At 75.6% G+C, this 55,225-nt stretch carries 54 protein-coding genes; 27 read left to right on the top strand and 27 right to left on the bottom strand.

Annotation, left to right across the window (positions count from 1 at the left end):
- The first annotated feature begins 258 nt into the window (after positions 1-258).
- The 3 genes from ACFVFS_RS04380 to galE all read left to right on the top strand — a co-directional run bounded on the left by ACFVFS_RS04380 (position 259) and on the right by galE (position 3,376).
- The gene (locus tag ACFVFS_RS04380; protein ID WP_380619961.1) at positions 259-1,038 is read left to right on the top strand and encodes a sigma 54 modulation/S30EA ribosomal C-terminal domain-containing protein; all 780 of its coding nucleotides are present in this window, start codon (positions 259-261) and stop codon (positions 1,036-1,038) included.
- 105 nt (positions 1,039-1,143) lie between these two features.
- Positions 1,144-1,656, top strand: a complete 513-nt coding sequence (locus ACFVFS_RS04375) for a hypothetical protein (protein ID WP_380619959.1) — start codon at positions 1,144-1,146, stop codon at positions 1,654-1,656.
- Between the two features lie 700 nt (positions 1,657-2,356).
- Positions 2,357-3,376, top strand: coding sequence for a UDP-glucose 4-epimerase GalE (gene galE / locus ACFVFS_RS04370; protein WP_380619956.1), 1,020 nt, complete (start codon positions 2,357-2,359; stop codon positions 3,374-3,376).
- A 67-nt stretch (positions 3,377-3,443) separates the two neighbouring features.
- Here galE and ACFVFS_RS04365 read toward each other — a convergent pair whose 3' ends face one another.
- A complete protein-coding gene (locus ACFVFS_RS04365) occupies positions 3,444-3,638 on the bottom strand; it encodes an antitoxin (RefSeq protein ID WP_355367518.1) in 195 nt (64 codons plus the stop codon).
- A 395-nt stretch (positions 3,639-4,033) separates the two neighbouring features.
- Here ACFVFS_RS04365 and ACFVFS_RS04360 point away from each other — a divergent pair, with 395 nt between their 5' ends.
- The 4 genes from ACFVFS_RS04360 (at position 4,034) to ACFVFS_RS04345 (ending at position 7,903) form a co-directional block, all read left to right on the top strand.
- Entirely contained in the window at positions 4,034-4,525 is a 492-nt protein-coding gene (locus ACFVFS_RS04360; RefSeq protein WP_380619954.1) for a DUF6542 domain-containing protein, read from the top strand.
- Positions 4,518-6,095, top strand: coding sequence for an LCP family protein (locus ACFVFS_RS04355; protein WP_380619952.1), 1,578 nt, complete (start codon positions 4,518-4,520; stop codon positions 6,093-6,095). Before ACFVFS_RS04360 ends, ACFVFS_RS04355 begins: the two co-directional genes overlap by 8 nt.
- A 192-nt stretch (positions 6,096-6,287) precedes the next feature.
- Complete coding sequence (locus tag ACFVFS_RS04350) at positions 6,288-6,764, top strand: ricin-type beta-trefoil lectin domain protein (protein ID WP_380619949.1); 477 nt, start codon at positions 6,288-6,290, stop codon at positions 6,762-6,764.
- Between the two features lie 125 nt (positions 6,765-6,889).
- The gene (locus tag ACFVFS_RS04345; protein ID WP_380619946.1) at positions 6,890-7,903 is read left to right on the top strand and encodes an endonuclease/exonuclease/phosphatase family protein; all 1,014 of its coding nucleotides are present in this window, start codon (positions 6,890-6,892) and stop codon (positions 7,901-7,903) included.
- Here the strand turns inward: ACFVFS_RS04345 and ACFVFS_RS04340 are convergent.
- Positions 7,893-9,167 (bottom strand): MFS transporter, encoded by a 1,275-nt coding sequence (locus tag ACFVFS_RS04340; RefSeq protein ID WP_380619943.1) that lies wholly within the window; start codon positions 9,165-9,167, stop codon positions 7,893-7,895. The two genes, ACFVFS_RS04345 and ACFVFS_RS04340, sit on opposite strands and share 11 nt — an antisense overlap.
- 172 nt (positions 9,168-9,339) lie before the next feature.
- Between ACFVFS_RS04340 and ACFVFS_RS04335 the strand changes: the two genes are divergently transcribed.
- Positions 9,340-9,783 carry a winged helix-turn-helix transcriptional regulator gene (locus ACFVFS_RS04335; RefSeq protein ID WP_376084890.1) on the top strand — a complete coding sequence of 148 codons (444 nt, stop codon included), beginning with the start codon at positions 9,340-9,342 and terminating at the stop codon, positions 9,781-9,783.
- 61 nt (positions 9,784-9,844) lie between these two features.
- Here ACFVFS_RS04335 and ACFVFS_RS04330 read toward each other — a convergent pair whose 3' ends face one another.
- Together ACFVFS_RS04330 and ACFVFS_RS04325 are read right to left on the bottom strand one after the other, a co-directional pair.
- Positions 9,845-10,390, bottom strand: coding sequence for a hypothetical protein (locus ACFVFS_RS04330; RefSeq protein ID WP_380619940.1), 546 nt, complete (start codon positions 10,388-10,390; stop codon positions 9,845-9,847).
- Positions 10,391-10,414: 24 nt separating this feature from the next.
- A complete protein-coding gene (locus ACFVFS_RS04325; RefSeq protein WP_380619938.1) occupies positions 10,415-11,962 on the bottom strand; it encodes a DUF6777 domain-containing protein in 1,548 nt (515 codons plus the stop codon).
- Positions 11,963-12,217: 255 nt separating this feature from the next.
- On the opposite strand from ACFVFS_RS04325, the gene ACFVFS_RS04320 reads away from it, so the two are divergent.
- Positions 12,218-13,582, top strand: a complete 1,365-nt coding sequence (locus ACFVFS_RS04320; RefSeq protein WP_380619936.1) for a streptophobe family protein — start codon at positions 12,218-12,220, stop codon at positions 13,580-13,582.
- Between the two features lie 66 nt (positions 13,583-13,648).
- Here ACFVFS_RS04320 and ACFVFS_RS04315 read toward each other — a convergent pair whose 3' ends face one another.
- From ACFVFS_RS04315 to ACFVFS_RS04300, 4 genes are all read right to left on the bottom strand, one after another.
- Positions 13,649-14,026 (bottom strand): DUF1304 domain-containing protein, encoded by a 378-nt coding sequence (locus ACFVFS_RS04315; protein WP_380619933.1) that lies wholly within the window; start codon positions 14,024-14,026, stop codon positions 13,649-13,651.
- Complete coding sequence (locus tag ACFVFS_RS04310; RefSeq protein ID WP_380620271.1) at positions 14,023-15,069, bottom strand: serine/threonine-protein kinase; 1,047 nt, start codon at positions 15,067-15,069, stop codon at positions 14,023-14,025. Before ACFVFS_RS04310 ends, ACFVFS_RS04315 begins: the two co-directional genes overlap by 4 nt.
- A 71-nt stretch (positions 15,070-15,140) precedes the next feature.
- On the bottom strand, positions 15,141-15,695 hold the full coding sequence (locus ACFVFS_RS04305; RefSeq protein WP_380619931.1) for a hypothetical protein: 555 nt from the start codon (positions 15,693-15,695) through the stop codon (positions 15,141-15,143).
- Positions 15,696-15,750: 55 nt separating this feature from the next.
- Complete coding sequence (locus ACFVFS_RS04300) at positions 15,751-18,159, bottom strand: FHA domain-containing protein (RefSeq protein WP_380619929.1); 2,409 nt, start codon at positions 18,157-18,159, stop codon at positions 15,751-15,753.
- Positions 18,160-18,349: 190 nt separating this feature from the next.
- On the opposite strand from ACFVFS_RS04300, the gene ACFVFS_RS04295 reads away from it, so the two are divergent.
- On the top strand, positions 18,350-19,699 hold the full coding sequence (locus tag ACFVFS_RS04295) for an acyltransferase (protein ID WP_380619926.1): 1,350 nt from the start codon (positions 18,350-18,352) through the stop codon (positions 19,697-19,699).
- 66 nt (positions 19,700-19,765) lie between these two features.
- On the opposite strand, the gene ACFVFS_RS04290 is transcribed toward ACFVFS_RS04295, so the two are convergent.
- The 11 genes from ACFVFS_RS04290 to ACFVFS_RS04240 all read right to left on the bottom strand — a co-directional run bounded on the left by ACFVFS_RS04290 (position 19,766) and on the right by ACFVFS_RS04240 (position 30,818).
- Positions 19,766-20,725: an alpha-ketoacid dehydrogenase subunit beta gene (locus ACFVFS_RS04290; RefSeq protein WP_380619923.1), complete on the bottom strand. Its 960-nt coding sequence runs from the start codon at positions 20,723-20,725 to the stop codon at positions 19,766-19,768.
- A gap of 64 nt (positions 20,726-20,789) precedes the next feature.
- Positions 20,790-21,818, bottom strand: a complete 1,029-nt coding sequence (locus tag ACFVFS_RS04285) for a thiamine pyrophosphate-dependent dehydrogenase E1 component subunit alpha (RefSeq protein WP_380619920.1) — start codon at positions 21,816-21,818, stop codon at positions 20,790-20,792.
- Positions 21,815-22,738, bottom strand: coding sequence for a phytanoyl-CoA dioxygenase family protein (locus ACFVFS_RS04280; RefSeq protein WP_380619918.1), 924 nt, complete (start codon positions 22,736-22,738; stop codon positions 21,815-21,817). The genes ACFVFS_RS04285 and ACFVFS_RS04280 overlap by 4 nt, the downstream gene beginning before the upstream one ends.
- Positions 22,739-22,794: 56 nt before the next feature.
- A complete protein-coding gene (gene hppD, locus ACFVFS_RS04275) occupies positions 22,795-23,811 on the bottom strand; it encodes a 4-hydroxyphenylpyruvate dioxygenase (protein WP_380619915.1) in 1,017 nt (338 codons plus the stop codon).
- A gap of 73 nt (positions 23,812-23,884) precedes the next feature.
- On the bottom strand, positions 23,885-25,147 hold the full coding sequence (locus ACFVFS_RS04270; RefSeq protein WP_380619913.1) for a beta-ketoacyl-[acyl-carrier-protein] synthase family protein: 1,263 nt from the start codon (positions 25,145-25,147) through the stop codon (positions 23,885-23,887).
- Positions 25,144-26,769, bottom strand: coding sequence for a class I adenylate-forming enzyme family protein (locus ACFVFS_RS04265; protein WP_380619910.1), 1,626 nt, complete (start codon positions 26,767-26,769; stop codon positions 25,144-25,146). The genes ACFVFS_RS04270 and ACFVFS_RS04265 overlap by 4 nt, the downstream gene beginning before the upstream one ends.
- Before the next feature lie 146 nt (positions 26,770-26,915).
- Positions 26,916-27,446 (bottom strand): hypothetical protein, encoded by a 531-nt coding sequence (locus tag ACFVFS_RS04260; protein ID WP_380619908.1) that lies wholly within the window; start codon positions 27,444-27,446, stop codon positions 26,916-26,918.
- A complete protein-coding gene (locus ACFVFS_RS04255) occupies positions 27,443-28,564 on the bottom strand; it encodes a beta-ketoacyl synthase N-terminal-like domain-containing protein (RefSeq protein WP_380619906.1) in 1,122 nt (373 codons plus the stop codon). Before ACFVFS_RS04255 ends, ACFVFS_RS04260 begins: the two co-directional genes overlap by 4 nt.
- Positions 28,561-28,878 (bottom strand): acyl carrier protein, encoded by a 318-nt coding sequence (locus ACFVFS_RS04250; protein ID WP_380619903.1) that lies wholly within the window; start codon positions 28,876-28,878, stop codon positions 28,561-28,563. The genes ACFVFS_RS04255 and ACFVFS_RS04250 overlap by 4 nt, the downstream gene beginning before the upstream one ends.
- Positions 28,875-29,156 carry a phosphopantetheine-binding protein gene (locus ACFVFS_RS04245; protein WP_380619900.1) on the bottom strand — a complete coding sequence of 94 codons (282 nt, stop codon included), beginning with the start codon at positions 29,154-29,156 and terminating at the stop codon, positions 28,875-28,877. Before ACFVFS_RS04245 ends, ACFVFS_RS04250 begins: the two co-directional genes overlap by 4 nt.
- A gap of 231 nt (positions 29,157-29,387) precedes the next feature.
- On the bottom strand, positions 29,388-30,818 hold the full coding sequence (locus tag ACFVFS_RS04240) for a class I adenylate-forming enzyme family protein (RefSeq protein ID WP_380619897.1): 1,431 nt from the start codon (positions 30,816-30,818) through the stop codon (positions 29,388-29,390).
- 197 nt (positions 30,819-31,015) lie between these two features.
- Here ACFVFS_RS04240 and ACFVFS_RS04235 point away from each other — a divergent pair, with 197 nt between their 5' ends.
- The 4 genes from ACFVFS_RS04235 (at position 31,016) to ACFVFS_RS04220 (ending at position 35,286) form a co-directional block, all read left to right on the top strand.
- The gene (locus tag ACFVFS_RS04235) at positions 31,016-32,101 is read left to right on the top strand and encodes an alpha-hydroxy acid oxidase (protein WP_380619895.1); all 1,086 of its coding nucleotides are present in this window, start codon (positions 31,016-31,018) and stop codon (positions 32,099-32,101) included.
- A gap of 85 nt (positions 32,102-32,186) precedes the next feature.
- Positions 32,187-32,960 carry a class I SAM-dependent methyltransferase gene (locus ACFVFS_RS04230; RefSeq protein WP_380619892.1) on the top strand — a complete coding sequence of 258 codons (774 nt, stop codon included), beginning with the start codon at positions 32,187-32,189 and terminating at the stop codon, positions 32,958-32,960.
- 26 nt (positions 32,961-32,986) lie between these two features.
- Positions 32,987-33,928: an alpha/beta hydrolase gene (locus ACFVFS_RS04225; protein ID WP_380619890.1), complete on the top strand. Its 942-nt coding sequence runs from the start codon at positions 32,987-32,989 to the stop codon at positions 33,926-33,928.
- 26 nt (positions 33,929-33,954) lie between these two features.
- Positions 33,955-35,286, top strand: coding sequence for a PLP-dependent aminotransferase family protein (locus ACFVFS_RS04220; RefSeq protein WP_380619888.1), 1,332 nt, complete (start codon positions 33,955-33,957; stop codon positions 35,284-35,286).
- Between the two features lie 66 nt (positions 35,287-35,352).
- Here the strand turns inward: ACFVFS_RS04220 and ACFVFS_RS04215 are convergent, their stop codons facing one another.
- The 5 genes from ACFVFS_RS04215 to ACFVFS_RS04195 all read right to left on the bottom strand — a co-directional run bounded on the left by ACFVFS_RS04215 (position 35,353) and on the right by ACFVFS_RS04195 (position 39,430).
- Complete coding sequence (locus tag ACFVFS_RS04215; RefSeq protein WP_380619887.1) at positions 35,353-35,790, bottom strand: hypothetical protein; 438 nt, start codon at positions 35,788-35,790, stop codon at positions 35,353-35,355.
- Between the two features lie 256 nt (positions 35,791-36,046).
- Complete coding sequence (locus tag ACFVFS_RS04210; RefSeq protein WP_380619885.1) at positions 36,047-36,811, bottom strand: ABC transporter permease; 765 nt, start codon at positions 36,809-36,811, stop codon at positions 36,047-36,049.
- Positions 36,812-36,841: 30 nt separating this feature from the next.
- Positions 36,842-37,807: an ATP-binding cassette domain-containing protein gene (locus ACFVFS_RS04205; RefSeq protein ID WP_380619883.1), complete on the bottom strand. Its 966-nt coding sequence runs from the start codon at positions 37,805-37,807 to the stop codon at positions 36,842-36,844.
- Positions 37,808-37,922: 115 nt separating this feature from the next.
- Complete coding sequence (locus ACFVFS_RS04200; protein WP_380619882.1) at positions 37,923-39,134, bottom strand: glycosyltransferase; 1,212 nt, start codon at positions 39,132-39,134, stop codon at positions 37,923-37,925.
- On the bottom strand, positions 39,131-39,430 hold the full coding sequence (locus tag ACFVFS_RS04195; protein ID WP_380619880.1) for a hypothetical protein: 300 nt from the start codon (positions 39,428-39,430) through the stop codon (positions 39,131-39,133). The genes ACFVFS_RS04200 and ACFVFS_RS04195 overlap by 4 nt, the downstream gene beginning before the upstream one ends.
- A 146-nt stretch (positions 39,431-39,576) precedes the next feature.
- Here ACFVFS_RS04195 and ACFVFS_RS04190 point away from each other — a divergent pair, with 146 nt between their 5' ends.
- The 13 genes from ACFVFS_RS04190 (at position 39,577) to ACFVFS_RS04130 (ending at position 50,369) form a co-directional block, all read left to right on the top strand.
- Positions 39,577-40,509, top strand: coding sequence for a 3-oxoacyl-[acyl-carrier-protein] synthase III C-terminal domain-containing protein (locus tag ACFVFS_RS04190; RefSeq protein ID WP_380619879.1), 933 nt, complete (start codon positions 39,577-39,579; stop codon positions 40,507-40,509).
- 85 nt (positions 40,510-40,594) lie between these two features.
- Entirely contained in the window at positions 40,595-40,885 is a 291-nt protein-coding gene (locus ACFVFS_RS04185; RefSeq protein WP_380619876.1) for an acyl carrier protein, read from the top strand.
- Between the two features lie 3 nt (positions 40,886-40,888).
- The gene (locus ACFVFS_RS04180; protein ID WP_380619873.1) at positions 40,889-41,701 is read left to right on the top strand and encodes a hypothetical protein; all 813 of its coding nucleotides are present in this window, start codon (positions 40,889-40,891) and stop codon (positions 41,699-41,701) included.
- Positions 41,698-42,429, top strand: coding sequence for a 4'-phosphopantetheinyl transferase family protein (locus tag ACFVFS_RS04175; RefSeq protein WP_380619870.1), 732 nt, complete (start codon positions 41,698-41,700; stop codon positions 42,427-42,429). Before ACFVFS_RS04180 ends, ACFVFS_RS04175 begins: the two co-directional genes overlap by 4 nt.
- Positions 42,430-42,547: 118 nt before the next feature.
- On the top strand, positions 42,548-44,299 hold the full coding sequence (locus tag ACFVFS_RS04170) for a condensation domain-containing protein (RefSeq protein WP_380619868.1): 1,752 nt from the start codon (positions 42,548-42,550) through the stop codon (positions 44,297-44,299).
- A gap of 47 nt (positions 44,300-44,346) precedes the next feature.
- The gene (locus ACFVFS_RS04165) at positions 44,347-44,823 is read left to right on the top strand and encodes a hypothetical protein (RefSeq protein WP_380619865.1); all 477 of its coding nucleotides are present in this window, start codon (positions 44,347-44,349) and stop codon (positions 44,821-44,823) included.
- 54 nt (positions 44,824-44,877) lie between these two features.
- Positions 44,878-45,255, top strand: a complete 378-nt coding sequence (locus tag ACFVFS_RS04160; RefSeq protein WP_380619862.1) for a hypothetical protein — start codon at positions 44,878-44,880, stop codon at positions 45,253-45,255.
- 153 nt (positions 45,256-45,408) lie between these two features.
- On the top strand, positions 45,409-46,377 hold the full coding sequence (locus ACFVFS_RS04155; RefSeq protein WP_380619860.1) for a DMT family transporter: 969 nt from the start codon (positions 45,409-45,411) through the stop codon (positions 46,375-46,377).
- Entirely contained in the window at positions 46,374-47,174 is an 801-nt protein-coding gene (locus ACFVFS_RS04150; protein WP_380619857.1) for an SDR family NAD(P)-dependent oxidoreductase, read from the top strand. Before ACFVFS_RS04155 ends, ACFVFS_RS04150 begins: the two co-directional genes overlap by 4 nt.
- On the top strand, positions 47,171-47,935 hold the full coding sequence (locus tag ACFVFS_RS04145) for a polysaccharide deacetylase family protein (RefSeq protein ID WP_380619855.1): 765 nt from the start codon (positions 47,171-47,173) through the stop codon (positions 47,933-47,935). Before ACFVFS_RS04150 ends, ACFVFS_RS04145 begins: the two co-directional genes overlap by 4 nt.
- A gap of 411 nt (positions 47,936-48,346) precedes the next feature.
- Entirely contained in the window at positions 48,347-48,829 is a 483-nt protein-coding gene (locus tag ACFVFS_RS04140; RefSeq protein ID WP_380619852.1) for a hypothetical protein, read from the top strand.
- A 141-nt stretch (positions 48,830-48,970) separates the two neighbouring features.
- Positions 48,971-49,309 (top strand): cyclic-phosphate processing receiver domain-containing protein, encoded by a 339-nt coding sequence (locus ACFVFS_RS04135; protein WP_380619850.1) that lies wholly within the window; start codon positions 48,971-48,973, stop codon positions 49,307-49,309.
- 325 nt (positions 49,310-49,634) lie between these two features.
- Positions 49,635-50,369 (top strand): hypothetical protein, encoded by a 735-nt coding sequence (locus tag ACFVFS_RS04130; RefSeq protein ID WP_380619848.1) that lies wholly within the window; start codon positions 49,635-49,637, stop codon positions 50,367-50,369.
- A 170-nt stretch (positions 50,370-50,539) separates the two neighbouring features.
- Here ACFVFS_RS04130 and secD read toward each other — a convergent pair whose 3' ends face one another.
- The 3 genes from secD to ACFVFS_RS04115 form a co-directional block, all read right to left on the bottom strand.
- Complete coding sequence (gene secD, locus ACFVFS_RS04125) at positions 50,540-52,882, bottom strand: protein translocase subunit SecD (protein WP_380619846.1); 2,343 nt, start codon at positions 52,880-52,882, stop codon at positions 50,540-50,542.
- A gap of 178 nt (positions 52,883-53,060) precedes the next feature.
- A complete protein-coding gene (locus ACFVFS_RS04120; RefSeq protein ID WP_380619843.1) occupies positions 53,061-53,480 on the bottom strand; it encodes a hypothetical protein in 420 nt (139 codons plus the stop codon).
- A 107-nt stretch (positions 53,481-53,587) separates the two neighbouring features.
- Complete coding sequence (locus ACFVFS_RS04115) at positions 53,588-54,511, bottom strand: NADP-dependent oxidoreductase (RefSeq protein ID WP_380619840.1); 924 nt, start codon at positions 54,509-54,511, stop codon at positions 53,588-53,590.
- Positions 54,512-55,225: the final 714 nt, after the last annotated feature.

Here is a 55,225-nt window from a genome sequence, read left to right as displayed (position 1 = left end):
GAAACGCGCCGGTCCCGCGAGCGTTGCGCCGTACCCGGATGGATCACTCCATCGGTGGAGTGTCCTCAAGGTTCGCGCGGCGTGTCCCGATGAGGGCGCTCCGGCGGACGCGGTCCGCGGAGCCGGTCGCGCCGCCCCGAGGGAGTGCCGGCGCGGTTCCCCGTCGGGGCCGTCCTGCCTGGCCGGCAGGGCCTTTCGGCCCTCGGCGGGACGGTGCGCGGAGGTCCAGCATGGTGCAGAACCAAGGAGGACCCTCTGATGACCAGTCTGCGGCACCGGCCCGCCCTCGACGTCCGCGTGGAGATCCGGGGCGAACTGCCCCGGGAGGACGCCGAGTACGCCCGGGCCCGGTCGCTGGCGCTGATCACGGACCTCGGGCCGGACGCCCGTGCCGCCCGGCTGCGGCTCACCCGGCCGCGCGACCGGTCGGTCACCCGGCCCGCCGTCGCCCAGGCCTCGGTGGACCTGGAGGGCGCCGGCCGGGTGCGGGTGGAACTGGCCACGGTGGCGGTGCGCGAGGCGGTCGACCTGGCGCTCGGCACGCTCGCCGGGCGCGCGGCCCGACTGCGCGAGCTGGGCGACATAGGGCTCGCCTCGGCGTTCGAGAGCTCCTACCGGCCCCAGTACGCGGCGCGCCCGCTCGCCGAACGGAGGATCGTCCGCCGCAAGTCCGTTCGGCCGGCCCGCCGCACGCCCGAGCAGGCGGTCCGCGAGATGCTGGCGCTGGACTACCGGTTCCACTTCTTCTCGGACACGCTGACCGGCCAGGACAGCCTGGTCCACCGCAGGCCCGGCAACGGCGGGTTCCGGCTGGTCCGGGCGCACTCCGCGGTCCGGCTCGGCGGCGCGGGGCTGCCGCTCACCGAGAGCCCGCACCCGGCGCCCCGGCTGGAGCCGGCCGAGGCCGCCCGCCAACTCTGGCTCACGTGCTGGCCGTTCGTGTTCCACGCCGACCCCGGTGACGGGCGCGGCCGGGTGCTCTACCGCCGCTACGACGGCCACTATGGCTTGATCACGCCGATAGCGGGGGCCCGCTGACGGGCAGGTAGTGATCGGCACGGGCTGACCGGTACACGACCGACAACGGACGAGCACACCTTCACGCTCTGGACGGGAACTGGGACCATGGACTGCGAAGAAGTCATGCTGACCGTCAGAATCACGGCTGCCGAGCGGGCCCTGCTGCGCGAACTCGCGCGCGGCCACGGCACCGACGTGTCGGACGTGGTCGTGGACGGTCTCCTGGACGTCATCCCCGGCCTGCACGTCCTGCCCGTGCGACCGGTCCTGCCCGCCGTGCCCGTCGTTCCCGCCATGCCCGTCGTTCCCGCCATGCCCGCCATGCCCGCCGTGCCCGCCGTGCCCGCCGTGCCCGGGGACCCGGGGACGGCGCGGCTGCTGCGGGTGCTGGCCCGGCCCGCCCCGTGCGCGGTGACCCTCTGGTTGCCCGCGCCGGTCGCGGACCTCCTGCCGCTGGTCGGCGAGCGGATCGCCGCCGTCAGCGGGCTGCGGATCGGCCCGGCGAGCGCGGCCCTGGCCGCCGCCCTGCGCTTCTGGCTGACCGGGGACCCGCAGCGGCTCGCCGCGGGCCTCGCCGGCCTGCACCGGCACGGCGCCCCCCGCCTCGCCGTCCAGCGGCTCGACGTCGCGGCCTGAGCGCACCTCGCAGCGTGTCCCGGGGTGCGCTCCGGACGTGCGGGGCGCTTGGGGCGCTCGGGGAGGCGCACCGGGGGCGGTCGGGCGCCCGTGACGCTTCGTCGGCCGGCCGTCCGGTGCGGGCCGGACGGACACCCGCCCGGTGGTCGACGGACCGTCGGGCCGGGCGGGGCCGGAGCGGTTCCTGGGGGTCAAGTGGCATGTCCTGGACGGGAATTTAGCTGGTCAGAGCTCTGGTCACGACCTGCGCGCAGGTCTAGCATTCCGGTCACGGCAATCGGTGTCCGGCCCCCCGGACGACCGATGCGGTGGCCGCCACCACCCCCTGCCGGGGAGCGTACACCCCCCGAGTACGCTCCCCGGCGCCGCTGTGTGCCCGCTGCCCGCCATCCCGCGCCCGTTCCCGGCGCTGCCGCGGTTCGTCCGCCCCGCGCTCGGTAGCTGCACCGCCCGGCGCGCGCCCCCGCCACCGTGAACGCGCGCCCCCGTCGTGGCTCGCGCGCCCGCTGCGCGCCGCCGGCCTCCGGCCGCGCCGCCGTGCCGGCCGTCCCCGAACGCTCCCACCGCACCTGACCTCCACCCGGTTCGCCCCCGGCCGGGCGGCGGATCACGTCGGAAGGGAACCACCGCGTGCGAACCGGCCGTCCCCTACCCGACGGGCGCCACCGGGCGCCCGCCCTAGGGAAAGGAGCGTCCGACCGTGCGAAAGGTATTGATCACCGGCGGAGCGGGCTACATCGGAAGCACCGTGGCGTCGGCCCTGCTGGATGCGGGCATCACTCCGGTCGTCCTCGACGACCTCTCCAAGGGCCGGCCCGAGTTCGTCGAGGGCCGGGTGTTCTACCAGGGGGACATCGCGGACCCGGAGCTGGTCGACCGGATCTTCGCCGAGCATCCCGACATCGACGCGACCCTGCACTGCGCCGCTCGGATCGTCGTTCCCGAGTCGGTCTCCCGGCCGCTGTTCTACTACCGCGAGAACGTCGGCAAGACCGTGGACCTGCTGGAGTCGCTCCAGCGCAACGGCTGCACCCGGGTGGTCTTCAGCAGCTCCGCCTCGATCTACCGGCCCACCCCGACCGGCCGCGTCGACGAGTCCTGTCCGGTCGAGGCGAACAGCCCGTACGCGCGCACCAAGCAGATGATGGAGCAGGTGCTCCAGGACTGGACGCGCGGCGACGGAGCCGATCGGACGCGCGTCATCACGCTGCGGTACTTCAATCCGATCGGAGCCGACCCGCAGCTGCGCACCGGGCTCCAGGACCTCCAGCCGACCCATGCGCTGGGCAAGCTGATCGAGGCGCACGCGAACGGCGCGCCGTTCACCATCACCGGGGTCGGGTGGGAGACCCGGGACGGCTCGGGCATCCGCGACTACATCCACGTCCAGGACGTGGCCGAGGCCCATGTCGCCGCGCTGGTCCGGTTCGACGAGGTGGTGGGACCCGAGGCGGCGGAGCGCTACCGCGTGGTCAACATCGGGACGGGCGACGGCACCACCGTCCGCGAGCTGGTCACCGCCTTCGAGCGGGTGGTCGGCGTGACGCTGGACGTCCGGGAGGCCGAGCCGCGGCCCGGCGACGTGCTCGGCTGCTACAGCGACGTGACGGCCGCGCGCGAGCTGCTCGGCTGGGCGCCGCGGCGGACCGTCGCCGAGGGGGTCGCGGACGCGCTCGCCTGGCGGTCGCGCTGGGCGGCCCGGCTGGCCGCCACCGCCTGACCGGCCCCGGGGACGCCCGGGAGGCCTCCGGTGCCCCGGGGCGTCCCGGGGCACCGCCGCGCCGGTGCTACTTGGACTCGTCGAGGCCGTTGATGAAGTCCTTGGCCTTGTCGGCGGCGGTGTCGATCTGGCCGCTGTACTTGCCGTCCGTCTTGTCGTCGATGACGTCGGCGACCTTGTCCAGGCCCTGGGTGATGGCGCCGCTGTGCTCGCGGGCGAGGTCGGTGGCCTTGTCGGCGAGGTTCTTGAGGTTCTCGAACATGATGGTCCTTCTGTTCGTCCGGCGCGGTTCGCGGCCATCCTAGCCCCCGCTGACCTGGCGCTTTCCGGGAGCGGGGGTTCGCCGGGATGACTTTGCGGGGGTGGGTTTGTATGCTCCTGGCTTGTTCTACAGCATTGTAGAAGTTGGCTGACGGGTACGCGGAAGGGGTGTGGGGCATGACCGGGCGACGAGTGGGAACCTCGGACCGGGAGGCGGCGCCGCACCCCGGCGAGGCGTCCGTGCCGTCCCCGCGCCGGAGAGCCGACCGCCCTGCCGCCGGGCACCGGGGGAGCGAACGCAGGGGGAGCCGGCGCAGGGGTGCGGAACGCCGGGGCGTCGGGCGCCGCACGGCCGAGCGCCGTGCCGGGGCCCGGCGGCGCGGCGGCTCGCCGACCGTGCTGCTGGCCGCGGTGGGCCTGCCGTCGGCCGGAGCGGTGGCCGGTGAACTGGCCGGGCACGGCGGCGGACCGCTGTTCGCGGCCGGCTCCGTCCTCGGCACCGGCACCGCCGCGGCGCTGTGTGGCCGGGCCGGACGTTGGTGGGTCGTCATCGCCGCGCCGCCCGTCGTGCTGGCCGCCCGGGCCGCCACCGCCTACCTCGCCGACCGCGACGGCCTCCGGGGCAAGGCGCTCGCCTCGGCGGCGGTGCGCTGGGTGGTCGGCGCCTTCCCGGTGATGGCGGCGGCGGTGGCGGTCGCCCTGCTGGTCGTCCTCGTACGGGTGCTGCTCGACCGGCGCGCCCGCCGGGACCGGCCCGCGGCCGACCCGCGCCGGGCCGCCCGCACCGCCCGCACCGCGACCCGCGACACGGAGGCCCCGGCCCCGCCGACCGGTGCGAGGCCCACGCCCGCCACCCCGACCCCCGACCGCAGGAGCCACCGTGGCTGAGCCCCGCACCAGGCCGCTGACCGTCGCCGGCCGAGCCCTCGCCGGCACCGTCTCGGTGGCCGTCCTCGGCGCCAGCGGCTTCACCTGGTACGAGTACCGGCAGCTCGACAGCGGCATGGTGAAATCGGCCGCCCTCACCGAGGCCCGGAAGAACGCGCCGCCGCACCTCGACAAGTCCGTCAACCTGCTGCTGATCGGCCTCGACAGCCGCAAGGACATGGACGGCAACGACCTCCCCAAGGAGTTCGTCGAGGAGGAGCTGCACGCCGGCTCCAGCGAGATCGGCGGCTACAACACCAACGCGCTGATCGTCCTGCACATACCGGCCAACGGCGGCAAGGTGACGGCGCTGTCCGTCCCGCGCGACGACTACGTGCAGACCGTCGGTGCGGACGGGAGGATGCACAAGATCAAGGAGGCGTACGGGATCGCCAAGGAGGCCGCCGAGGCGAGGCTGGGCGGCAAGGGGCTGTCCAAGGCCGAGTTGGAGCGCCAGAGCCGCGAGGCCGGGCGGGCCGCGACGCTCCAGACCGTGCAGGCCTTCCTCGACATCCCCGTCGACCACTTCGCGGAGGTGAACCTGATCGGCTTCTACGACATCGCCAAGGCCGTCGAGCCGATCCAGGTCTGCCTCAACAATCCGGTGGACGACCCGATCGTGGCCCGGACAGCGACCCACGAGGGCGGCGGCACCGGGCTCAGGCTCCCGGCGGGCGTCAGCTCGCTCGACGCCCGGCAGGCGCTGTCGTTCGTCCGCCAGCGCCACCACCTGAAGAACGGCGACCTGGACCGGACCCACCGGCAGCAGGCCTTCATCTCCTCGGTCGTGTACAAGCTCAAGCAGCAGGGCGTGGTCGGCGACCTGGGCCGGCTCCAGCGGCTGTTCGACGTGGTGAAGAAGGACGTGGTCATCGACGACCGCTGGAACGTGCTGGACTTCGCCCAGCAGGCGCCCAACCTGACCGGCGGCAACGTCGAGTTCAACACGCTGCCGATCACCGGGTTCAAGACGATCGGCGGCCAGGAGGTCAACACGGTCGACCCGGACCAGATCAAGCGCATCGTCAAGCAGCTGTTCGGGCACGAGCCCCCGCCGCCGGCCGCGCCCGACGCGCCCGCGGCGACGGCGTCCGCTCCGACGGCGTCCGCACCGACGGAGGTGCCCGCCGCCACCCCGACCAAGGCGCGGGCGGTCGTGGACGTCCGCGGCGCGAGCGCGGAGGCGGCGGCCGCGGAGTCGAAGGCGCTCGCCGAACTCGGCTTCCCGGCGGGCAAGGTGACCGGGTCGGCGACCGCCGGGCGGGCGAGGACGGTGACCGTCGTGTACGGCGCGGGCGCGAAGGCCGACGCGGAGCAGCTCGCGGCCCGCTACGGCGTCACGGCCACCGCCGCCGCCTCCGCCGCGGCCCCGGCCGGCCACGTCGTCGTCACCCTCGCCGCCACCCGGACACCCGTGCCGTCGGCCCCGGCCGCGCCGGACGGCCCGGGGGCGCCCACCGACGATCCGGTGCCCGACCTCCCCATGCAGGGCCCGGCGGTCAAGGCCGGCGGCATTCCCTGCGTGGACTGAGCGGGCGGGGGTGGGTCGGGACGGCGGCGGGCCGTCCCGGCGGCCTGCCGTACGGATGAATGCGGGGCACCGTTCCTTCGGTTCGAGAACGATCGGTGCTACCGATGTCCATGCGCTCGGGCCCGGGCGGACGAAGCCCCTCATGGTCGTGCGTGGATCTCGCACGGCCTTCTCGTGAGAACGGAATCCGCTATGGCATTCGCCCTCCGCAAGACGCTCGCCGTTGCCACCCTCGCGCTGACGGCCTCCTTCCTCCCCGCCGCCGAGGTGGGCATGGCCTCCGCACACGCGGCACAGCGCACCCCCGGGCTCTACTGTCTCGCCAACGCCTGGGGGACGCCGAACGTCTCGACCAAGCCGTGCGACACCAACGACAACGGCCAGCACTGGACCCTCTCGGGCGAGCAGATCTCCCTCAGCAACGCGCGGGCGTACTGCTTCGCCAACGCCTGGGGGACCCCGGACCTCTCGACCAAGCCCTGCAACACCAACGACCGGGGCCAGTACTGGACCGTGTCCGGCCAGACGATCAGCCTCACCTTCGCCCCGGCCTACTGCCTCGCCAACGCCTGGGGGACCCCGAACATCTCGACCAAGCCGTGCGACGCCAGTGACCCCGGTCAGCACTGGGTGGTCTTCGACGACCAGATCAGCCTGGCGCTCGCCTGACGATCCGGCGCCGTGCCCGGGACCGGCGCGAGCCGCCCCGGGCCCGGCGCCCCCGGCCGCGCGGCCCGGTACGACCCGGGCGGGGGAACCGCCGCCGCCGGCCCGGGCGTCCTGGGGTGGGACACGTGGGACAGGCAGGGCCGGAGTGGCGGATGGGGGAGCGGGTGCGCGGGGCGGGCTGGCGGGTGTGGGCGCGGCGGGTGGTCGGGTGGCTCTGCGGAGCGGTGCTGGCGGGGACGGCCGCGCTCGTGGTGGTCCGCCTCGGCGGGTGGGACGACGGGACGCCGCTCGCGCTCGTGATGGTCGGGCTGCCGTACGCGGCGCCGGCCGGTGCGGTCGCGCTCGGCGTGCTGCTGGCGGTGCGCTCATGGTGGCCGGCGGCGCTGGCAGGCGTCCTGATGGTGGTCCAACTCGTCTGGCTGGTCCCGAGGTTGGTGTCGGACGGTGGCACTGTCCCGGCCGACGCGCCGCGGCTGCGGGTCGCGACCAGCAATGCCTTCCTCGGGCAGGTCGACGCGGCGGAGCTGGTCCGGCTGGTGCGCGAGCAGCGGGTCGACGTGCTCGCGGTGGAGGAGTTCGGCCCGGGGGCCGTCGAGCGGCTGGAGCGGGCGGGGATCGCCGAGGTGCTGCCCTACCGGGAGCTGCGGCCGCGCCGGGACACCGCGCTCTACTCCCGGCTGCCGCTGACCCCGCTGGACGGCGCGGCCTCGGAGCCGGCCCGGTACCAGATCGCCGCCGAGGTGACGGTCGGCGGACGCACCGTCCGGGTGACGGCCGTGCACACCTACTATCCGATGGGCGACGCCGACCGCTGGTCGAAGGACTTCGCCGGGTTGCGGGCGGCGGTGTCCGGAGCCACCCGCAACGCCGTCCTGCTGGGGGACTTCAACGCGACGCTCGACCACGCTCCGATGCGCGCGCTGCTGGACACCGGGCTGGCGGACACCCACGCCGAGCTCGGTCAGGGCTTCGCGCCGACCTGGCCGGAGACCAGCACCTACTACTCCGGCCTGTGGCCGGTGATCCAGATCGACCACGTGCTGCACGGGGAGGCGCTGCGTGCGGTGTCGGTGGCGGAGCACACGGTGCGCGGCACCGACCACCGCGCGGTGGTTGCCGAGTTGGCGGTCACCGGCTGACGGCGCTCCCGTCCGCGTCCCGCCCGGTGGCGGCGCGTTCGGCGGCCCACCAGAAGGCGAGCGCGAGCAGGCTGACGCCTCCGCCCAGCCCGCAGACCGCCGTCCAGCCGCCCCGCTCGTACGTCACGGTGGAGAGGATGGCGCCGAGCGCGCTGCCGATCGAGTAGAACAGCATGTACCCGGCGGTCAGCCGGCTCCGCGCGTCCGGGCGGACCAGGTACAGCAGGTGCTGGTTGACCACGTGCACGGACTGCAGGCCGTAGTCGATCACCACCATCGCGAGCACCAGCCACCACACCGAGTGCGGCAGCAGGGCGGCGAGCGGCCAGGAGACGAGCATCGCGGTCAGCCCGACCGCCAGGGTGCGCCGGGCCCGTCCCCGGTCGGCCTGCCGGCCGGCGTACCCGGCCCCCAGCGCACCGGCGGCGCCGGCCAGGCCGAAGAGCCCGATCTCGGTGTGGCTGAGGTTGAACGGCGGGGCGGCGAGCGGCAGCACCATCGGCGTGAGCAGCACGGTGACGGCGGTGAAGACGAGCAGCGCGAGTCCGGCGCGGACCCGCAGCACGGGCTCCTCGGCGAACAGGGTGAACACCGAGCCGACCAGGCGCGGGTAGCGGAGGCGTTCCGATCGGCGGCGGGGCTCGGCCGGGACGACGGTGGCGAGGACGACGGCCATGGCGCCGGTCGCGACGGCGGAGACGACGTAGACGGCGCGCCAGCCGGCGAGGTCGCCGATCGTGCCGGCGACCGTCCGGGCGAGCAGGATGCCGATCACGATGCCGCTGGTGACGGTGCCGACGACGCGGCCCCGGTCGGCGGGCCCGGCGAGCGAGGCCGCGTGGGCGACCATCACCTGGGCCACCACGGCGAGCACCCCGACCGCTGCCATGGCGAGCAGCATCAGCAGTGCCGAGGGGGCGCCGGCCACGGCGGCGAGCGCCGCGACGGAGAGGCCGAGCTGGGCGGTGATCAGCACCCGGCGGTCGAGGTGGTCGCCGAGCGGGACCAGCAGCACCAGGCCGACGGCGTAGCCGACCTGGGTGAGGCCGCCGACCAGGCCGACCGTGGCGCGGCCGATACCGAGGTCGTCGGCGATCAGGTCGAGCAGGGGCTGGGCGTAGTAGACGTTGGCGACGGCCAGACCGCTCGCCACGGAGAACAGCCAGGCGACGGCGGGCGGGAGCCGCCGACCGGTGGCGGTGGCGGCGGTGGTGGCGGCGGTCTCAGCGGGGGCCGGATCGGACGGGACCACGGGGGAGGGCACGGCGGAGGGCTCCTTCGGGGGAAGCGTGGTTTCAAAGTGCTACCGAGCCACCCTCGCACGGAGAGGTTTCATTAAGCAACCACGAGGTGTCCCGGACCCGGCGCGATAGGGTTGCAAGGTGAAACCCCGCTCCCGTCGGAGCGCGGGACCGCAGGTGAGAGGAGAGGGGCGCGTGCCGAAACGCACCTCGCACGAGGAGTCGGCCTGCCCGGTAGCCCGGCCGCTGGACGTCCTCGGCGACGGCTGGACGCTGCTGATCGTCCGTGACGCCTTCGACGGACTGCGCCGCTTCGGGCAGTTCCAGAAGAACCTCGGCCTGGCGAAGAACATCCTCTCCGCCCGCCTCGCCACCCTGGTCGCCAACGGCGTCTTCGAACTGGCCCCGGCCGCCGACGGCAGCCCCTACCAGGAGTACGTGCTCACCGAGAAGGGGCGGGCGCTCTTCCCCGTCGTCACCGCGCTGCGCCAGTGGGGCGAGCGGTACTTCTTCGCGGACGACGAGCCGCGGGCCCGGCTGGTGGACCGCGCCGGCGGTGCCCCGGTCGCCCGGGTGGAGGTCCGGGCCGCCGACGGCCGGGTGCTGGGGCCGGACGACACCGAGGTGCTGCTGCCCTGACGGCGCGCCGGCGCCCCGTGCACCGGGGCGGTGGACGGGGCGCGGCGGAGGAGGCGGGGCGTCAGCAGTTCCGGATGGACCAGACGGGCGTCCAGTCCTGGGTGTGGTTGGCGCCCCCGTCGGGGGTGAAGGACTTCAGCACGCCGCCGTTCGCGTCGTAGAAGAACGACCGCGTGCCGCCGGTCTGGTTGTCGGCGTAGAACCCCTGGCCGTACCAGCCGCTGAGGCTGTACCGGGCGCAGGAGCGGAGGTAGAAGATCTTGTAGTCGCCGGCCGTCGGGTCCCAGACCAGGGCGCAGAGGTTGCCGGGGGCGCACTGGTAGTCGCTGTCGGCCGGGACGTGCCCGAAGGGGGCCGACGGCGAGACGGTCGGCGAGACGGCGGCGGGTGCGGCGGGCGGGCCCTGGGGCGCCGGCGCCGGCGCCGGTGGCGCGACCAGGACCGGTGCGGCCAGGACCGGCGCGACCAGGACCGGTGCGGCCAGGACCGGTGCGGCCAGGACGGCGGCCGCGGCCTCGGCCGGGTGGGCGCCGGCGAACGCCGTCAGCGCGGCGGTGAGGGCGCCGGCCAGGCCGAGGGCCGAGCGCTTGGGGCGAGAGCGGAACATGGGTCCTCCCACAGGTCGATCGGCTCAGCCGGGGGTTCCGGGGGCCGTCGTGGGTGTTTCGACGGAGGTGTTCGTCGCGGGGGTGGCGGTGGCCGTGCCGGCCGCGCTGGTCGTGCCGGGGGCCGACTTGGCGGTCGTGGTGGTGGTCGGGGTGCTCGTCACGCTCACCGTCGGCTTCGCCGTGGTGGTCTCGGCGGGCGTCGTCGGAACCGGGGTGGTGGGCCCGCCGGGGGTGCTCGTCGTGGTGCCCGGCGTGGTCTGGGCCGGTGTGGTCTGCCCCGGTGTGGTCTGGCCCGGCGAGGTCGCGCCCGGAGTGGAGGCCGTCGCCGATTCGCTGTACGGACTCGTCGACGCGGTGGTCGGGCCGCTCGGCGAACCCGAGGTCGAGGTGCTGCTCCAGGCGGAGGTCGAGTAGGAGGCCGAGCCCGACGCCGAGCCGGACACCGAGCCCGCCTTGGTGGTCGGCTTCCAGATGGAGGGCGGCGGGACGCCGGGCGCCAGCGGGCCGGTCGGTGCCGGGGTCGGACGGTCGACGATCTGGACCTTCCCCGTCGCCCGGGTGTACCAGCCGCCGGTGGTGACGTTCACCAGCACGATCTCGGTCACCGGCTGCGGCGCGGGCGTCAGGACGACCAGCGTGCTCGGCTGGAAGCCCGTCCACGCCTTGCCGGTGTACTTGGCGTCGGCGATCAGCGTCGGCGGCTTCAGCGGGTTGCCGCAGCTGCAGCGCACCCGCGGCACGCCCCACGCGTCCACCAGGACCGAGGTGCCGGCCGCCAGTACGGCCTGGTAGCCGACGGCCGCGCCGCCCTTGTAGCCGTGGCTGGTGACCCGGGTGTCCACCCGCAGGTACGCCGAGGTCAGCGAGCGCAGATAGCCCGGGAGGGCGGACTGCTCGATGCCCTCCGCCGACGCCCAGGCCCGGCCGGTGTCACCGGCCGAGGTCATCGAGACCAGCCGCTCCACGTCGCAGCTCGGCTGGCTCATCGTCCCCCCGTACACGCCCGCCGACGTCCCCTGGACGGTGTGGAGGGCGGCGGTGGCGGTCGCGGTGGCCGCGGCGCCGCCCGTCGGGGTGGCGGCGGGCCCGGTGGGGGCCGGGGTGTGGACGGTGGCCGGGGCCGTCGTCGGGGCCGGGGTGGTGACCGTGGCCTGCATCGCCTGGGTCTCCACCGACTGGGTGAACGGCGCCGGCCCCGGGTCCTGCGGAGTCTGCAGCGCGACCTCGTTGGCGGTCGGCACGGTCTCCTCCTTGCCCCCGCCGCCGCTGGTGGTGTTGACGATCAGCACCGTCGCGCCCGCCGCCAGCAGGGCCAGGAGGGCCAGCAGCGCGGCCTTCCGGCGGTCGCGCCACCAGGGCTTCGGCGGCTCCCCGGAGGGCCCGCCCGCACCCGGCGGCCCGCCGGGCCGGGACCGTCCGCCGCCACCGCCCGAGGGCGGGCCGAACGGCGGACCGGGCGGCCCGGGGGGCCCGGGGCGGCCCGGCCCCGACGGCGGACCCGAGAGCGGCCCGGACGGCGGCCCGGAGGGCGGGCCGAGCGGCGACCCGGAGGAAGGCGGTTGGGAACTCATCGGGGGCTCCGATTCGCAGACGGCCGGTCCCGGTCCACCCGGCCGGCGCAGGAGACTCCTGCCACTGGCATCCATTTCTGCCCCCGGTCCCGGCCCGCCGCAACAGCAGCACCCGTGGCCGCCCGCCTCCCCGCCCGCCCCGCCCGGCCGTCCCAGCCCGGGCGGGCCGGTCCGTCCTGGGCCACTCTGGTGCCAGGCGCGGGGCGGGGGCCGGAACCGGACGCGCGGGGGACCCCACCCCGACAGGAGGCCCGCATGCAGCAGCAGGCCCGACCGGGCCGGCCGCCCGGCACACCGGCGGCCGGACCGCCCGGCGCCCTGCGCGGCTGGCTGGACGCGGTGGCCGTGGTCCTGGCTGGCCTCGTCGCGATGGCGGCCGTGGCCGCGCTCGGCCTGTGGGCGGCCGGTACCGACGAGCTGCCCGACGGCGGCTTCCCGTCCGTGCTCGCCGCCACGCTCGCGCTCGCCGTCGGCGGATCGGTCGAACTCGACGGCGGCGCGGGATTCTTCGGCTCGGTCGACGCCGGGATCACCGCGATGCCGCTCTCCGTCGGCCTGGTCGGCGCGCTGACCGTGGCCGAGGTGTTCCTGCGCCAACTGCGGTACCGCGCGGTGGCCGGCGGCCGCGAACTGCTCGGCCGCGCCAGCCGGACGGCGGTGGTCTGGCTGGCCGCGCTCGCCCTGCTCTGCGCCGCCGCCCGGCACACCTTCACGGTGACGCTCGGTGACGGCCTGGCCGAGCAGCTCGGCGGCGCCCTGGGACTCCACCCCGAGGTGGGGTTCCGCGCGGACCCCGCCACCACCCTCGGACTCGGGCTGCTCTGGCTGCTGGTCGTGCTGGCCGCGACCTTCGCGGTCTCCCGCCGGGCGACGCTGCCGCGCTCCCTGGTGCCCTTCCAGCAGGCGGTCCGCCCGGCCGCGTTCGCGATGCTGCTGGTGCTGCTCGGCTACGTCGTGCTGGGGGTGGCGGCCGCGATCGGCACGGCCGCCGCCCACGGCGGGGCCCGGCAGGTCGCCGCGGTCGCCCTGCTGGCACTGCCCAACCTGGTCTGGCTCGCCTTCGGCGTCGGCCTCGGCGGCGAGTGGCACGGCCACCTGGTCGGGGCGATCGGACTGCCGGTGCCCAAGCCGCTGGCCGCCGTGCTGCGCACCGGCCCGGGGCAGGAGGGCGGCACGGTGAGCCTGGGCACGCTCGCCGAGCAGGACGCCCGGGCCTGGTGGCTGCTCCCGATCGCCGCCGTCCTGATGCTCGCGGCCGGGGTCCTGGCCGCCCACCGCTCGCCGCGCAGGGTCCGCCCCTGGCAGCACGCCGTCCGGCTGGCGGCGGCCGCCGCCGTCACCGTGCTCCTGGTCGGCGTCTGGACCAGGGTCTCCGCCGACTACGGCCTCTCCGTGCTCGGCGTCGGCCTCGGTGAGGGCGGCCTGGGCGACCTGCTGAGCTCCGTCCTCGGCCCGGAGGCGGGCCCGGTCGGCCCCGCCGCCGCCCTCACCGGAGGCACCCTCACCCTCGACCCGCAGCTGTGGATCCTGGTCCCCCTCGCCGCCGCCTGGGGCCTGCTGGCCGGCCTGCTCGGCGCCCTCGCCGCGGCCCGCCTGCCCCGCCGCGGCGAGACCCGATAGCCGCCGGGGGCCGCGCGCGTCACCCGTCGGGCGGCGGGTCCGGGCCGTCATGGACCCTTACGGCGGTCAGCTCGCGGCGTGGGCCAGGAGGACGACGACCGGGGGGAGGGCCTGGGTGAGGGCGCCGGGCCAGAGGCGGGGGGCGGAGACGGCGAGGGTGACGCCGGCGGCGAGCATGAAGGCGCTGAGGTAGAGGATCAGGGTGCGGCCGACGACGGGCTCGTCGGTGTGCAGGGCGACCAGGCCGGCCACCAGGCCGAGGGCGAGGAAGAGGTTGTAGAAGCCGACGTTGACCCGCCACAGGCGCACCTGCGGCGCGTCCGTGGTGGAGGCGGTGAGCAGGCGGCGGACCCGGGGGTGGCCGTAGAGGAAGCTCTCCAGCGGCCACAGCACGAGGTGGGTCGCGGCGGCGATCAGTGCGAAGACCTGGCTGACGGCGTTCATCCGGTGCTCCTCCTCCGTGCGGGTGGGCGGACGGCGGGGAGGGCCCAGTCGGGCGGTTCGGGGACACCGGGGCCACCGGGCGGCGGGCCGCCGGGGACGGGGACCACCTCGGTGGGCGGGCCGGCGGAGGTCCAGGGGCCGCCCTCCGGGGGAGCGGTGCCGGGCGGGGCGGTGGCGGCGCGCAGTTCGGCGACGAAGCGCAGGCAGCTCTCGTAGCGCTCGCCGGGTGCCTTGGCGAGGGCGCGGGCGACCACCGCGTCGACGGCGGGCGACAGGTCGGGACGGTGCTCGCGCAGCGTGGGCGGGGGCTCGTTGAGGTGGGCCCAGAGCAGGGCGAGGTCGCTCTCGCGGCGGAACGGGGGCGCGCCCGCGAGCATCTCGAAGACCACGCACCCGAGGCCGTACTGGTCGCAGCGGCCGTCGAGCGGGCGCCCGGAGATCTGCTCGGGCGCCGCGTAGTCGAGGGTGCCGACGATCTGGCCGACCCCGGTCAGCCCGCTGAGCGACAGGGACTTCTTGGTGAGCCCGAAGTCGGCGAGGTAGAGGTGTTCGGGGTGCTCGCTGTCGGTGCCGGCGGCGACCAGCACATTGCCGGGCTTGACGTCCCGGTGGACCAGGTCGTGGCCGTGCGCGGCGTCCAGCGCGGAGGCGATCTGCAGGGCGAGCCCGGCGGCCCGGCCGAGCGGGAGGGCGCCGCTGCGGGTGATCAGTGAGCGCAGGTCGCCGCCCTCGACGTAGCGCATCGCGATGAACAGGATGCCGTCGGCCTCGCCGGCCTCGAAGACCGGGATGATGTGCGGGTGGTCGATCGCGGCGGCGACCTGCGACTCGTGGATGAAGCGCTGGCGGAAGACCTCGTTGCGGGACAGCTCGGGGGCGAGCAGCTTGACGGCGACGGTGCGGCCGAGCCGGAGGTCCTTGGCGCGGTAGACGACGGCCATGCCGCCGCGGCCGATCTCCTCCTCCAGGCGGTAGCCGGCCACCCGGCGCCCGACCAGGCCGGCGGGCAGGTTGGGCGGCTCGACGGCGTCGGCGGGCTCCACGGCGTCGGCGGGCGGGACGGCCGCGGGTTCGGTGGGCGGGTGCGGGTCGCCGGAGGCGTCGGGAGGGGGGATCACGGCTCCGCCAGGCGGGTCGGCGCGTCGGCGCCCGGTGCGCGGCCGGCCGACGGGCTCGGGCGCCCGCCGGCGGCGTAGGTGTGCAGCTGCAGGCCGTCGCAGTAGCACCAGCGGTCGTGCACCCGGTCGAAGACCCAGAGCCGCTCGCCGTCGACCACCAGGCCGATCCGCAGGCCGTGCGCCCGGTCCCGGAAGGTCTCCAGGTCGGCTCCGCCCGCCGCGAGGTCCTCCAGCAGCGAGCGGTAGCGGGCCAGCGCACCCTCCGCCTCGGCCAGCGCGGGGCGGGGGTCGGCGGTGCGGGCCGGCGGGCCGGTGGCCGTGGGCGGCACGCCGGGCAGGGAGATCAGCAGCCGGCCGTCGACCCACGTGCTCCACCCGTTGGAGCAGAGCACCTGGGCCCAGTCGCCGGTCCGGCCGATCAGTTGCAGCGGCAGCAGCGCGTCCAGCGCGGCGGCGGGCTGCTCCGGGTCCGGGGCGGCCCAGCTGGGCAGGCCGTCCGGCGGCGCGACGTGGGTGGGGCTGAACGCCGGCCCGTCGATCGGCCCGGTCACGTCCGCACCGCTTCCCCGGGGACTTCCGCAGTCACTTCGGCACCCACCTCGGCAGTCACTTGCGCATGATCGCCGGCTCCTGCCGACGCAGCAGGGCCAGCACGAGGACGGCCAGCGCCACCGACAGCCCGACCAGCAGGGCCAGCGCGAGCAGCCACCCGGCCCGCTCCTGCTGGAACAGCGGGTCGTCGGTGATGTCGTTCGGCAGCACGGTGTGCAGGTCGACGGTGCGGGCCATCGCGGACAGGCCCCAGCGCGAGGGCACCAGCCAGGCGAACTGCTCCAGACCGGGGACCCCGTGCAGCTTCAGCATGGCGCCGCTGAACACGATCTGCACCACGGAGAGCAGCACCAGCAGCGGCATGGTGGCCTCCTCCTTGCGGACCAGCGCGGAGACCAGCAGGCCGAGCATCATGGCGGAGAAGGAGAGCAGCGCGACCGCGAGGATCAGTTCGGCCAGCGGCGGCATCAGCACCCCGCTGTGCACCGTGACGCCGCCCGGCAGGGCGGGGTCGAGGTCGACGCCGGCCAGCCCGACCAGGGTGAGCACGGCGGCCTGGGCGACGGTGATGGTGCCGAGCACCACCACCTTGGAGACGAGATAGGCCGAGCGGGACAGCCCGACCACGCGTTCCCGCTGGTAGATCGGCCGTTCCTTGACGATCTCGCGCACCGCGTTGGCGGAGCCGGTGAGCAGGCCGCCGATGCAGAGCGTGAGCAGGATGTTGAGCGCGTTCTCCGAGGAGAGCCGGCTGCCCGCCATCGCCCGGCACATCACGCCGATCAGGAACGGCAGGGCGATCATCACGGTCAGGAACAGCCGGTCGGCGGCGAGCACCGCCGTGTAGCGGCGGATCAGCGTGCCGAGCTGGGAGAACCAGCCCTGCGGCTGTTCGGGGCCGATCGGGTCCGCCGCCGCCCCGGGCCCGGCCGCCGGGACGGGCCGGGCGGGCGGCAGCGCCTCGGCGGCGACGTACCGCTCGTACTGCGGGGACTCCCGGAACCGGCGCTGCCAGGCCTGGTGGTCCTCGTTCTCGAAGGCCTCGAAGGCCTGCGGCCATTCGGTGAAGCCGAAGAACGGCAGCGCCTCGTCGGGCGGCCCGTAGTAGGCGGTGCGCCCGCCGGGGGCGAGCACCAGCAGCCGGTCGCAGACGTCCAGGCTGAGCACGCTGTGGGTGACCACGACGACGGTGCGCCCGTCGTCGGCCAGGCCCCGCAGCATCTGCATGACCGAGCGCTCCATGCCCGGGTCGAGGCCGGAGGTGGGCTCGTCGAGGAAGAGCAGCGAGGGCTTGGTGAGCAGTTCGAGGGCGACGCTGACGCGCTTGCGCTGGCCGCCGGAGAGGCTGGAGATGACCAGGTCGGCCCGGCTGTCCAGGCCCAGTTCACGGATCACCTCGGAGACCCGGGCCGCGCGCTCAGCTGCGGCGGTGTCGCCGGGGAAGCGCAATTCGGCGGCGTAGGACAGGGCGCGGCGGACGGTCAGCTGGGTGTGCAGGATGTCGTCCTGCGGGACGAGGCCGATCCGGCGGCGCAGCTCGGCGTAGTCGCGGTAGAGGTCGCGCCCGTCGTAGAGCACGGTGCCCTCGTCGGCGGGGCGCAGTCCGGTCAGCGCGTTGAGCAGGGTGGACTTGCCGGCGCCGCTGGGGCCGGCGACGGCGAGCAGGGCCTTCTCGGCGAGCGGGAAGGAGACGTCGTCGAGCAGCACCCGGCGGTCGGCGCCGACCCGGACCACCAGGCCCTGCACGTTGAGCGAGATCTCGCCGGTGTCGGTGTACTCGACGAGCTCGTCCCCGGCGAGGCAGAGCGCGAAGTGGCCGATGCCCACGATGTCGGCCGGGCCCACCGGCGCCCGGTCGACGGGGACGCCGTTGAGGTAGCTGCCGTTGTGGCTGCCGAGGTCGGCGATCTCGTGGCCGCCGTCCGGCAGGGTGCGCAGCTCGGCGTGGTGGCGGGAGACCAGGAGGTCGTCGAGGACGAGGTCGTTGTCGGGGGCGCGGCCGATCCGCACCGTGCGGCCCGGCAGCCGGAGGACGGCGCTGGGGCGTCGGAAGGTGCCGGAGACGCGCGGGGCGACCAGCGAGGGGCGCTCGACGGACGCCGGGGCCGGCGCGGGGCCGGGCGATCCGTCCGGTGCGCCGCCGGGAAGTCCGGTGAGGGTGGCGGCCGGGCCGTCGGCGGCGTTGCCGAACCGCAGCCGGGTGCCGGGGCCGACGTCCTCGGAGCGGATCCGGCGGCCGTCGGCGAAGGTGCCGTTGGTGCTGCCGACGTCGTCCAGGTGCCAGTGGCCGGCGCTGGTGCGCAGCACGGCGTGGTGCCAGGAGACCCGGGGGTCGTCGAGGACGATCTCGCTGGTCGGGTCACGGCCGACGCGGTACGACCGGCGCGGGTCGATCAGCTGCGAATCCGTGTCGGTGACGAGGACCAGGGGCGGCGCGGCGGGCGCGCCCGGGCGCTCTCCCATGGTTGGGATTCTAGTCCGGCGGCGGTCCGGAGGCGTCCGGACCGCGTTCCGTACCGTCCGTCCGGTCCGATACCACGAAATTGGACTGGACCACTGGATCACCGCAGGGAGGCTGCCCTATCGTTCGGGGAGATCTGCACGGTCGTCCGGGGCCCTCCGCACGACTCACACGAGCCCCGGGGGCGAATCGATGAGCGTCTGGCCGCAGTTGCGCGACACCCGCACGGTCAGAGCGGGCACCGCCCCCGGGACGGTGGTCCGCTGCGGCCTGGCCGACACCATGCTCGCCGACCTCGCCGTCTCCGTCGTGCTCTTCTTCGAGCGCGCGCTGGACGAGGACCGCCTCGCCGCCGGCCTGGCCCGGGCGCTGGAGCGGGTCCCGGTCTTCGCCGGCCGACTGCGCACCGTGGACGGGGTGTTGGAGGCGGTCTGCGACGACTCCGGTGTCCCGATGGTGAGTTACCGCGTCGACGGCACGCTCGCCGAGTCCATGGGGCGGGTCACCGCGCCCGGCGCGCTGCACGCCGACCCGCTGGACGCCCCGGCCGCCCGCACCGGCGGCGGACCGCTGCTCGCCGTCCGGGTGACCCGCACCGGCGACGGCGGCACCGTGCTCGGCTGCTCCTGGCACCACGCGATCGGCGACCTGCACAGCTTCGCGCTGCTGCTGCGCGCCTGGTCGGCCGCGGTCGAGGGCGAGGAACTGCCGGAGGCCGAGCTCGTCGAGGACCAGGACGCGCTGCTCGACCGGGTGCTGCCCGCCGAGGACTGCGGCCGGCCCGGCTTCCGGGTGCCCGGACCGGGCGAGCGCGCCCTGCTGGACCGCGAGGTGGCGGCCGGCCCGCGCGCCAACCGGACCGTCCAGTTGTACTTCGGCGACGCCGAGATAGCCCGGATGCGCGAGGAGTTCGCCGCGGCGGCCGGTCGCTGGGTCTCCTCCGGCGACGCGGTCTGCGCCCATGTCACCCACACCCTGCGGGAGTTGGACGGCGACCGGGAGACCCGTTGGCTCACCGTCCCGGTCAACGCCCGCCGCCCGCTCGGCCTGCCGGACGCCCTGGTCGGCAACCTGCTCGGCGACATCCACCTGCCGTACGCGCCCGGGGACGGCCCGGCCGCCCTCGCCGGGGCGCTGCGCACCGCCGTGCAGGAGTACACCGAGGAGCACCTCAACCTGCGCGCCAACCTGCGCTTCCTGGCCGAGCTCGGCCGCCCCGGGCTGGGCGCCTGCGTGCCGATCGGCTTCGACCCGCAGCACCGCCGGATCAGCTTCTCCAACTGGAGCCGCTTCGGCCTGTACGACGCGACCTTCCAGGGGCAGCGGCCGGTGTTCTTCAGCCCGACGGGCAACTACCCGCTGCCGTGGGTCTGCTGGGCCGTCGAGGGCTTCGGCGGCACCGGGCTGCTCACCACGGCGGTGGTCCCGGCCCGGCTGGCCGCGCGGCTGCGCGGGACGGAGGGGCGGGCCGCGCTGCACCGCTACCGGGACCCGTCCGATGCACTGCCGGACCTGCTCGCGGCCGTCTCCAAGGTGCTCTGACGGCGCCCTGAAGCAAAGCGGGGGGCGGACCCAAGGTCCGCCCCCGACTTCGGTATTGACGAGTGGTCACTTCATGACGGCGCGCAGCGCGTGCCGCAGCTGCTCCCGGTCCGGCTGCAGCGCCCGGTCGAGCGCGGGGGCGAACGGCAGCACCGTGCCGTCCGGCCGGGTGACCCGGCGCGGCGGGGCGGTGAGCCGGAACTCCTCGGCGGCGGTGGCCAGCACCTCCGCGCCGATCCCGCAGCTGCGGTTGGAGTCGTCGATCACCACCAGCCGCCCGGTGCGCTCCAGCGAGGCGCCGAGCGCGGCCCAGTCGAACGGGTACAGCGTGCGCGGGTCGAGCACCTCGACCGAGATCTCCCCGGCGAGTTCCTCGGCCACCGCAAGCGCGTCGTGCACCAGGTGCCCGACGGCGACCAGGGTGACGTCCGTGCCGCTGCGGTGCACCCGGGCGGTGCCGAGCGGGATCGGGGCCAGCTCCCAGGTGACGGTCTCGCGGACCGCCAGCGCGGCGGCCGGGGCGAAGACGATCACCGGGTCCGGGTCCTGGATCGCCGAGCGGAACAGCCCGTAGGCGTCGGTCGGCGTGGCCGGCACGACGGTCTTCATCCCGGCGTGCGCGAACAGGCTGTACGGATGGTCGGAGTGCTGGCCCGCCCAGCCGTCCCGGGAGCCCGAGCCGGGGACCAGGCAGGTGAGCGGGACGCCCGCCTGACCGCCGCTCATCAGCGAGAACTTGTGCGCCTGGTTCACGAGCTGCTCGAAGACCAGGAACAGCAGCGAGGGGATCTGGAACTCCAGCACCGGCCGCCGCCCGGCCAGTGCCGCGCCGAGCGCCATCGCGGTGAACGCCTGCTCGGAGAGCGGGGTGTCGACGATCCGCTCCGGTCCGAACCGGTCCAGCAGCCCGAGGGTGGGACCGGCCATCCCGGCGCCGATGTCCTCGCCGAACACGCAGACCGCGGGGTCGCCGGCCAGTTCGTCGGCCAGCGCCCGGTTGAGCGCCTTGGTGTAGGAGAGTCTCATGCCGCCGCCTCGCTTCGCCCGGCAGGGGCATTCGCCCAGTCGCACCGCTCGAGAATTCGCTCGCTCATGCCACCGCCCCCGCCCGGGGACGCAGCCCGGAGGCGTACAGGTGGTCGGCGGCGCCGGCCGGGTCCGGGTGCGGCGAGGCGAGCGCGAACTCCTCGGCGGCCGCGAGTTCGGCGGCCACCTCGGCGTCCAGGGCGGCGGCGCGGTCGGCGCCGATCGCGGCGGCGGCCCGGGGGAGCGGGTCGCGTTCGCGCCAGGCGGCCACCTCCTCGGGGGTGCGGTAGTGCAGCTTCATCCGCCGTTCCATCGTGTGGTGGCCCTCGAACCGGTAGGTGCGGCACTCCAGGAAGCCGGGGCCGCCCCCGGACCTCGCCCGGGCGACGGCCTGTTCGGTCGCGGCCCGGACCGCCTCGGTGTCCATGCCGTCGACCTCGTCGGCCGGGATGCCGAAGGCGGCGGCCCGGCCGGTCGCGCTGCCCGCGACCGCGGTGCCGGCGGGCAGGGTGGTGGCGTAGCCGTTGTTCTCGCAGACGAAGAGCACCGGCAGCCGCCACATCGCGGCAAGGTTGAGCGACTCCAGGAGCACGCCCTGGTTGAGCGCGCCGTCGCCGAAGAAGGCGACCGCGACGGCGTCCGAGCCCGCCTGCCGGTCGGCCCAGGCGGCGCCGACCGCGATGGGCGCGCCCGCGCCGACGATGCCGTTGGCGCCGAGGATGCCCAGCCGCAGGTCGGCGGCGTGCATCGAGCCGCCCCGGCCGCGGTTGGACCCGCCGACCCGCCCGGCCAGCTCGGCCAGCAGCCGGGCCGGCTCCAGGCCGCGGGCCAGCACGTGGCCGTGCCCGCGGTGGGTGGAGGCGAGCCGGTCGCCCGCTCCCAGCGCGGCGCAGACGCCGACCGCGACGGCCTCCTGCCCGATGTACGGGTGGATGCCGCCGGTGATCACCCCGGACTTCACCAGGTCGAGCGCCCGCTCCTCGAAGGAGCGGATCAGCCGCAGCATCCGGTACCGCCGCTCGGGCGTGTCGAGGGCGGCGACGACGGGTGCGGGGCCGCCGGGTGCGGGGGTGGCGGATGCGCCAGGGGTCACAGCGCGCCCTGCCACACCGGCGGGCAGAAGTCCGGGTCGGCGTAGTCGGGGCGGCCGTCGGCGGTGCGGCGCACCAGCACGTCGTGGTTGTACACGACGGTCCCGCCGTCCGGGCGGGTGGCCCGCCGGTAGGTGTTGGCGCCGTCCTGGAGGTGCAGCGAGACCGCCCGGCGCGGGTAGGAGGCCAGGTTGGGGCCGCTGCCGTGGTAGGTGCGGCAGTGGTGGAAGCTGACGTGGCCGCGCGGGATGACCACCGGCACCTTGCGGACCACGGTCCCGTTGTACGCCGCGTTGGCGTCCAGGATCGCGTCCAGCTCGGAGTTGTCGCGGTCGGCGAAGTGCCGGGTGGAGTCCTCCTCGGAGGGCAGCTCCTTCCAGCGGTGGCTGCCGTCCACCATGGTGATGGTGCCGTTCTCCTCGCCGCAGTCGTGGAACGGCAGGAAGGCGGTGAGCATCCGCTCCGAGGTCGAGGTCTGCCAGTAGTGCTTGTCGAAGTGCCACGGCACCCGGTTGCTGGGCTCGCCCGGCACCGGGGGCTTGTAGATGAGGGTGGCCTGGAAGACCCTGACCTCCTCGGCCTCGGCGAGCAGCGCGGCGACGGCGCCCAGCAGCGGCTTGCGCAGGATCGCGGCGATCGCGTCGCTCTCGTAGTGCACGTAGTCGTTGTGGCGCTGGACCGGCCCGTGCGCGGGCTCCCAGGAGGCCAGCCGCGGCGGGCGGACCGGCAGGGTGCGGTCGCGGTGGCCCGCGTAGTAGTCCTCGGTGGCGGCCTGCAGGGTGTCCAGCTCCTCGTCGCTGAACAGCTTGCGGGACAGGTACCAGCCGTGCTCCAGGTAGCCGGCCACCTCTTCGGGGGTGGGCAGCAGGGCGCGTTCGGCCTCGGTGAGGTGGAACGCGGGTGCGGCGGGTGCGGTGGTCATGGGGGACGGGCCTCCTGCGGTGGTGAGGGCTCGGGTGGACGTCGGAGGGCGGCGGCTCAGACCGAGGCGGCGGCGCGCTGGCGCTCCACGGCCTCGTAGAGGGCCTTGATGTTGGCGGTGCCGAAGGTGCCGGCGCCCTGGCGCTCGATCAGCTCCACGAAGTACGTCCGCCGCGGGTGGGTGGAGCGGGCGAAGATCTGGAACAGCTGACCGCCGTGGTCCTGGTCGACCAGCACGTCCAGCTCGCGCAGCGTGCCGACCGGGATGGCGGTGCCGCCGAGCCGCTCGGTGAGTGCGTCGTAGTAGGTGCCGGGGGTGGTCAGGAACGCCACCCCGCGGTCGCGGATGGTGCGTACGGCGGTGGCGATGTCCCCGGTGCGGAAGGCCAGGTGCTGGACGCCGGCGCCGTCGTGGTCGGCGAGGAAGGTGTCGATCTGGCCGGGGCGGCGGGTGGTGTCGGGCTCGATGAGGGTGAAGGTGACCTCGCCGGAGGCGCTCTGCACCACGCTGGAGTCCATCGCCTGCTCGCCGACCTCGATGTACTCGCCGAAGATGCGGTGCATGCCGAGCGCGGCCTCGCAGAACTTCACCGCGTCGGCCAGCTCGCCGGCCGGCAGGCAGATCGCGGCGTGGTCGAGGGCGTCCAGCAGCCGCGGCGAGCCGCCTTCGGCGGGCTCGGGTGCGGCCGGTGCCTCCGGGACGAACCGCAGGGCGGTGTCGCCGAAGCCGGCCACCAGCCCGCCGGCGCGGTCCAGCACCCGGGCGCCGTGCCGCTCGGCGCGGTCCAGGGCGGCCTGCGGGTCGGGGCAGGAGAGGGCGAGGGCCGCGACGCCCTCGCCGTGCCGGTCGGCGTAGCGGGCCACCGGGTGCGCCGGGTCGGCGGCCGAGCGCAGCAGGAACCGGATGGTGCCCTGCTGCACAAGGACGGTGCGCGCGTCCGCGGACTCGGCCGCGGCGAGCTGTTCCGGCTCGGGGGGCACGGCGGTGAAGCCGTAGTCGGCGCAGAGCTCCGCCGCGGCGGTGTCGGCGTCGGCGCAGTGGTACTCGACGTGGGCTATGGACTGGATGGACAACGGGATCTCCCCGGGGGATCGCGAGTTGACGAGTGGCCTGGCACGGGTGTCCGGGCCGCGGCGCCGGGCGGCGTCAGCGGACGGACGGGGTGGAGGCGGGCTCGAAGACCAGGCTGAGGTTGTGCCCGCCGAAGGCGAAGGCGTTGCTCAGGGCGGCGGTGAGCGGGACGGCGCGGGCCGCGCCCCGGACGTGGTCCAGGTCGCAGGCCGGGTCCGGCTCGTCGAGGTTGACGGTCGGTGGCAGCGTCCCGCGGGCGACCGCGAGCGCGGTGACCGCGGCCTCCAACGCGCCTGCCGCGCCGAGCAGATGACCGGTGGCGCCCTTGGTGGAGCTGACCGCGGGGCGGTGCTCGCCGAAGACGGCGGTCAGGGCGGCGGTCTCGGCGACGTCGCCGAGCTTGGTGCCGGTGCCGTGGGCGTTGACGTAGCCGATGTCGGCGGGGGCGAGGCCCGCGTTGGCGAGCGCGGCGCGCATCGCGTCGGCGGCGCCCGCGCCGTCGGGCCGCGGCATGGTCGGGTGGTGGGCGTCGGTGGAGGCGCCCCAGCCGGTGAGGTCGGCGTACCCGGCGGCGCCGCGGGCGGCGGCGTGCTCGGGGCTCTCCAGGACCAGGACGGCGCTTCCCTCGCCCAGCACGAAGCCGTTGCGCCGGCGGTCGAAGGGGCGGCTGGCCTGCGCCGGGTCGTCCCAACCGGAGGACAGCGCACGGGCGTTGGTGAACGCGGCGGCGATCGTCGGGTGCAGCGAGGACTCGGTGCCGCCGCACACCACCACGTCCGCGTCGCCGGAGCGGATCAGCCGCAGCCCTTCGGCGACGGCCTGGGCGCCGGCCGCGCAGGCCGTCACGATGGCCGTGCTGAACCCGCGGATGCCGTGCTTGATGGCGATCCGCGCGGTGGCCATGTTGGAGAGCATGCCGGGCAGCAGGTAGGGGCTGACACCGGGGCGGCCGCGTTCGAGGCGGCGGTGGGACTGCTGCTCGAAGGTCTCCAGGCCGCCGCCGCCGGTGGCCAGCACCACGGCGGTGCGGTGCGGGTCGGCGTCCTGGCCGACCACCAGGCCGGCGTCGGCGAGCGCGTCGTCCGCGGCGGCCAGGGCGAGCAGTACGAAGCGGTCCACGCAGCGGGTCTCGGTGGGCGGCAGCACCTCACGGCCGTCCACCGCGGGGGCGAGGCCGGCCGCGGTCAGCCAGCCGTGGGCGGCGTGGCCCTCGGGCAGGGCGCGGATGCCGGAGCGGCCGGCGGTGAGCGCGTCGAAGACCTCGGCGGGCTTGCGGCCGAGCGGGGTCACCAGGCCGATGCCGGTGACCACGGCGCCCGGGCGGCGGGCGGCGCTCATGCGCCCGCCCCGGCGACCGAGTCCAGGTAGCGCTGGCGCAGCAGGACCTTGCGCACCTTGCCGGTGGGGCCGAGCGGGATGTCGTCCCCGGCCACCACGACGACCTGGCGGACGGTGGCCGCGGCGGCCTCGTCCAGCGCGGCGGTGACGGCCTTGGTGCGGTCGGCGGCCGGGTCGGCCCCGGCGGACAGGATCAGCAGCACATCGGTGACCACCCGCTCGCCGTCGCGCACCGCGACCACCGTGCAGTCCAGCGCGTCGGGGCAGGCGGCCAGCACCCGCTCCTCCGACATCGCGGTGAACAGCCGCTTGCCGTCGCCGAGTTCGACCGAGTCGACGGCCCGGTCGACGTGGTAGTAGTAGCCCTCCTCGTCCCGGTACATCAGGTCGCCGGTGAGGAAGCGGCCGCGCAGCCGGGTGCGGTAGGTGGTGGCGGAGTCGTTCCAGTAGCCGAGCGCCAGGGTCGGGGAGGCGGTGGCGAGTTCGCCGACCTCGTTCGGGCCGAGGGGCTCGCCGTCGGGGCCGACGAGTTCGCAGTCGACGAAGGCGTGCGGGCGTCCGACGCAGCGGCCGTAGCGCTCGGTGTCCGGGCCGTGGGTGATGAAGAAGTGCGAGTGGCCCATCTCGGTGGAGCCGAGGCCGTCCACGAACAGCGAGCCGGGCACCCGGACCCGGCCCTCGCGGGTCACCGACTCGCGGCTGCCGGTGGCGACCAGACGGCGGATGTGCACCTCGTGGGCGCAGTCGCCGGTGTTCCACCAGAGCGCGACCGATTCCAACTTCCGTGCGGCCAGGTCGTGGTGGGCGAGGTCGGCCCAGGTGGCGGCGAAGCCGACCACGCCGCTGGGGCGCCACTGCTCGATCGCGTCCAGGACGCCGGCGCCGGACTGGCTGGAGAGCAGGGCGAGCTGGGTGTGCGAGGCGAGGGCGAGGTTGACCGCGATCAGGGTGGCGGCGTGCGGGGCGGGCAGGGCGCTGAGCATCCGGTCCTGGCCCTGCGGGCGGGGCAGCCGGGCGCGGTGGCGGATCGCCGCGTAGAGGCTCGCGTGCGAGTGCACCACGGCCTTGGGCATGCCGGTGGTGCCGGAGGAGTGGGTGATCGCGACCGGGTCGCCGGACCAGTGCCGGTAGGGCTCGGGGGCGGCCTCGGGGTCGCCGGAGCCGAGGGTGGCGATCTCCGGCAGCACGGGGGCGCCGGGCTCGTGGCCGGCCAGCGCGGCCAGGTGCGGCGGGTCGGCGAGGATACCGACCGGGCCGAGCTTGGCGATGTAGCGGGCGGCCCGCTCGCCGTCCAGGTGGGGGTTGAGCAGCGCGGGGACGGCCCCGAGTCGGGCCAGCGCGAGGAAGGCGAGCACGTGGTCCGCGGCGTCGCTCGCGTACACCACCACCGGGTCGCGGCGGCCGATGCCCAGGGCGTGCAGGGCGGCGGCCCGGGCGCGGACGGCGCGGTCCAGCTCGGCGAGGGTGAAGGGCTGCCAGGCGGCGTGGTCGTCCACCGGGGTGTCGAAGGTCAGCAGCGGCTCGTCGAGGCCGAGGCCGAGCGCGAGGCGGCTGGTGAGGACGTTTCCGGCGCCGACGGCCGGATCGTCCGCCAGCAGGGTGCGGATACTGCGGATGCTCACGGGGTGGATCCCTCCCGGGGTGCGGGCGTGCGGGGCGTGCTGCGGCGGGACGCGGCGGGTGGGGGACCGCTCGCGCCGGTGGTGCGCAGGGGGGTGGGTTCGGGTGTTCGGCGGGGGTCGGGTCGGGTCGGTCGGGTGGGCGGGGGTCAGACGGCGGCGACCAGCAGGGCCACGGCCCGGTCGGTGCCGTCCGGGCCGTCGGTCCCGTCGGCCTGTTCGGCGGCGATGACGAGGACCTGGTCGGCGTCGCCGTCGGCGAGGAGCAGCTCCGCCAGGTTGAGGGCGTCCTGCGGGACCCGCCCGGGTGGCGGGGGCTGGGCGGGAGTGATCGCCACCACCGGGCCGGTCAGGCCCCAGCGGGCGGCGATGTGGCCGAGGACGGCGTTCGGGTTGGACTGGAAGAACAGCAGCGGGGGCATCCGCCGGGCGGTGTCGGCGGCGGCCTCGTCGATGGCGCGGGCGGTGGCCCGGTCGCCGCCCGCACTGGCCAGCAGCAGCGCGGTCCGGCCGGGAGCCGGGGCCGCGCCGTGGCGGGCGCGCAGGCAGCGTTCGGCGGCCTCGGCCACCAGGGGGTTGAAGGAGGAGGCGGCGAAGCCGGGCAGCGGGGGGAGCGGCTCGGGCTCGCGGGCGTCGGGGTCGGGCCAGGCGGCCTCGGCGAGGATGCGCAGCGCGGTCATCGGGCGGCCACCAGGAGGGCGGTGTTGGCGCCGCCGAAGGCGGAGTTGAGGGTGAGCGCGTAGCGCGGCCGGGCGGCGCGCGGGCCGTCCAGCACGAGGTCCAGGCCGATCTCCGGGTCCGGGCCCAGCCAGCCGGCGTTGACCGGCAGCAGTCCTTCGGCCAACGCCTCGATGGTGACGACGAGTTCGAGCAGGGCCGAGGCCTCCAGGGCGTGGCCGTGGACGGCCTTGCTGGAACTGACGGGCAGGTGCGCGGTGTGCGCGCCGAAGACCCGGTGCAGCGCCTTGGCCTCGGCGTGGTCCGACAGCGTCGAGCCGGTGCCGTTGGCGTTGACGTAGCCGACCTCGTCCGGGGTGATCCCGGCCCGCTCCAGCGCGGCCCCGACGGCGCGCGCCACACCGTCGCCCTCGGGTTCGGGACGGCAGACGTGGTGGGCGTCGCCGGCCCGGCCCCAGCCGGCCAGCCGGGCGAGCACCGGCGCGCCGCGCCGCTCGGCCTCCGGTTCGGCCTCCACCAGGACGGCGGCGGCCGCGTCGCCGAGCAGGGTGCCGCTGCGGCCGGCGCTGAACGGGCGCAGCTCGCCGTCGCGGGCCAGCGCCCGGCCGGCGTCGAAGGCGGCGAAGACGCCCGGCTCGACGAGGTGTCCGGCGGCAACCAGCACCCGGGGGTGGCGGCCGGCGGCGACCAGTGCGGCGGCGTCGGCGACGGCGCTCGCCGCCGCGACGCAGGCGCCGGTGTAGGCGCGGGTGACCCCGGGGGCGCCCCAGGCGGCGGCGGTTCCGGCGGCGACCGCGGCGACGGTCTCCCGGGTGCGCAGGTCGCTGTGCAGCGCGAGCAGCACGGGCGGGCCGGCGTCGGGCGCGCCGGGGGCCAGGTCGGCGCGGCGGCAGGCCTGGCCGACGGCGGCGAGCACGGCGTCGGCGAGCGGGCGCGGCTCGGGCAGCAGCGCGGCGCGCACGGTGCGGCGCGCCGAGACGTCGAACCGGGTGACCGCGGCGAACGCGGCCTTCCCGTGGACGACGGCCTCGGTGAGCGCGGCGGGCCCGTCGCCGGCCGCGCTGAGCACGCCGACGCCGGTCACCACGGGCCGGACGGCGGGCGGGGCGTGGCGGGTCATGGCCGCGCGGCCCCCGCGCCGGCGTCGGCGACGGCTCCGGCGGCCTGGGCGCCGGAGGTTCCGGTCGCGGCGGGGCCGCCGGCCGCGAGCACGGCCGCCCGGAACACGGCGACGGCGTCGTCGACCGTCCGGACGGCCTCGAAGGCGTCGTCGTCGAGGTCCGGCTCGATGCCGTAGCGCTGCTCGAACTCGGCGATCAGCCAGGTGAGTTCGAGCGAGCCGAGCTCCTCGGGGACGTCCTCCGCGGCGCGCTGCCCGAACGCCGCGAGCATGGCCAGCACCTCGGCCCGGTCGGGGCGGGCGAGGTCGGTCACGCCGGGCTGCCCGAGGCGGCGGTGGCGGTGCCGGCGGCGATCCGCGCGGCGACGTCGGCGGTGAACTGGTCGAGCGTCATCAGCGCGGTGGTCTCCATCTCGTCGAGGTCGAACTTGACCCCGTACTCGTCCTCGACCTGGACCGAGAGGTCGGCGAGCGCGAGCGACTCCAGGTCCAGGCCGGCCGGACCGAGGTCGGTGTCGCCGGTGACCTCGGAGACGTCGTACTGCATCTCGGCCAGTGCGGCGAGGACGAACACGCGGATGCGGTCCTGCATGGTGGGCTCCTTGTGTCCGGGTGCGCGCGGGCGCGCCCGGGGTCGTCGGGGGTGGGAACGCGGTCCACCGGGGTACCGGTGGTGGTCCCGACGGGCAGGCGGAACCTGCCCGTCGGGGAAGGCTTCGACGTCCCGTTCGGGACGGGCCGGCGGTCCTCGGGCCGAGGGTGGCCGAGGGCGCCGGAAGCGGGTGGTGCGCGGCCGGGCGCGCCGGGTCGCGGCGCGCCCGGGTCAGCCGGCGGCCGCGCGCAGGGCGACCGGGTCGCGCAGCAGCTTGCCGGTGGCGGTACGGGGGAGCTGTGGCAGGAAGGCCAGCCGGCGCGGCCGCTTGTAGGCGGCGAGCTGCTGGGCGAGGCCGTCCTGGACGAGGGTCCGGTCGGCGCCCTCCTCGGCCGAGAGGTAGGCCTCGATGGCGCCGTCGTCGAAGACCACCACGGCCTCGCGGACCTGGGGGAGCGCGGCGAGGGTCTGCTCGACCTCGGTGAGGTCGACCTTGAGTCCGCCGATCGAGACCTGCGAGTCCCGGCGGCCCAGGACGGTGACCAGGCCGGTGTCCGGGTCGAGGAAGGCGGCGTCGCGGGTGTGCAGCCAGCCGTCCGCCCAGCGGGTCGGGTCGTCGAGTCCGGGGTAGGGCGAGGAGGGCGTGCCGAGCTGGAGCTCACCGCCGACGAGCCGCAGGTCCATGCCGTGCACGGGCCGCTTGGCCGGGTGCAGGGCGCCGTCCAGGTCGGTGGCGATCACCCCGGTCTCGGTCATCCCGTACATGGTGCCCAGCGGCACGCCGTACCGCGCGGTGAACGCGGCGGGCAGGCCCGGGCGGACGAGTTCGCCGGCCACCACCATCCGCCGCAGCTGCGGCAGTTCGGGCGGATCCGCCACGCCGGCCAGCAGCTCGGCGTGGAACGGCACCCCGATCACGGTGGTCGGGCGGCCGTCGGCGGCGACCGCGCCGAGGATGCCCGCCGCCGTCATCCGGTCCGGGACGGTGAGCGGGGCGCGCGCGTGCAGGCTGTTGAGCAGCCCGCCGACCAGGCCGAGCACGTGCACCACCGAGGAGAGCAGGACCACCCGCTCGCCCTCGCCGGGGAACGCCGCCAGTCGGCGGTAGCAGTCGAGTTCACGGATCAGGTCGCCCGCGGTGCGCGCGATCACCTTGGCCGGGCCGGTCGAGCCCGAGCTGAGCTGCACCAGCGCGTGGCCGGTCCCGGCGGGCCGGCCGGCGGGCAGCCGGACGGCGACCGGGTCGACCAGCGAGTAGCCGCGCAGCGCCGCGGCGGCCGGCCGCGAGGCCGAGCCGACGAGCACCTGCGGGGCCAGCCGGTCGACCGCGAGATCTACCTCGTGGTCGGTCAGCCGGTGGTCCAACAGGGCCACCTGCGCGCGCAGTTGCCAGGCCGCCAGGAGCACGGCGACGAAGCCCAGCGAGGGCGGCAGCCGCAGGGCGGCGGTGCCGCCCGGGCCGAGGCCGGCCGCGGCCAGCCGCTCGGCCTGCTCGGCGACCAGAGCGCGCAGGGCGTCGCGGTCGACGGGCGTGCCGAAGCGGAGGCACTCCTCACCCCCGGGGCCGGCCAGCAGCACCCGGTCGACCCAGTCGTCGGGAGCATCGGCGTGCGGGGGTGAGGAGGGCGGCGGTGAAGAAGGGGAAAAGCCGGTCAACGCCACTCCACACAGTGAGGAGATTTGTCATGGACACTTGGACGATGTTCACATGCCATCACAAGCAATACGTCCAATTCCGTTGCCAGACCTTCGCACAGACGATTGGTCAAATCAAGGTCTATACCAATGCGGTGTAGACCTCCTACGCTGCGGATCCGTGGACCGGTCCGAGCGCGGCCGGTCCGGGAACGAGGACGCCCGTGGCACCACTCACGCTGGCCGGGATCGAACGCGCCGCGCGCGAGCAACTCTCCCCAGAAATCTGGGACTTCGTCGAAGGCGGCAGCGGTGCGGAACGCACCGCGGCGGCCAACCGGGAAATGTTCGGACGCTATGCGTTCCGCCCGCGCACGCTCGTCGACGTCTCCGTCTGCGCGCCCGCCGTCGATCTGCTCGGCGCCACCCTGCAACTGCCGGTCGGAATTGCCCCGATGGCCTACCACCGACTGGTCCATCCGGACGGCGAAACGGCGACCGCCCGGGCGGCCGGAAAGGCGGGCGCCCTGCTGGTCGCCGGAATCTTCGCCAGTCGCACCCTGGAAGAGATCGCCTCCGCGGCGAGCGGCCCGCTCTGGCTCCAGCTCTACTGGCTGCGCCGCCGCGACGCCCTCGCCGCCCTGGTGGAACGCGCCGAGGCGGCCGGCTTCAACGCCCTGCTGCTCACCGTCGACGCCCCCCGGATCGGCCGCCGGCTGCGCGACCTGCGCAACGGCTTCGCGGTCCCCCCGGAGATCCGCGCGGTCAACCTCGACCCCGCCCTGATGGCCGCCAGCCACCGCGCCGGCCAAGGCAGTTCGGGGATTGCCGAGCACGCCCGCGAGCAGTTCGACCCCACCCTGACCTGGGACGACCTCGCCTGGCTGCGCGAGCGCACCCGGCTGCCGATCGCCCTCAAGGGCGTGCTGACCGCCGAGGACGCCCGGCTCGCCGCCGAGCACGGCGTCGACGCGGTCGTCGTCTCCAACCACGGCGGCCGCCAACTCGACGGCGCGCTGCCCGCCCTGGCCGCCCTCCCCGAGGTCGTCGACGCCCTGCCGCCGCACCTGCCCGCGCTGCTCGACGGCGGCGTGCGCGGCGGCGCGGACATCGCCGTCGCCCTCGCCCTCGGCGCCCGCGCCGTGCTGGTCGGCCGCCCGGCGTTCTGGGGCCTGGCCACCGGCGGCGAGGCGGGCGTGTCCCGCGTCCTCGACCTGCTGCGCGACGAACTGGAGCACACCATGGCCCTGTTGGGCCGCCCCGCCGCCGCCGACCTGGACCGCACCGCCCTCGCGCCCTGGCCCCGCTGAGCCTGCCGGCCCCTCTGAGCCCGCTGAGCCTCCGGGCCCTTCGTGCGCGGAGCACCACCCGACGCAACGACCGAAAGACGACACCATGAGCAAACAGGACGCCTTCCCCGGCTGGGACTGGGACGACCCCGACGGCCTCGCCGAGCAGCTCGACCGGTTCAGCGCCGACGTCGCCACCTGCCGGACGCTGGAACCCGCCGACGGCGGACTCCCGTACGACCACCGGGACTTCACCGCGCTCGGCATCACCGGCCTGGAGTTCGCCGCCTTCCGCACCGACCACCCGGCCGGCCTCGGAACCGACCTCACCGCCCTGCGCGGCCCCGACACCAGCACCGAACCCGGCACCCTCTACCGGGTCGACGGCGACCGCTGGTTCACCCAGCTCGACATCTCCGAGCCGCTGCCCTTCGCCGACGCCAGCGTCGACTGGGTCTACGCCGAGCACCTCATCGAGCACGTCACCATGCCGGTCGCGATCGGCTGGCTGCGCGAGGCCCGGCGGGTGCTGCGCCCCAGCGGCGTGCTGCGGATCACCACCCCCGACCTGGCCCGCTACCTGCGGGGCTACGCCGACAACGACGGTTTCCTCACCAAGCACCGCCGCCGCCTGACCACCATGGGCTTCGGCCCGCCGATGCCGCGGCGCCCCGCCTTCCTGGTCAACCAGATCTTCCGCTACTACGGTCACCAGTGGATCTACGACCTGGACGAGCTGCGGCACGTCCTGACCCTGGCGGGCTTCGAGGACGGCCGGATCCGCCACTGCGCCTACCGCGAAGGCGCCCGCGCCGACGTCGCCGACCTGGACACCGCCTTCCGCACCGACGAGACCATCTACGTCGAGGCCGACCGCTGACCCGGCCCCGTACCGAGGACACCCCGATGCCCCTGCACCCCCAGGCCCAGGCGCTGCGCGACCGCCGCGCGAGCGCCGGCACGGCCCCGCTCTACAGCCTCACCGTGGCCGAGGCCCGCGCCGCCGACCTCGCCGACATCCGCGCCGCCGCGGGCACCCCCGAGCCGGTCGCCGCCGTCGAGGAGCACCGCCTCCCCGGCCCCGGCGGCGAGCTCGCGCTGCGCCTCTACCGGCCCGAGCCGCCCGCCGACGGCCGCCCGCTGCCCGTCCTGCTCTACCTGTTCGGCGGCGGCTGGACCCTCGGCTCGCCCGACACCAGCGACGCGATCTGCCGGGCGCTGACCAACGCCGTCGGCTGCGCCACCGCCTCCGTCGGCTACCGCCTCGCCCCCGAGCACCCGTTCCCGGCCGCCGTCCAGGACTGCGCCGCCGCCGCCGGCTGGCTCGCCGCACACGCGGAGGGCCTCGGCCTGGACGCGGGACGCCTCGCCGTCGGCGGCGACAGCGCGGGCGGCAACCTCGCCGCCGTGCTCGCCCTGCTCGCCCGCGACGAGGGCGGCCCGGCGATCCGTCACCAGCTGCTCGTCTACCCCAACACCGACGCCCACGCCGACACCGAGTCGCTGCGCGAGCACGACGACCCGGCGCTGTTCAACCGCCGCTCGGTCGCCTGGTACTGGGGCCACTACCTGGCCGACCCGGCCGACGGCGCCCACCCGCACGCCTCCCCGCTGCGCGCCCCGAGCCTGGCCGGGCTGCCGCCCGCCACCGTCGTCACCGCCGAGTACGACCCGCTGCGCGACGAGGGCGAGCAGTACGCCGAGGCGCTGCGCGCGGCGGGCGTCCCCGTGGAGCTACGGCGCTGGGCGGGCATGCCGCACGGGTTCTTCGCGATGACCGGCACCCTGGACGGCGCCGCCGAGGCCCAGGCGTACGCGGCCGCGCGGCTGCGCGAGGCCCTCGCGTGAGCGCCCCCGCGGTCCCGTCGCCACGCGTGGACCCGGCCGGGGCCGCCGAGCCCGTCACGCTGCGCCTCGGAGAGCTGCACGGCTCCCTCGCGGACCCGCTGCTGGACGCGATGACCTTCCTCAACGAGGTCACCACCCGCTACCCGCAGGCGGTCTCCTTCGCCCCCGGCCGCCCCTACGAGGGCTTCTTCGAACCCGAGGACGTCCCCGCCTACCTGGACGCCTACCTCGACCACCTGGCCGCCACCGGCCTGGACCGCGACGCGATCCGCACCAGGCTGTTCCAGTACGGGCCGACCAAGGGCGTCATCAACGACCTGGTCGCCCGCACCCTGGCCCACGACGAGAACCTCGCCGTGGCGCCCGGGGCGCTGGTCCTGACGGTCGGCGCCCAGGAGGGCATGCTGCTGGTGCTGCGCGCGCTCTGCGCCGGTCCGGACGACGTGCTGCTGGTCAGCTCGCCCTGCTACGTCGGCGTCACCGGCGCCGCCCGGCTGCTCGACCTGACCACCGTGCCCGTCCCCGAGGGCCCGGACGGCGGGCCCGACCCGGCGGCCGTGCGCGCCGCCGCCCGTGAGGTCCGCGCCGCCGGCCGGCGCCCGCGCGCCCTGTACGTGGTGCCGGACTTCGCCAACCCCTCCGGCACCTCGATGCCCGTCGGGGCCCGCACCCGGCTGCTGTCGACGGCCGCCGAGGAGGACCTGCTGGTCATCGAGGACAACCCGTACGGCTTCTTCGCCCGGGACGCGGGCGAGCGGCCCACCCTCAAGGCGCTGGACCGCCACCGCCGGGTCGTCTACCTGGGCTCCTTCGCCAAGACCTGCTTCCCCGGGGCCCGGCTCGGCTACGTGGTCGCGGACCAGGAGGTGGCCGGCCCCGGCGGGCGGCGCACGCTGCTGGCCGACGAGCTGGCCAAGCTGAAGAGCATGACGACGGTCAACACACCGGCCCTCAGCCAGGCGGTGATCGGCGGCATGCTGCTGACCCACGACTGCCGGCTGCGGGCCGCCAACGCCCCCGCCACGGCCCACTACGCGGCCGGTATGGACGTCCTGCTGGCCGAGCTGGAACGCTGCTTCCCGGCGGCCGATCGGGCCGGTCTCGGCCTGTCCTGGAACGTGCCGGAGGGCGGCTTCTTCGCGGTGCTCACGGTGGCCTTCGCGGCCGACGACGCGGCGATGGAGCGCTGCGCGCGCGAGTTCGGCGTGCTCTGGACGCCGATGGCGCCGTTCTACCCGGCCGGCGGCGGGGAGCAGCGGCTGCGGCTGTCCATCAGCTCCCTGACGCCCGAGCGGATCGCGGCCGGTGTCGCCCGGCTGGCGGACTTCGTCCGCGCCGAGACGGCCCGGGCGGTCTGATCCCGGCTCCGTACCGCACGGCGGTGGCGCCCCCTCCCGGGTGGGGGCGCCACCGCCGTCGTACGGTCAGCGGGTGCCGGTCGACCCCGGGGCGGCCTCGATGACCTTGGTGGGCGGCTTCGCGGGGACGGCCTTGGTCGGCGGCTTCGCGGGGACGGCCTTCGCCACCGGCTTGGAGGCGACCGCCTTCGCGGGGGGCTTGGCGGCGACGACCTTGGCCGGCGGCTTGGCGGCCACGGCCTTCACGGGGGGCTTCGCGGCCACCGCCTTGACCGGAGGCTTGGCCGCGACGGCCTTGGCGGGCGGCTTGGCCGCGACGGCGGCCGCCGGCCGGGCCTCGGCGGCCTTGATCGGGGGCTTGGCGGCGGCCGGGGTGGCGGCGAGCAGGCCCGCCACGGGCAGCGCGGCGATCGCCCCGCCCACGATGGCCAGTCGGGTGGCGCGGCGCCGCGCGGACTGGCCGGCGCGGTCGGCGGCCGGGGTGTTCTCGGACCGGGGGCTCATGCGGTTCCTCTCGACGAGCTGACGAAGTGGCGAACTGACGAGCTGGTGCATTGGCGATCTGATGAGCTGGCGAGCTGGTGAACCGACGAGGCGTCGAGCTGGCGATCGACCGATCGGACGACAGGCCCGCCGACGCCGCCGGGACAACCAACCAGCCGGAACCTCAACAGCGGTGACGGTCGGACGGCCGACCCGGTTCCCCGAGCCGGCCACCCGAAAGCCACCGCCGCGCGCGCACGCGCCACCGCGCCCGGGTTCAGCGCACCCGGGTCGAGAACAGCCGCGCCGACCAGAAGACCGCCGCCACCGTCATCAGCGCGACCACCAGCAGGCCCTGCCAGACCGCGCTGTCCCCGACCTCGCCCGAGAACAGCGCGCGCATGCCCTCCACGGCCCAGTAGAAGGGGTTCCACTTGGCCATCGTCTGCAGCCACATCGGCGCCAGCGCCAGCGGCAGCAGCGTGCCCGACAGCAGCGCGATCGGCTGGGCGACGGTGTTCACCACCGGCGCCATCGCCTCGTCGGCCGGCAGCACCAGCGCGATCCCGTAGGAGATCGCGGAGGTCATCAGCGCGAGCAGGCCCATCAGCAGGAAGGCCAGCACCAGGTCCAGCGGGCCGACCCGCAGGCCGAACGGCAGCGCGATGATGGTGATGATCACCGCCTGGACGAGCAGCGCCACCGTCTCGCGCAGCGCCCGGCCGAGCAGCAGGGCGAGCCGGCTGACCGGGGTGACCCGGGCCCGCTCGATGATCCCGGCCCGCAGCTCGCCGAGCAGGCTGAAGCCGGTGTACAGGCCGCCGAAGATGCACAGCACGGCCAACAGGCCGGGCACGTAGATCTGGTAGGCCTCGGCGTAGCTGTGCGCGCCCATCGGCTCCAGCACCTTCTTGAGCAGCGGCGCGAAGAGCAGCAGGTAGAAGACCGGCTGGATCACCCCGACGGCGATCCAGACCGGGGTTCGCCACATCAGCAGCAGCTGGCGCTGGAAGACCAGCCAGGTGTCGCGGGCGAGCTTCATGGGCCCCTCCTAGGGGATCCGGAGGTGCGGTCAGGACTGCTCGATGGAGCGGCCGGTGCGGGCCAGGAACACGTCGTCCAGGCTGGGGCGCTGAAGCTGCACGGTGCCGGTGACGACGCCGGCCCCGTCCAGGGCGCGCAGCAGGCGCGGGACGGCGGCGGCGCCGTCGTCCAGGTAGAGCCGCACGCCGTCCTCGCCGTTCAGCTCCAGGCGGTGGAGGTCCGGCAGGTCGGGCTGCTCGCGCAGCGCCTTGGCGGCCCGCTCGGCCTCGCCGGCGCCGAGGCCGATGAGCACGACGTCGCCGGATATCTCGCGCTTGAGCGTCTCGGGGGTGCCCTCGGCGACGATGCCGCCGTGGTCGACGATGGCGACGCGGTCGCAGAGCGCGTCGGCCTCGTCAAGGTAGTGGGTGGTGACGACGACGGTCATGCCCTCGTCGCGCAGCCGCCGGATCTCGGTCCAGACGTGGCCGCGGCTGGCCGGGTCGAGGCCGACCGTGGGCTCGTCGAGGAACAGCACCTTCGGCGCGTGGATGACGCCGAGCGCGATGTCGAGCCGGCGGCGCTGGCCGCCGGAGTAGGTGCGGCACGGGCGGTCGCCGAACTCGGTGAGCTCGAAGGCCTTGAGCGCGTCCTCGGCGCGGCTCAGCGCCTCGGCCTTGCCCTTGCCGTGCATCCGCGCCTGCATCACGAGTTCCTCGCGGGCGGTGACGGCGTCGGTGGTGCCGCCGCCCTGGGCGACGTAGCCGATCCGGCGGCGTACCTCGGCGGGGTCGGCGAACAGGTCGGCGCCCGCGATCCGCGCCTCGCCGCCGTCCGGGCGGATCAGCGTGGCGAGCATGCGCAGGGTGGTCGTCTTCCCGGCGCCGTTGGGGCCGAGGAAGCCGAAGATCTCACCCGGCTCGACGTCCAGGTCGATGCCCTGGACGGCGTCCACGGGGGGCTGGCCGCGTTTCTTGGAAGGGTAGGACTTTCTCAGCCCCTTGGTCTCGATCAACCAGAACTCCCGTGCGGGGATGGGTTGCCGGGGCGCCGGGAAGGCGGCGCGCGGGGCACCTGGGAAGCGGTGCTGCGGGCCACCCTAGAGTCTGCGACGCCCCGGAAACAATGGCCTAGACCAGTGGATTGGTCCGAGGTGCACCCGCCGCGACCAGTGCCTCCACCCGGTCGGCGGCCGTCACGGCCCCGCCGCCGGCGAGCAGTTCGGAGCCCACCCTGGCCGCCGCCGCCCGGTACCCGGGCTCCTCCAGCACGCTCCGCAGCGCCGCGCCGAGGTGATCCGGCGTCACCCGGGCGAACGGCACCCGCACCCCGGCCCCGGCGGCCGCCACCTGCGCCGCCACGAACGGCTGGTCGTGCCGGATCGGCGCGGTCACCAGCGGCAGCCCGTGCACCAGCGCCTCGCCGACGGTGTTCATCCCGCCGTGGCACAGGACCGCGTCCAGCGCCCCGCGCCGCATCAGCTCCAGCACCGGCGCCCGGTCCACCGCCACCGCTCCGGCGGGCGGTTCGGGCAGCAGCTCGCCCGGGGCCGCGAACACCGCCTGCACGCCGGGCCCGGCCAGCTCGACCGCCCGCGCCGCGCGGGCCAGGAAGTCGGCGCCCAGCTCGCCGGAGAGGGTGCCCATGGTGACCAGCACCCGCCGGCGGTCCGGCAGCAGCCGCTCCCAGGGGAAGGCCGGATCGGCCGGCCGGTCCGCCAGCACCGGCCCCACCAGGGCGTACTGGGCGGGCAGCGCCTCGGCGCCGGTCGGCTCCGCCCCGGTCAGTCCGGGACCGGTGAGCGCGGGGCCAGTGAAGGCGAGCACCAGCGCGGGGGAGAACCGCGGGTCGGTGTACTCCTCCTCGGGCAGCGCGGCCCGCCGCCACAGGCCCCGGAGCAGCTCGTCCATCCACCGCTCGACCAGCGGCAGCGCACGGAACGGCCGCCCCAGCTCCATCGCGCCCGGCGCCAGGGTGCCCCAGGGCAGCCGGTGGCGGTGCGCCACCAGCGCCCCGGCCGGCGTGTGCTGGTCCACCAGCAGGGCGTCCGGCCGGTACTCGCGCACCGCCGCGTCCAGCGCCTTCGCGGTGAACCGCGCGTACGGGACGATGAAGCCCTCCCACAGCGAGCGGACGGCGGCCAGCCCGTGCCCGCCCTGTGCCCGGAACGCCCGGGTGCCGGTGCCGAACACCGTCGCGTCGGGCCCCAGCAGCGGCCGCAGCGCCGACTCGGTGCCCGTCCAGGCCACCTCGTGGCCGCGTGCGACCAGCTCCCGGGCCAGGCCCACGGTCGGGTTGACGTGCCCGGTCAGCGGCGGGACCACCAGCAGGATCCGGCTCATCGGGCGTCCTCCGCGGGCAGCAGCCGCTCGACGTCGGCGACGGTCAGCGCCTCCAGCCCGGCGAGGTCGAGCCCGGCCCGCAGCGCGGCGAGGTCCACGGCCGGGCCGAAGCTCCGGCGCAGGCCCTCGTACAGCGCCGCGAGCTCGGTCTCGTCGAGCAGCAGGTCCCCGTCCAGCCGGGCCTGCGGGGTCACCCGCGCGGCCCAGCCGGGCGGCGCCTGCGCGACGTCGGCCAGCAGGGACACCAGGGCCGGACGGACCGGCGGTACGGCGACAGGAGGTTCACGATCGGTCATCTGGGACTCCACCGGCTCGACGAAGCGGGGACGGGGCAGCGGCGGGCGCGAAGGGCGCGCGCTCCCCGGTGAGGTGTGCGGGCTGTAGGCCGCAACAGCCCGAGATCACTTGTGCGGACCCGTCGGGCGTGGGAATACTAGCCCGCGTGACCGCACTGGAGGCAGTGGCCGTCCACCTCCCCCACCACACCGTGCCCATCGAGGCAGTGGGCGAGCGCATCGGCCTGACCCCACGTCAACTTCGACTCTTCCGCCGCTTCCACGGCCTGGACCAGCTGCGACTGGACCCGGACGGGAAGCTGCCCGACCTGCTCGGCGCCGCCGTCGACGCCCTGCCGGAGCTGTGCGGACGCGAACGGGACGTCCGTTTCGTGATCCACGCGCGCAGCATGCCGGTGGCGGTGCCCTACCCGCTCAACCCGCTGCACGACCTGCTCCACCGCTACGGCCTCGGCCACGCCCAGGCCTTCACCGTCACCCACCACGCCTGCGCCGTCGGCCTGCTGGCCGTCGACCTGGCGGGCCGCCTGCTCGCCGGAGAACCCGGCCGGGAGGCGCTGGCCCTGGTGCTCACCGGGGAGAAGACCTTCACCAAGGACGCCCAGGTGGTGCCCGAGACCGGCATCTTCGCCGAGGGCGCGGCCGCCTGCCTGGTCAGCGCCGACGGCGAACGGGACCGCGTGCTGTCCTACGCGGTGCGCCAGCGCCCCGAGTTCGACGGCCGGCTGGCCGAGGACCCGGACCTGCTCGCCCGCTACCAGCGCGAGTACCCGGCGGTGATGGTCGAGGCGATCGAGGCCGCCCTCGACCAGGCCGGTCTGGACCTCTCCGACCTCGCGCTGGTGCTCCCGCACAACGTCAACCAGGCCTCCTGGCGGATGATCGCGCGCCGGATCGGCTTCCCGATCGGGAACGTGGTGCTGGACAACGTGCCCGCCGTGGGGCACAGTTTCGCTGCGGACGGCCTCATCAACCTGCACACCGCCACCACGCGGGGGCTGCTCGGCCGCGGCGAGCACTACCTCATCGCCGCCGCAGGCATCGGAGCGACCTTCTCCGCCATGGTCGTCGAGCACTGACGTTCCGTCAGTCGCTCCTCCCCGGCCGCCGGTTCCCCGGCGACCCGGCCACCACCCCACCACGTACGACGGGACGGTCCCACCCATGTCCGACCAAGTGGTCCAGACCATCGACACCGAGCTGCGCGACCGGATCCTGCACAGCCTCGGCGAACTGCTGCCGCGCGTCCTCAAGCGCGACCTGCCCGAGATCCCCGAGAACGCCTGCCTGTTCGACGACCTCGGCCTCACCTCGGCCGGCACCATCGAGCTGATCCTGGAGACCGAGGAGGCGCTCGACCTCCAGGTCGACGTCGAGCAGATCACCGAGGACGACCTGCGCTCGGTCACCAGCCTGGCCGACTACATCGCCTCGCACCTCATCGCCGAGGACTGACCGGTGCCCGCCGCACCGGGCCTCACCCGGGTGCTGACGCGGTACACCGAAGGCCGCTCCGAGCTCTCCCTCGACCCCGACCTGCGGGTCTTCGTCTCCGACCTGGTCCGCCCCTACGGCCTGCCGCTGCGCGAGGACCTGTTGGCCGAGGGCGTCGGACACGCCTACGAGGAACTGGCCGCCGGCCTGCTCGCCGAGGCGCTCGGCCCGAACGAGCCGGCCGACGTGCTCGTCCAGGCCTTCGACTCGCCCGACATCCGGCCCGGCGCGCCCACCTCGCTCGCGCTCAGCCGCTCCTGCGCGGGCACCCCCCTCGCACTCGCGCTCTGCGACCAGGGCACCGCCGGGGCGTTCGGCGCGCTGCGCGCCGCCACCGCCTACCAGCGGACCGGCGTCGCCGAGCGCGCGGTGGTCGTCCTCGCCGAGCAGACCGCCCTGCACCACGAGCCGGCCGCGCCGGTGACCCTGCCCGAACGGCACTGCGCGGTCGTCCTGGTCTGCGAGACGGCGCCCGGCGAGGAACTGGACGTCCGGCAGGACGGCGGGGCCGACGCCGCGTCCGCCGCCGAGGAGGTGCGCCGCCGGGCGAAGGAACTGGGGGAGGGGAGCGCCGTCCTGCTCTCCGCCGCGCTGGAGGTGCCCGGCCTGGACGCCGTCCGCACCCCCGCCGGCCAGCCGTTCACCGGACTCTGGTCGGTGCTCGCCGAGCGGCTGCCGGCCTGGCGGGCCGAACGGCGCCCCGTGCTCCTCGCCGACCTCGACGCACGGCTCGGCGTGCTCTCCACCCTGACCCTGCGCTCCGGTCCGCAGCCGTGACCGCAGGCCGCGAGGCCGGGGCCGACGAGGAGGAGGGGGCGGACACCGACCGCATCGACGTCTGGCTGATCCCCACCGACCAGCCCGAGCCGGTGGTCCGCGCCCTGCGCGAGCTGCTCGACCCGGCCGAACGTGTCCGCGCCGACGGACCGGACCCGCGCTTCGGCCGGCGGTTCACCGTCGCCCACGGCGCCGTCCGCCTGCTCGCCGGCGCCCGGCTCGGCCGCGACCCCGCGCGGCTGGTCTGGCGCCGAGGGCCGCACGGCAAGCCCGAGATCGACGGGCTCGCCGTCAACCAGTCCGCCTCCGGCGCCCTCGCGGCCGTCGCCCTCGCGGAGGGGCGCGCCGTCGGGGTCGACGTGGAGGAGGTCCGCGACGCCCGCAGCGCCCTGCGCCTGGCCCGGCGGTACTTCCCCGCGGCCGAGGCGGCGCTGGTCGCGGCCGACCCGGCGCCCGCCGAGCGCTTCACCGCGCTGTGGTGCCGCCGCGAGGCCTGCGTCAAGGCGTACGGCGGGAGACTCGTCCAGGGCTTCGGCCTGCCGCTGGCCGGCCCGGCCCCGGTGCTGCTCGCCGACCCCGGCGCGCTCGGACCGGGCCCGTGCCGGGTCGACGACCTGCCGGCCCCGGAGCCCTTCCGCGCCGCCCTCGCGGCCGTCGGCGACCGCCCGTTCCGGGCCCGCGTCCGCACCTGGGCGATGCCCGCCGCCATGGCCTCGCCAAGTAGCTGATGAACCATCACATCCCTTGCTGCATCCCAGAATTCTGGTCTGTTCCGGTCGATCATCGCGCTGATAGCGTCCCGACCGCACCCCGCCGGGACCAGTCGAGCCGAAGGGCACGGACGACGTGACGTACGACGTGGCAGAGCAGACCGGGCGGATCACCGTCCGCTACGGCGGCGCGAGCAGCGGCTCCGGCCCGCTCACCCTCGGCCAGGACAACATGATCCGCTGCATCCGGCGCGACCGGCCCGAGCAGATGAACCAGACGGGGGCCTGGCCGGTCCCCGACGGCACCACCGTGGGCGCCGCCCTCGACGCGCTGCGCACCCTGGTCGAACGCCACGAGTCGCTGCGCACCGCCTTCCCGCCCGGCCCCGCCGCGGACGGCTTCCCGGAACGCCAGGACGTTTCCCCCGAGGGGGAGTTCACGGTCGCCACCGTCCCCGCCGGCGACCGGACGGACGCCGAACTCGACGCGCTGGCCGAGGAGACCGGGCGCGCCGACGCCACCCTTCCGGTCGACCTGGGCGCCGCCCCGCGACTGCGCTTCACCCTCCTCACCGACGGGGAGTTGGTGCGCCGACTGGTCGTGACGGCGTGCCACGCGGGCGTCGACGGCGCCGCCGTCACCCTGCTCATCGGGGATTGGCTCGCCCTCGCCACCGGTGCGGACCTGCCGCCCGCCGCCTCCCGCACCCCGCTCCAGGTGGCCGCCCAGGAGCAGAGCGCGCAGGGCCGGCGCAAGACCGCGGCCGCGCTCAAGCACTGGGAGGCGATCCTCACCACCGGCCCGTCGACCGTCTTCGCCACCGACGGCATCACCGGCCCGCCGGACGGACTCGCCGCCGTGCTGCTGCGCTCCCGCACCGCCGCCGCCGACCTCGAAGCGGTCTGCCGCCGCACCGCCGCCAGCCCCTCGGTCGTCCTGCTCGCCGTCTTCGCCGCGCTCACCGCGCACCGCGCCGACCGCACCGACCTCGTGCTCTCCGCGCTGTCCGCCAACCGCCAGCGCGCCGCCCTCGCCGACCACATCGGCACCCTCGCCCAGGACGCGCTGATCACCCTCGACGCCGCGGCCGGCGACCTCGACGAACTCATCGGCAGGGCCAAGTCGGCCTCCTTCTCCGGCTACTGGCACAGCACCCTCAACGCCGACAAGGTCTGGCGGCTCCTGGAGGACGTCGCCGAGCGGCGCGGCGCCCGCTTCGCCCGCCAGGTCGTCGTCAACGACCTCAGCCTCGCCATCCCCGAGGCGATGTCCGAGGCCCGTCCCGGGCCCGTCGCCGACCCCGAACTGCAGTGGCTGCCCGATCAGCCGCTGCCGGTCCGGCTGATGCTCAACCTCCTGCGGACCACCGGCACCCTGGAGTTCGCCCTGCTCGCCTGCCCCCAGGTGCTCGACCGGGCCGACACCGAGCGCTTCGCCCGCGCCGTGCCCGCGGTCCTCGCGGCCGCCGCCGACCGGCCCCTGCCGCTCGCCGAGCTGGCCGCCCTCAGCGGCCTGCGCCCCGCCGCCCGGACGGGCGACTGGCACCGCGTCGGCGCCGACTGGATCGACCTCGACGCCGTCCGCGCCCTGCTCTCCGACGCCCTCGGCCCCGCCGCGACGGCCGTCGACCTCACCCGCACCGAGGACGGCCTGGCCGCCCGGGTGGCCACCGCCGACCCGGCCCTCACCCCGGCCGCCGTCCACCGCGCGGTGATCGCCGCCCTGCCCGCCCGCGAGACCGCGATGGCCCCGCACCACTACGCCCTCCACCGCTCCACCCCCCATCACTCCAGCCCCGACCACTCCGTCCTGCGCCACCCGGCCGACGCCCGGCCCGACTGGTCGCTCCTCCCCGTCCTCGCGGAGGGCTCCGGCAGGGTCGGCTGACCGCCGGTGCGGGTAGCCTCCCTCCGGGGCTACGGGGGGAGCGGGGCATGCACGTCCGGGACCTGGTGCTGGCGACGCTCGTGGCCGAGGCCATGGCCGCGCTGTTCGTCGGCGTGGCCGTCCTGGCGGGGTGGCTGCTGCTGGGGGACGACTGGATCCGCGGCCTGCCCTGGGCGATCTGGGTGCTGGGCGCCGACTGGGCCCCGGTCGAGTACTACCGCCGGCGGCCGCCGCACCGGGTCCGAGGGGCGGCGGCCGGTCTCCTCGTGCTCGGCCTGGTGGCCGCCGCCGTCGTGGTGGGGGTGGAGAGCCTGCTCCCGGACGCGGCCCCGGACGACCTGGACGGCGCGCTGGCCCTGGCGGCCGCGCTCCCCGTGGCCGCCGGCGCCTTCGCCGCCGTCGCCGGCCCCCTGCCCGAGGACGGGCCGGAGCCGCAGGCCGATCCGCAGGCCGATCCGCAGACCGGGCCGAGGACCGAGCCGGGGACCGAGTCCGCTCCGGACCCGGGCCGGGCGGAGGACTGAACCGGGCCGGAGGCCGGGGTACCCTCCTCGCAGGGAGATCCAAGGGGGCGGAGCATGCACGTCAGGGGCATCGTGAAGGCGACGATCATCGCCGAGCTGGCCACAACGGCGCTCGTCGGCCTCCTCGTCCTGGCCATGTGGCTGGTGCTGGGCGACGCCTGGGTCCGGGACATCCCCTGGGGGTCCTGCGCCCTCGGGGCCACCGGGGTCGCCGCCGACTACTTCCGCAAGGACCCGCCGAACCGCCGCCGAGGGGTGCAGGCCGGCCTGGCCGTGCTCCTCGTGCTGGTCCTCGCCGCCATGGTGGCGGCCGACCAGTGGCTCCCGAGCGAGCCCGGGGGAGGCATGAGCGCCACGGTCGGGCTGCCGATCGCGCTCCCCGTGGCCAACGGCGTCTTCGCCTTCGTCGCCGGCCCCCCGCCGGTGCGCTGACGCCGCCCGCGCGTTGACATCGCCCGCGCGTTGACATCGCCCGTGCGCCGACGCCGTCGTGCGCCGACATCGCCCCGCTGCGGTCCGGCCGCGCCCGGCAGACACTGGGGGTGACCCCCGCTCCCGAGGGGCGCCCCCGACGCCGGGAGGGCCATGCTGCTCGGACTCACCACCGCGCTGGTCGCCACCGTCTGCTTCGGCTTCGGCTCGGTGTTCCAGGCGGGCGGCGCGCGCGAGGCCCCCCGCGCGGACCGGGTGCGGGTCGGCCTGCTGGCGGCGCTGCTCCGCTCCTGGCGGTTCCTGCTCGGCACCGGCCTGGACATCGCCGGCTTCGCGCTGAGCATCGTGGCCCTGCGCACCCTGCCCCTCTTCCTGGTCCAGGCCGTCACCAACGCCAGCCTCGCCGTCACCGCGCTCGCCGCCGCCCGCCTGCTCGGTGCCCGGCTGCACCGCGCCGACCTCCTCGGCATCGCCGCCGTGGTCGTCGGCCTCACCCTGCTGGCGCTCGGCTCCGGCGACGCGGGCCGGGACCACGCGCCGCCCGCGTTCCACTGGGCGCTGCTGGCCACGACCGTCCTGATGCTGCTGCTCACCCTGCTCCTCGCCCGCCGCAACGGCACCCCCGCGGCCGTCGGCCTCGGCCTGCTCGCAGGCGTCGGCTTCGGTGTCACCAGCCTCGCCGTCCGGGTCTTCGACTTCTCCGGCCCGGCCGACGTGTTCACCGATCCGGCCGCGTACGGGCTGGCCCTCGGCGGCCTCGGCGGATACCTCGCCTACGCGCTCGCCCTGCAGCGCGGCACCGTGACGGCCGCGACCGCCGCCGGCACCGTCTCGGAGACCTTCGGCCCGGCACTGGTCGGGGTGGTGGTGCTCGGCGACGCGGCCCGCCCCGGTTACGCCTGGTGCGCGCTGGCCGGCTTCGCGGTGGCGGTCGGCGGCACCTTCGTGCTCTCCCGCTTCGGTGAGGTGGAGGCCGAGCTGGGCCCCGCGCCGGCCACGGGCGGCCGACCGCCGAGGTCCCGGACCGGCGGCACCCGGGTCGCCCGGACGGATCCGCCGTGCGAAGGTGACTTGCCGGACAAATCGGACGGCGAGATGCGCACAGAGCGGCAGGTGCCATGACCACGGACGACGACCATCCGCCCTCCCGCCGGGCCGGGCGGCGACCCGCCGAGGACCCGCCCGTCGCCCTGGTGACCGGCGCCTCGTCCGGCATCGGCGCGGCCACCGCCGACCGCCTCGCCGCCGCAGGCTGGCGGCTGCTGCTCTCCGGCACCGACCAGGCCCGCCTCGACGCGGTCGCCGCCCGCACCGGCGGCCGACCGCTGCCCGCCGACCTCGCCAAGCCCGACGGCGCCCAGCGCCTCGCCGAAGCCGCCCTCGCCGCGGCCGGCCGGGTGGACGCGCTGATCGCCGGCGCCGGCCTCGGCTGGCGCGGTCCCTTCGCCCGGACCCCCGGCGACACCCTGGACCGGATGCTGGAGGTCAACCTCGCCGCCCCGCTGCGCCTCACCCGCCTGCTGCTGCCCGGCATGCTGGAGCGCCGCCGGGGCCGGATCGTCCTGCTCGGCTCGATGGCCGGCCAGGTCGGCGTCCGCGACGAGGCCGCCTACGCGGCGACCAAGGCCGGACTGACGAGGTTCGCCGAGAGCCTCTGGTACGAGCTGCGCGGCACCGGCGTCGGCGTCCGGATGATCCTGCCCGGCGCGGTCGAGACCCCGTTCTTCGCCACCCGCGGCACCGGCTACCAGCGCGAACGCCCCCGCCCGGTCCCCGCCGCCGAGGTGGCCGCCATCGTCCACGAGGCGCTCACCACCGACCGCGACCGGATCTTCGTCCCGCGCTGGCTGGACTACCCGGCCCGTCTGCACGGCGCCGCCCCCGGCCTGTTCCGGCGGATGGCGTCCCGCTTCGGGTGAGGGCCGCCGCCCTCCTCGGCACGGCCGCCGCCGTGGAACTGCTCCACCTCGCACCGGCCGCCGTCCGCCTGCCACCCGTCCGCCGCCACCTCGCCCGCCGCACCGCCGGCCGCGGCGACCCGGCGCACATCGCGCTCACCTTCGACGACGGCCCCGACCCGCACGGCACCCCGCCCATCCTCGACGCCCTCGACGCCCTCGGCGTCCGCGCCACCTTCTTCCTGCTCGGCGACATGCTCGAACGCGCCCCCGACCTCGGCCGCGACCTGGTCACCCGCGGCCACGAGGTCGCCGTCCACGGCTGGCACCACCGCCCCCAGTACCTCCCGACCCCCACCCGGGACCTGCGCGAACTGCGCCGCGCCACCGAGGCGGTCGCCGACCTCACCGGCACCCGCCCCCGCTGGTACCGCCCCCCGTACGGCGTCCTCACCACCGGCCTCGCCCTGGCCGCCCACCGCCTCGGCCTGCGCCCCGTCCTGTGGACCGCCTGGGGCCGCGACTGGGAACCCGGCGCGACCGGCCCCTCCGTCTACGCCACCGCCCACCCAGGCCTGACCGGCGGCGCCACCCTCCTCCTCCACGACTCCGACTGCACCTCGGCCCCCCACTCCTGGCGCGCCACCCTCGCCGCCCTGCCCCTCATCGCGGCCCACTGCCGGTCCCACGGCCTCACCCTCGGCCCCCTCCGCGACCACGGAGTCCCGCACCGGCGGAGGGACGGCGCCGGCCCGGCGACCGCTCGCAGACCTCTGCCGTGACGCTCCGCCGAGGGGCTCGCCGACCCCGACCGACCCGCTCCGCTCCGTCCTGCCTCGTTCTGCCCAGCCCCGCCCCGTACGAGCCCGTCCGCGACTGCTTCGCACCCCGTGAAGCGTTCGACGCGCCGAGGGCCGCTCCCCGTCACGGGAAATTCACAGACCTGGGTCTACTCGCATAGATGGCGGTGGGTCATCCTGGTGCGGCGCCGGACGGATCGGTCGGCCCTCGCGCCGGAGCACCGCCGCGTCACAGCACGGCCGCGTCACAGCACCGCGTACGACCGCACAGCACTGCGTACGACCCCTGCGCCCGGGCCGGTCCCGTAGGTCCGGCGCCGGACTTCCCGCCCTCCTACGAGGCGCGGCGAGGGGGCGGGGGCCGAGTCGGAGGCACACCACTCTCACCGGGAGATGCAGATGAAGCCACGCACCGCAGCCACCGTCGTCGCCCTGGCCCTGGCCGGCCTCGCCGTCTCGGCGCCCACGGCGGGCGCCAGCGGTACCAAGCTGTCGCAGTCGGCGGCCGCCGGTCAGTTCAGCCAGGCCGGCATCACCTGGAGCTCCAGTGGGGGCTGCACCACCAGGTCCAACTCCACCTGCACCTCGTTCGAGCAGATCAACTCGGGCACGGTGAGCGCGATCATCACCCTCAAGCGGGCCAGCGGCTGTGCCATCAACATCACGGGCGGGACCGAGGTGGGCCACGCCTCCGGCACCTACAGCCACTACAACGGCTACAAGGTCGACATCTCCCGCAGTTCCTGCATCGACGGCTACATCCAGAACAGCTTCACCTACATCGGCCTCCGGGGCGACGGCTACCCGCAGTGGAAGGCCGCGTCGGGCAACCTGTACTGCAACGAGGGCAGCCACTGGGACATCCTGATCTACTGACGCCGACTCCGGGCGCCGGCTCCCCGGGGGACGCCGGCGCCCGGGGCGCGTCCTGCGGCCCCCTTCGACGCGGCACGGCCCGCCCCGGCGGAGCCCCGATACCCCGTGGCCGTCCCGCACGCCCCCTGGGACGATGACCCGGTGAAGGAAGCACCCGCCTCGCCGCCCGCCGTCGTCCTCGGCATCGACGACCTCCGCCCCCTTCCCCGGGCCACGCGGATCGCCCGCACCAGCCGCGAAGGCGTCCGGCTCCTGGAAGAGCACCGCGACAGCTTCATCGACGAGCTGTGGCTCGACCACGACCTCGGCGGCGACGACACCGTCATGCCGGTGGTGACCCTCCTGGAGGAGGCCGCCTTCAACGGACGGCCCTTCCGGATCGGAGCCGTCTTCGTCCACAGCGCCAACCCCATCGGCGCCGCAACCGTCGTCAGGTCGCTCACCCGCTGGAACTACCGGGTCCAGCGGGCAACGGCGTAGGGAGCCCGGCCGCCGCAGCCACCGGAGACGAGCGCCCGGGGCCACGGCCCGCCGACCAGCCGGACGACCACATCGGGCGGCGAGCCGAAGCCTGCCCGACCGCGGGGCCGGCGTTCACGGCCGCCGGGGTGCTCCGCCTGTGCGGACCCGCTCCCGCCCGTTGCCTCCGGATGCCCGCGGGGCGCTGCGGAGGGGTGGGGCCGCCGTGTTCGACAGGTGCGTCACAACGGTTTCGGCCCGCTGCCGCCGCCGGTCCTGCCCTGGAACGATCGGCGCGGGGCACCGGGAGGTGTCCGGAGGATGTGCCCGACAGGGGTGGGATGCGATGAACATCCGGCGCAGGGGTACGAAGCAGGGGAGCGCGAAGCCGCCGTCCGGCGAGCCGGCGAAGCCCGCCCGACCCGTCGTGCGCGGGCTGGCCCTCGGCCTGCTGGTCGCGGCGGGCCTGGCGGCCGTCGCCGTCGGCTTCCGGTGGTTCTTCGCCGTGTACGACGGCATGGGCGCCTACCGCACCGCCCCGGTCTGCGGCACGGCGGCGCCGACGCCGCACGAGGACTGCGTGCGGGGCGGGACGGGCAGGGTCGAGGCCGGGAGGGTCCTGTCCGACGAGGGCAACCGCACCTACCTGCTGACGGTGTCCCGGGCGGGCGCGCCCACACGCGAATTGAAGGTCGGGGAGGCGTTCTACGAGGACGTGGAGGTGGGGAGCGAGGTGGAGCTGACGGTCTGGCGGGGCCGGGTGGCCGAGGTCGCCCACCACGGGCACCGCGCCCGGACCCTGCGCACGCCCGTCCTGACGGTCATCGCCTTGTCGCTGCTGGTCGGTCTCGGGTCCGCCCTGCTCGTCCAGCGCCTGGTCGAGCAGCCCGTGAGCGTACCGGCGTCGATCGCCTTGAACGGTGGCTGGGTCGCCCTCTTCGTCGTCATGGGCGGCGGCGTCCTGCTGGAGGCGCAGTGGTCGTTCGCGCTCACCCTGGGCCTCGCCGTGCCGGGCTGGCTGGCAGGGGCGGCGAGTACGGCGCTGATCTTTCCGGACTGGCTCGAACGCCGCTCGTCGTAGGCCCGGCCCTGACCGGGCGTCGAACAGCCGCTTCAGCCGGGGACGGCCCTGCCGGTCCTGCGGGCCCTGCCGGCCAGGGCGGCCGCCTCCTCCGCGCGGAGGAGACAGCCGCCCTGGACCGGCCGCAGCACCGTTCCCCGACCGACCTCAGGGAGCGGATCCAGCGCCGCTCAGACCACCGCCCCGTTGTGGTCGCGCGCCCGCGCCACACCGGCCGCCCCCGCCGCGTGCGGTGCCCGTGCCTCCCTCGCCTCCCGCGGCCGGTCCGGGGACCGCCCCTGGAGCAGCACGACCACCGGCATCGCGGTGAACACCGTCGACGCCGTGCCCACCAGGACCCCGGCCAGCAGCGCCACCGAGAAGTCGGCGAGCGAGTCGCCGCCGAGGACCGCCAGGGCCACCAGGACGAACAGCGCCCCCATGCCGGTGTTCACCGTCCGGGGGAGGGTCTGCGCCACGGCGCGGTCCGCGAGATCCGCCCAGCTCGCCTTCGTCCCGGTCCGGCGCAGCTCGCGCAGCCGGTCCAGGACCACCACCGTGTCGTTGACCGAGTACCCGACGATGGTGAGCAGCGCGGCGAGGAAGACGCTGTCCACCGGCTTGCCCAGCCAGGCGAAGAGGCCGAGGACGAGCAGCAGGTCCTGCGCCATCGCGATCACCGCGGCCGCCGCGAAGGTCCACCGGAAGCGGAGCGTCAGGTAGAGCAGCTGGGCGGCGACCGCGAGCCCGAGCGCGGCCAGCGCGTAGCCGCGCAGCTCGCTGCCGAGGCTCGGCCCGATCAGCTCGTCGCGCTCCACGGACAGCTCGCCGGTGACGCCGGTGAGTGCGTCGCGGATGCGCTGCTGCTGGTCGTCGCCGGTCTCCTTGGTGCGGACGGACACGCCGGTGTCGCCGGTGGTCTGCACCACGGCCTGCGGGAACCCGGCGTCGACCACCGCCGCGCGGGCGGCGTCCGCGTCGACCCGCTGCGCGGCGGTGTACTGCGCCACCCGGCCGCCGGTGAACTCGACGCCGAACTCCAGGCCGCGCCCGCCGATCCCGGCCAGGGCGAGCAGCAGCAGGCCGACGCAGGCGCCCAGCCAGCGCCGCCGGTGGCGCATCAGCCGGGGCGGACGCCGGGTCAGCCGGGTCCGGAGCCGGCCGACGGTGGCCATACCGGTCAGGGCGGGCCGCCGGGCGACGGCCGGCCGCCGCACCGCCCACTCGGCGAGCAGCCGGGTGATCAGCATGGCCGAGAACATCGAGGCCAGCACGCCGATCGAGAGCGTCACCCCGAAGCCCTTGACGGGGCCGGTGGCGAACACGAAGAGCAGCCCGGCGGCGAGCAGCGTCGTCACGTTGGAGTCGGCCACCGCGCTCCACGCCTTCGCGAACCCGACGCGCAGCGGGCGCCGCAGGTCGCGCTCCTTGCCGCGGCCGGCCGCCCGGGGCGCGGTGTACTCCTCCCTGGCCCGTTCGAAGACCAGCACGTTGGCGTCCACCGCCATGCCGATGGCGAGCACGAAGCCGGCCAGCCCGGGCAGGGTGAGCGTCGCGCCGAGCGCGACCACGGCGGCGTACGAGATCAGTCCGTAGAGGGCGAGCGCGACGGTGGCCAGCACCCCGAGCAGGCGGTACACCGCGATGATGAAGGCCCCGGTGCAGAGCAGGCCGATGACCGCGGCCAGGGCGCTGGCCCGGATCGCCTCGGCGCCGAGGGTGGGGCCGACGGTGCTCTGCTCGATCACCGTCACCGGGACGGGCAGCGCACCGCCCTTCACCAGGGCCGCGAGGTCGCGGGCCTCGTCGGCCGAGAAGCCGCCGGTGATCTGCGTCGAACCGCCGGTGATCCCCTGCCCGCAGGGCACGCTGTCCTGGACGCCGGGGGCGGACAGGACGCGGTCGTCGAGCACGATGGCGACCCGCCGGGCGGGGTCGGCCGGCGCCGCGCACGCCGCCTCCCCGGTGAGCCGGGCCCAGGCGTCGCCGGCCGAGCCGCGGAAGGAGAGGTCGATGCTCCAGCCGAGGCCCGTCCGGGTGTCGAGGGCGGCCGAGGCGTCCTTGACGCCGTCGCCGGTCAGCGCCGGCGGGCCCAGTCGCAGGTGGCCGCCGGGAAGGCCGGGGTCGGCGAGGACCCGGGAGCCGTCCGCCGCGGGGGGCCCCGCCGGGCCGTCGGCGATCGCGGTGACGGGGTGGAAGGTGAGCTGGGCGGTGCGGCCGATGACCCCGGCGGCCTCGCGGGGGTCCTGGACGCCGGGGAGTTCGACGACGATGCGCCGCTCCCCGGCGCGGGCGAGCGAGGGCTCGGCGACGCCGAGGCCGTCGACCCGGCGGCGCAGCACCTCCAACGCCCGGTCGGTGGCGTCCGCGTCGGCGCGGACGGTGGGCGAGTCCTGGGTCTCCAGGACGATCCGGGTGCCGCCGCGCAGGTCGAGGCCGAGGCGGGGCGGGGTGGTCAGGGCGACGTAGAGCGAGACACCGACGACGGCGAGCGCGACGAGCGCGCGCCAGAACGTGGCACGGCGAGCAGACATGGGTACTCCACGGGCGGTCCGCGGGAGCCGGGCGTCCGCAGGCGGACGCCGCACCCGGGACGGGCGGACGCGAGGGGACGGCGCGCCGCCGGGAACGCTCCGGGCACGGTGGGCCGGAGTCCTCCCGCCCGGGCCGCGGGCAGGCCGCGGCACCCGGGTCGGCGGGCGCGGTGGAACGTCAGCTGGACCGGGTGGAGGGGGGACCGCGGGTGTGGCGGGGGTCGTAGCGGTCGGACGGCGGCGCCCGCTCCTGGCGCGGCCCCGCGGCGTACACCCCGGGCCGGGGCCGGGGGGCGTCCGTCCGGGCGGCCGGGAGCGCGGCCGGCGGGAACGCGGGCAGCCGGACGCCGGGCTCGGCGGCGGCCGTCCGCCGCTGGACGACGTCGTGGCCGGGACGGTCCGCGGCCCGCCGGACCTCCGCGCCCGCCGGGCCGAGCCGCACGGCGGCGGGGGCGGCGGCCGGCGCGTGGAGGGTCGGCCGAGCCGTGCCCGTCGCCGTGCCCGTCGCCGTGCCGAGGAGGACCTGGCAGACGGCCCAGACCGCGAGGAGCGCGCAGGACAGCGAGGCTGCCGCGGTCCGACGTACGCGTCGTTCCACTCCGGCCCCCTCCCCGCTCGTGCCGTCACCCGGTCCCGTCCGCAAGAAGCTCTCACTGTAGGCGACGGCGCCCCCGCGCGGGGAGGTCGGGGCGGCGGCCACGGCCCTCAGGGGATGATGACGACCTTGCCCCGGATGCGGCCGGCTGCACCGGGGCGGTGGACGTCCGCGAGGTCGGCCAGCGGGTACGAGCCACTGACGTCGAGCGCGACCTCACCCCCGTCGACGAGTTCCGCGAGCGCCGCCAGCTGCGCCACATCGTTGCGGGCGACCATGTGGATCGCCGTCACCCCGGCGCCGGCAGGCGGCTCGACGGGCGTCGCGATCGAGACGATCCGCCCGCCCGGCCGCACCGTCGGTGCCAGGGCGGCGGCATCGTCCGGGCTCAGCGGGACGAGGTTGAGCAGGGTGTCCACCGGGCCGTCGAGCGCGGCCGGGACCGGCCCGGCGGTGTAGTCGATCACATGGTCCGCCCCGTGCCGCCGCACTGCCAGGTCGCTGCGCGCACCGGCCGTGGCGATCACCTCGGCCCCGGCGTACTTGGCGAGCTGCGTCACGAAGCCGCCGACCCCTCCACCGGCACCGTTGACCAGCACCCGCTGCCCGGCAGCCACCTTCCCGTGCTCGAACACCGCCTGCCACGCCGTCAGTCCCGCCAAGGGCAGCGTCGCGGCGTGCGCGAGAGGAACGGACACCGGCGCCGGGACCAGCAGCACACCCGGCGCCCGAACCCATTCCGCGGCCGCCCCGGCTCCCTCCAACCACCCGACGACCCGGTCCCCGACGGCGAACCCCTCGGCTCCCGGCCCGACCTCGGCGACCGTACCGGCGACATCCCACCCCGGCGTGTAGGGGAGCTCCACGGGCAGGAACGCCTGCAACAGCCCGGCGCGCAACGCGGCCTCGGTGGGATTGAACGACGTCGCCGCGACGCGCAGGAGCACTTCCCCAGACGCGGGCCGAGGCCGCGGCACATCCTCGTACCTGATCACGGACGGGTCGCCGAACGCGTGGATCCGCGCGGTCTTCATCTTCATGACGTGAAACCTACGGCCGCCCGCAGAGACGATCCATGCGCCAGAGTCCCACATTCATACGTGTTCGTCTCACGCATTCAACCCTCCGGCCATCATGACCGGACCAACCTCAGACCTCTTGTCGGGCAACCGATCCCGCGGATGGCCCTCGTGGCGGGAAGGACGCCCACCACAGGATCATTGATCCGCCGGCAAGCCGGCTGACCCCCACGTCTGTGGGGAGGGCGACCCGGGCCACCAGGCTGGTGGTTTCCGCCCGGCTCAGCGGTAGATCCGTGCCGACCGTTCCGGATCGCCGGCCACGTTCGCCACGAAGAGACCCGGATGGATGTCATGGAAGACGTCCTCGATGAAGTCGATGGCATCGAATCCCTCCAAATGGGACATAAGTGAGTGCACGAACAAATCATTGGCATTCACTCAAGGCCGCCAAGGGTGCAGATGTGGGAGTTATGCCCACCGAAACGCTTTAGGTGCTGATGGGGCGTCATCTTCCGTTTGCCGGACGTTCTCTGTACGACTCAGGTAGTTCCTGGCGGCGATGGTCGCTGATATGTTGCGCATGCTCTACTCGCCTCAAACAAGCATGCTGTTACCAGGCGAACCGCTGACGCCGCCCCAACGATGAAGGACTCGCGTTGCGTAATTTCCGTTTCCGGAACACCGTTTTGGTCGCCGCCGCCAGTGCTCTGACGGCCGGTATCGCAA

Source organism: Kitasatospora sp. NPDC057692 (genome assembly GCF_042799475.1).
GTDB lineage: Bacteria > Actinomycetota > Actinomycetes > Streptomycetales > Streptomycetaceae > Kitasatospora.
The sequence above is the reverse complement of the archived record's forward strand: the minus strand, read 5'-3'. Positions and strand labels throughout refer to the sequence as shown.

What these genes read in the sequence shown, in the direction of transcription:
- ACFVFS_RS04270 (WP_380619913.1), bottom strand. Translation starts at nt 25,147, where the DNA reads ATGAGCGCCGCCCGCCGCCCGGGCGCCGTGGTCACCGGCATCGGCCTG.
- ACFVFS_RS04155 (WP_380619860.1), top strand. Translation starts at nt 45,409, where the DNA reads ATGCTGCTCGGACTCACCACCGCGCTGGTCGCCACCGTCTGCTTCGGC.
- ACFVFS_RS04255 (WP_380619906.1), bottom strand. Translation starts at nt 28,564, where the DNA reads ATGACCCGCCACGCCCCGCCCGCCGTCCGGCCCGTGGTGACCGGCGTC.
- ACFVFS_RS04330 (WP_380619940.1), bottom strand. Translation starts at nt 10,390, where the DNA reads ATGTTCCGCTCTCGCCCCAAGCGCTCGGCCCTCGGCCTGGCCGGCGCC.
- ACFVFS_RS04365 (WP_355367518.1), bottom strand. Translation starts at nt 3,638, where the DNA reads ATGTTCGAGAACCTCAAGAACCTCGCCGACAAGGCCACCGACCTCGCC.
- ACFVFS_RS04210 (WP_380619885.1), bottom strand. Translation starts at nt 36,811, where the DNA reads ATGAAGCTCGCCCGCGACACCTGGCTGGTCTTCCAGCGCCAGCTGCTG.
- ACFVFS_RS04230 (WP_380619892.1), top strand. Translation starts at nt 32,187, where the DNA reads ATGAGCAAACAGGACGCCTTCCCCGGCTGGGACTGGGACGACCCCGAC.
- ACFVFS_RS04290 (WP_380619923.1), bottom strand. Translation starts at nt 20,725, where the DNA reads ATGAGACTCTCCTACACCAAGGCGCTCAACCGGGCGCTGGCCGACGAA.
- ACFVFS_RS04140 (WP_380619852.1), top strand. Translation starts at nt 48,347, where the DNA reads ATGCAGATGAAGCCACGCACCGCAGCCACCGTCGTCGCCCTGGCCCTG.
- ACFVFS_RS04195 (WP_380619880.1), bottom strand. Translation starts at nt 39,430, where the DNA reads ATGACCGATCGTGAACCTCCTGTCGCCGTACCGCCGGTCCGTCCGGCC.
- ACFVFS_RS04300 (WP_380619929.1), bottom strand. Translation starts at nt 18,159, where the DNA reads ATGGGAGAGCGCCCGGGCGCGCCCGCCGCGCCGCCCCTGGTCCTCGTC.
- ACFVFS_RS04260 (WP_380619908.1), bottom strand. Translation starts at nt 27,446, where the DNA reads ATGACCGCGCTGCGCATCCTCGCCGAGGCCGCCTGGCCCGACCCCGAC.
- ACFVFS_RS04165 (WP_380619865.1), top strand. Translation starts at nt 44,347, where the DNA reads ATGCACGTCCGGGACCTGGTGCTGGCGACGCTCGTGGCCGAGGCCATG.
- ACFVFS_RS04215 (WP_380619887.1), bottom strand. Translation starts at nt 35,790, where the DNA reads ATGAGCCCCCGGTCCGAGAACACCCCGGCCGCCGACCGCGCCGGCCAG.
- secD (WP_380619846.1), bottom strand. Translation starts at nt 52,882, where the DNA reads ATGTCTGCTCGCCGTGCCACGTTCTGGCGCGCGCTCGTCGCGCTCGCC.
- ACFVFS_RS04315 (WP_380619933.1), bottom strand. Translation starts at nt 14,026, where the DNA reads ATGAACGCCGTCAGCCAGGTCTTCGCACTGATCGCCGCCGCGACCCAC.
- ACFVFS_RS04160 (WP_380619862.1), top strand. Translation starts at nt 44,878, where the DNA reads ATGCACGTCAGGGGCATCGTGAAGGCGACGATCATCGCCGAGCTGGCC.
- ACFVFS_RS04350 (WP_380619949.1), top strand. Translation starts at nt 6,288, where the DNA reads ATGGCATTCGCCCTCCGCAAGACGCTCGCCGTTGCCACCCTCGCGCTG.
- ACFVFS_RS04295 (WP_380619926.1), top strand. Translation starts at nt 18,350, where the DNA reads ATGAGCGTCTGGCCGCAGTTGCGCGACACCCGCACGGTCAGAGCGGGC.
- ACFVFS_RS04150 (WP_380619857.1), top strand. Translation starts at nt 46,374, where the DNA reads ATGACCACGGACGACGACCATCCGCCCTCCCGCCGGGCCGGGCGGCGA.
- ACFVFS_RS04225 (WP_380619890.1), top strand. Translation starts at nt 32,987, where the DNA reads ATGCCCCTGCACCCCCAGGCCCAGGCGCTGCGCGACCGCCGCGCGAGC.
- ACFVFS_RS04375 (WP_380619959.1), top strand. Translation starts at nt 1,144, where the DNA reads ATGCTGACCGTCAGAATCACGGCTGCCGAGCGGGCCCTGCTGCGCGAA.
- ACFVFS_RS04130 (WP_380619848.1), top strand. Translation starts at nt 49,635, where the DNA reads ATGAACATCCGGCGCAGGGGTACGAAGCAGGGGAGCGCGAAGCCGCCG.
- ACFVFS_RS04115 (WP_380619840.1), bottom strand. Translation starts at nt 54,511, where the DNA reads ATGAAGACCGCGCGGATCCACGCGTTCGGCGACCCGTCCGTGATCAGG.
- ACFVFS_RS04380 (WP_380619961.1), top strand. Translation starts at nt 259, where the DNA reads ATGACCAGTCTGCGGCACCGGCCCGCCCTCGACGTCCGCGTGGAGATC.
- ACFVFS_RS04185 (WP_380619876.1), top strand. Translation starts at nt 40,595, where the DNA reads ATGTCCGACCAAGTGGTCCAGACCATCGACACCGAGCTGCGCGACCGG.
- ACFVFS_RS04280 (WP_380619918.1), bottom strand. Translation starts at nt 22,738, where the DNA reads ATGACCACCGCACCCGCCGCACCCGCGTTCCACCTCACCGAGGCCGAA.
- ACFVFS_RS04200 (WP_380619882.1), bottom strand. Translation starts at nt 39,134, where the DNA reads ATGAGCCGGATCCTGCTGGTGGTCCCGCCGCTGACCGGGCACGTCAAC.
- ACFVFS_RS04325 (WP_380619938.1), bottom strand. Translation starts at nt 11,962, where the DNA reads ATGAGTTCCCAACCGCCTTCCTCCGGGTCGCCGCTCGGCCCGCCCTCC.
- ACFVFS_RS04245 (WP_380619900.1), bottom strand. Translation starts at nt 29,156, where the DNA reads ATGCAGGACCGCATCCGCGTGTTCGTCCTCGCCGCACTGGCCGAGATG.
- ACFVFS_RS04320 (WP_380619936.1), top strand. Translation starts at nt 12,218, where the DNA reads ATGCAGCAGCAGGCCCGACCGGGCCGGCCGCCCGGCACACCGGCGGCC.